We start from the raw sequence: 53,513 nt of genomic DNA, 5'->3' as shown, positions 1-53,513 counted from the left end.
ACCGACCCGCCCAGGTAGCGCAGCCAGCGCGGGGCCCGTCCGCCGCCCTTGACCTGGGCTATCGACAGCGCGCCCATCGCGTTGGAGCCCTTGCCGTAGCGGACCGGCTCGATGTGGGTGCTGGCGTCCGGGTGGATCGAGGAGGTGATCGCCACGCCCTTGGTGAAGTCCACCCGGCTGCCGTAGCGCCGGTCGGTGGTCTGCGCGCCCACCAGCGCCTCGGAGTTGGTGCGGGTCAGCTCGCCGAGCCGGGCGGAGATCCGGGGCAGGTGCCCCCCGTCACGCATCCGGTGCAGCAGCGACTGGGTGCCGTACGTCCCGGCCGCGACCACCACCCGGGCGGCGGTGATGGTCCGCGCGCCCGCCTTCACCCGGTCGGTGCGGGAGCGGGAGTCAGTCCGGCGCACGTCCACCGCGTAGCCGTGGCTCCCGTCGGCTCCGGGGAGCTCCCGGATCCGGGCCACCGTGGTGAGCGGGTGGATCTCGGCGCCGCCCCGCTCGGCCAGGTGCAGGTAGTTCTCGGTGAGCATGTTCTTGGCCCCGTGCCGGCAGCCGGTCATGCACTCGCCGCACTCCACGCAGGCCTTGCGGGCCGGCCCGGCACCGCCGAAGTACGGGTCGGCGACCTCGTCCCCGGGCGCCGCCTTGGCCCTGCCGCCGGCGTCCCGGCCGTCCCCGAAGAAGACCCCGACCGGCGCCATGTGGAAGGTGTCGCCCACCCCCATCTGCTCGGCGGCGGCCTTGAGGTGCACGTCGGAGGGGGTGACGGTCGGGTTGAGCCGGACCCCGAGCATCCGCTGCGCCTGGTCGTAGAACGGCGCCAACTCCTCCTGCCAGTCGGTGATGTGGCGCCACTGGCGGTCCTCGAAGAAGGCCTTCGGCGGCACGTACAGGGTGTTGGCGTAGTTCAGCGAGCCGCCGCCGACCCCGGCGCCGGCCAGGATCAGCACGTTGGCCAGCAGGTGGATCCGCTGGATGCCGTAGAGGCCGAGCTTCGGCGCCCACAGGTAGTTCGGCAGGTCCCAGGAGTTCCTGGGCAGTTCGTCCCGCTCGAAGCGCCGACCGGCCTCCAGGACGGCGACCCGGTAGCCCTTCTCGGTCAGCCTCAGCGCGGCGACCGAACCACCGAAGCCGGAGCCGACCACGACCACGTCGTAGTCGAACTCCGCCGCACCGCCGGACTCCACCATCTGCCACTGCTCCTTCGGGACGCGAACCTGACTACGGGACGGGCGGACCTGACTACGGGACGGGCGGACCTGACTGCGGGACGGAACCTGGCTGCGGGACGGTCGGATCGGACCACCGGCCGGGCCGACTCCGACCCACGGGGACGAACCGCCGGGCCGGGACGGCTACTTGAACCTTCGGCCCGGGACGGCTACTTGAACCGCAGCGCCTTCAGCACCCGCAGCCCGCCGGTCATCACCGCGGCGAACTGCCGGTCGTCCAGCCCGAACGAGGGCGCGATCGGCATCAGCCGCTGGGTCGCGACGGTCTGTGCCTCGGTGAAGCGCAGGATGCCCTCGGCGCCGTGGCGGCGACCGAGCCCGGAGTCGCCCATGCCGCCCATCGGCGAGCCGATCGAGCCGTACGCGGCCGCGTAGGCCTCGTTGACGTTGACCGTGCCGGTGCGCAGCCGGGCCCCGACCGCCCGGCCGCGCCGGGTGTCCCTGGTCCAGACGCTGGAGTTCAGGCCGTACGGCGTGGAGTTCGCGGCGGCCACCGCCTCGTCGTCGGTGTCGAAGCGGTAGACGGAGACGACCGGGCCGAAGGTCTCCTCGCCGCAGACCGCCATGTCCGGGGTGACCCCGTCGAGGATGGTCGGCTCGAAGAAGTACGGGCCGAGGTCGGGCCGGGCCCGGCCGCCGGCCAGCACGGTGGCGCCCGCCTTGACCGCCTCCTCCACGTGTCGGGTGGTGGTCTCCAGCTGGCGGACGGAGACCAGCGAGCCCATGTCGGCGCCGTAGGCCAGGCCGCCGCCGAGGCGCAGCGCCCGGGTGCGGGCGGCGAAGCGCTCCAGGAAGTCGTCGGCCACCGAGCGGTGCACCAGCAGCCGCTCGATCGAGATGCACAGCTGCCCGGCGGAGGAGAAGCAGGCCCGCACGGCGCCCGCGGCGGCCCGGTCGAGGTCGGCGTCGGAGAGGACCAGCATGGCGTTCTTGCCGCCGAGTTCGAGCGAGGCGCCGACCAGCCGGGCGGCGGCGCGCTGGGCGACCTCCCGGCCGGTGCGGGTGGAGCCGGTGAACGAGACGTAGTCGGCGTGCTCCACCACGGCGGGACCGATCACCGGGCCGTCGCCGATCACGACCTGCCACAGGTCGGCCGGCAGCCCGGCCTCGATCAGCAGCTCGCGGGCCCACAGCGCGGTCAGCGCGGTCTGCGTGTCCGGCTTGTTGACCACGGCGTTGCCTGCCGCGAAGGCGGGCAGGACGTCGCCGACGGACAGCTCCAGCGGGTAGTTCCAGGGCGAGATGTGGCCGACCACGCCCTTGGGCCGGCGGGCCTCGACCGCGTGGGTGAGCACCGGCAGCGCCCCGCCGCGCCGCTTGTCCCGGAGGTAGCCGTGCGCGGCCCGCCCGTAGTGCCGGGCGGCCATGGCGACGGCCAGCACCTCCTCGAAGGCGTGCAGCCGGGCCTTGCCGGTCTCGGCCTGGACGAGGTCCAGCACCTCGTCCTGCCGCTTGAGCAGCAGGTCGTGGAAGCGCAGCAGGACGGCCGCCCGGCGGCGCACCGGCAGCGCGGCCCAGGCCGTCTGGGCGCGGCGGGCCAGTTCGAAGGCGACCTCGACGTCGGCCGGGGTGGACCGCGGCAGGCTCGCCAGCCGCTCGCCGGTCAGCGGGGCGACGGTCTCCACCAGGCTGGGCTCGCCGGTGGCGGTGACGCCGGCGGCCAGCCGGGCGACCAGGGACGGCGGGACGGCCGCCGCGACGGTCCGGCCCCCGCCGGGGGCGGGCGGGTTCCCGGTCGCGGGGTGTTCGGTGGCCGCTGCGCCTGCTGTGAGGTCCGACATACGGCGCAGCCTAGGCGCTCGGCGGCCGGTCCGGTACCCGTCGGTAACAAGAATCTGCCGCGGCCGGGTGGAGCGGGCTCCCCCCGGTCAGCGGGTCGGCGCGAAGTAGTGCAGCACCGCGTTGAAGCGCTGCTCCGCCTCGTTCCACTCGTTGCCCCGGTCCGGGCTGGACGAGTAGATCGCGTAGCTGGTGCCGTCGTCGTCGATGAACTCGGCCTCGACCGCCCGGCGCCGGCCGCCCTCCTTGGCGAGGTAGCTGAACTCCCAGACGGCCGCCTCGTGGCCGTTCACCGCGACGCCGGTCATCTTGTGCTGCTTGTACTCCTTCAGGTTCTTGGAGACGGTGGCCTCCATCTGCCGCAGGTGGTCCAGCGGCTTGACCGACTGGCCGACGGTGACCGCGAACTGCAGGTAGTGCACCTTGTTGTCGGGGCTGTAGTAGACCTGGTTGTCGGGTGTGGCACTGCGCTGCCAGGCCGGGCTGACCGAGGGCAGCGGGAAGCGGAAGCCGGCCGGGTCGTCGACCCAGTGGTAGCCGTTGGGCGCCGCCGGCCCCGGGCTGGCGCCACTGGTGGGGTCCGGGTTGACGGAGGCGGTCGGGACGGGCTCGTCGGCCGTGGAGGCGGCGACGTGCCCGGTGGTGGTGTTCCGGGTGGCGAGGAAGGTCGCGCCGGCCGCCAGCAGGCCGACGGCCACCGCGATCACGACGATCTTCAGGGTGCTGCGGCGCTTGGCCGGCCCGCGCGCGGGCGTGACGGGGTGCGCCACCGGCGCGACCGCTGCGGTGAGCGCCGCCGCCCCGTCGGCCGCGCCCCCGGTGGTGTCCGGAACGGCCCCCGAGCGCACCCCGGTCGGCTCCTCGGCCTCCTCCACCGTCGTCCCCGGCGCGGCCTCCTCCGCGTGGTCCTCCGCCGCCGCCGGGCGCTCGCTGCGGTCCACCACGGGCACCGACTGGGTGGGCGCGCGCAGCGGCGCGACCGACTTCAGGCCGATCGTGTGCCCGGCCTTCACCTCGGCCAGCATCCGGGCGGCCTCGTCCGCGTTCGGCCGCTCGGCCGGGTCCTTGGCCATCAGCGCGGCCAGCACCGGGCCCAGCGGCCCGGCCCGGAGCGGCTCCGGCAGCGGCTCACCCACCACGGCGGCCAGTGTGGTGATCGGCGAGGTCCGGCGGAACGGCGACTGGCCCTCCACCGCGGCGTACAGCGTCGCCCCGAGGCCCCACAGGTCGGAGGCCGGCCCGGGCCGCTCGCCCTGGGCGAGCTCCGGCGCCAGGTAGTCCGGCGAGCCGACCAGATCGCCCGGCCGGGTCAACTCGGCCGAGCCCTCGTACGTCGCGATGCCGAAGTCCAGCAGCACCACCCGCCCGGTACCGCGCTCCAGCAGCACGTTGGCCGGCTTCACGTCGCGGTGCAGGACGCCGAGCTGGTGGCCGCGGTGCAGTGCGGCGAGCACCTGGCTGCCGACCTCGGCGACGGCGCGCGGCTGCAGGGTGCCGTCCTGGCTGATCACGTCGGCCAGCGAGCGGCCGTCCACCAGCTCCATGACGATCCACGGCCGGCCGTCCTGCTCCAGCACGTCGTGCACCGTGATCACGCCGGGGTGCTTGATCCGGGCGGCCGCGCTGGCCTCCCGCTTCATCCGGGCGTGCAGGATCTGCAGCTCGTCCTCAGGCAGGTGGTTGACGGTCAGTTCCTTGACCGCGACCTCGCGGTTCAGCATCCGGTCCCAGGCCCGCCAGACGGTCCCCATCCCGCCGCGGCCGAGCCGGTCGCCCAGCTCGTACCGCCCGGCCAGCAGCCGCTCCGTCTCGGCCGTCTCCGGCCGGTCCTGCACGCCCATCGGCGACCACTCCCCCTCACATCCGTCTGCCGTCACAGCGACGGAGGGCCTGGTGCAGACCACTGTTCGAACAAATCCCACGCACACATTAGGCGCACCTTGCCAGCCCCGGTAATCACGCTCACCCGTCGGACCGACGGCCCGGGACACTCCGGGGCCGTCAGCCTGCGAACAGCACCACCGCGGTCACTCCCAGCACCAGCAGCAGGAACACGCCCCCGACCAGCAGCGGGCCGAGCAGCGCCGGAGGTATCCGCGGCGGCCGCACCTCGTCCGGCCGCCCGGCGCCCACCCCGGCGCCCACCCCGACGTTCGTACCCACGACGACCTCCGGCCGCCCCCGTCCACCACCCCGCCCGCGCCGACGCCGCACCAGCGGGGCCTCCGGTCTCAGCACCAGCGCCCGCGCCTCCCACTCCTCGTCGACCGGCTCCGGCGCGCCCGCGAGCAGCGCCGCCAGCTCCCAGCGGGCCTCCTCGGCGGTCGGCCGCAGCGAGGGGTCGGGCTGCAGCAGCCGCTCGACCAGCGGCGCCAGCGGCCCGCAGGCCGCGGCGGGCTCCCGCCGCCCGTCCCGGACCGCCGACACCAGCTCCGGCACGCCGCCGTCCGGGAACGGCGAGCGGCCGGTGACCAGCCGCTGCACCAACACCCCGAGCGCCCAGCAGTCGCCCGCCGGGCCGCCGTCCAGCGGCCAGCGCTCCGCCACCGGGCCGACCAGGGTGGCCCGCACGTCGTACCGGCGGCGCCCGCCCGGGCCGCCGAGGTCCTCGGCCAGCGCCTCCTGCGCCACCCCGGACAGCAGCCCGCCGAGCATCGCCGCGCCGTCCTCGCAGACCAGCACGGACTCGGGGGTCAGGTTCCCGTGGACGAGTCCGTCCTCGTGCAGCGCCCGCAGCGCACCGGCCAGGTCCGCCGCCAGCTCGGCCGCCCGGTAGGGCGGCACCGGTCCGGCCGCCACCAGGTCCGCCAGCGTCATGGCGCCCGGCCGCTCCTCCACCGTCCACAGCAGTTCGCCCTCGACGAAGGCACCGAGCCCGCGCAGCAGCCGGGGGTGCCCGGTCGGCGCGGACGAGCCGACCGCCGCCACCCGGCGGACCAGCCGGTCGGCGTGCGCGGGCACCTCGCCGTCCAGGTCCTGACCGGTGGTCAGCAGCGCGGGCAGCTCCAGGGCGCGCAGCAGCACGGACTCCCCGGTGCGGTCGTCCACCGCCAGGGCCCGCAGGAGTTCGGGACGGTCCGTCAGCCGGTACCGCCCCGCCAGCAATTGCCCCGGGCCGCCTCGCATGCCAGTTCCTCTCGCTCACCGAGCAGCCTACTGAGCGGCTCCTTTACGCTCGGTCCCATGGACTGGACCGATCTGATCGACACCGCCTTCAAGGTGGCGGGAAACAACAGCCAAGCCCATCAGGCCGAGGCCGTGCGCACCGTGGAGGCGGCCGTCATCGACGGCGAGAATCCGGTCGCCTCGACGGCCGGGCGCCATCCCGACCACTTCCGCAAGGGCGTGCTCGTCCTCACGACCCACCGACTGCTCTTTCTCAAGGACGGTAAACCGCCGGTCCCGGTTCCGCTTACGGCGGTCACGGACGCGGCCGTGGCCAGGACCAAGCTCAACGGCGACGTGCTCACCGTCGTCGCGCTGACCGGCTCGCACCGGTTCGAGGACGTGGCCAAGGCCGACGTCTTCGCCGAGCAGCTCCGGGAGGCCGCCCGGCTCGCCCGCAAAGCCGCGTCGGCCGCCCGCCCGGCGGCCGACACCGCCCCCGCCGACCTCAGCGCGGGCGACCAACTCCTCGGCCAGCTGGAGCGGTTGGCCGCCCTGCACGCCTCCGGCGCGCTCACCGACGAGGAGTTCACCCGGGCCAAGGCCCGCCTGATCGGCTAGGCCCTGCCCGGCCGGGGCCATGGCCTACGGCGCGGGCTGGAAGCTGGCGAAGGCCGTGTCCCGGGCCTGGGAGTTGGCCGGGGCACCCCAGTCCGCGTCCGGGGTGATCCAGTAGATCGCGTAGCCGTACTTGGCCGGGTTCCCGGTGACGAAGCCCCGGTTGAGCGAGTGCGTGCGCGGCGTGCCGCTGATCCACTCCCAGTCGGCCGCGTTGCTCCACTGCCGGTAGTTGATCGCGGCCAGGTTGACCCGCTGGTAGTTGGTGACCTTCGAACGCAGGCCCGGCTCGGACTCCTGCCAGTCGGCGACGGCGCTGGGACCGGGGCTGGTGGTCCACTCGATGGTCAGGGTACTGCCGTTGCCCTTGAAGATCCGGCGGACGCCCTCCGAACCGGCCGGCTGGAGCCAGTCCGGCAGGACGACCGAGAAGCCGGTCGGGTCCTTGTACTCGTGGTAACCGGCCGGCACGGCGGTCCCCGGAGGGGTCGGGCTCTGCGCGGGGGTGGTGGCGGGCGAGCCGGCGGCCGGCGGGTTCGCCGCGGAGGGGCCGGGCGTGTCGGCCGGTTTGTCGGGGGCCGGCGTGTCGGTGGCCGGCTTCTCCGGGGCGGGCTTGTCGGTGCCCGGCTCCGGCTCCGCGGGCGGAACGGACGCGGTCTGGGTCCCGCTCGGCCCGGTCTCGGGGCCGGTCGAGACCGACGAGGTGGCGCCCGCACCGTTCGCCGACGAGTCGTCCCCGTTCCCGACGGCCTGGAGCACCGCGACCACCCCGGCGATCAGCAGCAAAACCAGCACCACGGTGACGACGGCCAGCCGCCGCCGTCCGTTGCGCGGGTCGGCACCGGCCGCCTGCGTGGCGCCCAGGGTCCACTCGCTGGTCACCGGCCGGATCGGCTCGGCCCCCGGAGCCGGACCCGACGCCGAGCCCGACGCCACCTCCGAGGACGGCGAAGCGGGCTCGGGCGCCGGCTCCACGACGGGCTCCGCCGCGGCGGCGGGCTCCTCGTCCTTGGCCCGGCTGCCCACCCGGACCGTCCCCAGCAGCCCGCCGATGGACCGCTTGCGGCCCTCCTCGGCCTCCGCCGGGGCCTCCTCCGGCTCCACCGCGGCGGTCGGCCGCTCGACCGGCAGCGCGTGCACGGTGGTCGACTCGGCCTTCGAGGTGGCCTCCGCGACGACCCGCTTCAGCATCGACCGGGTCTGCGAGGCGTCCAGCCGCTCGGCCGGGTCCTTGGCGAGCAGCCCCTCGATCACCGGCTGCAGCGCCCCGGCGTTCACCGGAGCGGTCAGCTCCTCCGTCATCACCGCCGTCAGGGTGGCCAGCGCCGAGCCCCGGTCGTACGGCGGCCGGCCCTCGACCATCGCGTACAGCGTGCCGCCCAGCGACCACAGGTCGGCCGGCGGCCCGGGCTTCTGCCCGCGGGCCCGTTCCGGGGATATGTACGAGGGCGCGCCGACCAGCATGCCGGTGGAGGTGACCGAGGCGTCGCCCTCCACGCTGGCGATGCCGAAGTCGGTGAGCACGACCCGGCCGTCGTCGCCGATCAGCACGTTGGACGGCTTGACGTCCCGGTGCAGGATGCCCAGCGCGTGCGCGGCGCTCAGCACGCCGAGCACGTCGAGCGCGATCTCGGCGGCCCGGGCGGGGGCCAGCGGCCCGTCCTCCCGGATGACGTCGGCCAGCGAGCGGGACTCGACCAGCTCCATGACGATCCACGGCCGGTCGTCCTCGTCGACCACGTCGAAGACGGTGACCGCCGAGTTGTGCCGGATCCGGGCGGTGGCCTTGGCCTCGCGCAGCGTCCGGACGATCAGCCGGTGCTTCTCCTCCTCCTCGACGCTGGCGTTCATCCGCAGTTCCTTGACCGCGACGGTCCGCCCCAGCATCTCGTCCTCGGCGCGCCAGACGGTGCCCATGCCGCCGCGCCCGAGCACGCCGTTCAGCCGGTAGCGGCCGGCCAGGAGGCGGCCGGTGGAACCCTGCGCCTGGGTCATTCGGAACGTTCCCCCATGTGCTGCTGGCGGTCGTGGTGACGGCGTGTCGGCCCGGCCTCAGGCCCGAACGCCCAAGTCTCCATCATCCCCTGTCCCCGGGGGCCGGGACCACCCGGCCCCCGCACCCGATCCGGGGCGTGCCGGATCGGGCTCGGCGCTCCGTGCCCGATCTGTGATCGAAAACTCGCCAAGATCTGGCCGGGGCGCTGCTACCGTTCGGCAGCTCATCGTCTTTCCGGGGGGATCCGACGCCCATGACCGCACCCGCACCGGGCGCTGACGGCCAGTCGGGCCGGCCGCGCACCGCCCAGCACTACTCGGTCACACCCACCCTGGATTCCCCCGAGGGCTACGTCGCGCCCGGTATGCCCGGTGTCCCGGTGGCCGGATACCTCCCCGCCGTCCGCTCCCACCGGACGGGCCCGCACCGCCGCACCGCCCTGGCGGTCGCCCTCGCCCTCCTCGCCATGCTGCTCGGCGGCCTGGCCTACGGCTGCGCGCCGGCCCGGGCCGCGGACAGCCTCGGCTGGCTGGCCATCGCCCTCGCCGCCCTGGTCGCCTTACCGCTCGGCCGGCTCGGCGGCCGCAGCCGGGTGCTGCCGCTGCTCGGCGCGCTGCTCGCGGCCTGCGCGCTGCTGCTCGGCCAGCTGACCGGCCAGCTCCGCCGGGTGCACGCGGCCGGCCCCGGCCCGCGCGGCCTGCCGCACGACGCCCTGGCGCACTGGCGCGCCGAGCTGCGCGCGCTCGACCTCGCCTTCTACGGCATCGCCCTGGTCGGCGGCTTCCTCCTCACCCGCCGCACCGCCAACCGCGGCTGACTCCGGTCCGGACAGCCCGAGGCCCCCGCCGGCGGAACCGACGGGGGCCTTCACCACGACGCGTCTCAGCGGTGGTTGAGCGCCGGGTTGACGGTCACCTCGACCCGCTGGAACTCCTTGAGCTCGGTGTAGCCGGTGGTGGCCATCGCGCGGCGCAGCGCGCCGAACAGGTTCATGGTGCCGTCGGGGGTGTGCGAGGGACCGGTCAGGATCTCCTCGGTGGTGCCGACCGTGCCGAGGTCCACCCGCTTGCCGCGCGGCAGCTCCTCGTGGACGGCCTCCATGCCCCAGTGGAAGCCCTTGCCGGGCGCGTCGGTGGCGCGGGCCAGCGCGGCACCGATCATCACCGCGTCGGCGCCGCAGGCGACGGCCTTCGGGATGTCGCCGCTGTAGCCGACGCCGCCGTCCGCGATCACGTGCACGTAGCGACCGCCGGACTCGTCCATGTAGTCCCGGCGGGCGGCGGCCACGTCGGCGACGGCGGTGGCCATCGGCACCTGGATGCCGAGGACGCCCCGGGTGGTGTGGGCGGCGCCGCCGCCGAAGCCGACCAGCACGCCGGCCGCGCCGGTGCGCATCAGGTGCAGGGCCGCGGTGTACGTGGCGCAGCCGCCGACGATCACCGGGACGTCCAGCTCGTAGATGAACTGCTTGAGGTTGAGCGGCTCCGCGCCGCTGGACACGTGCTCGGCCGAGACGGTGGTGCCGCGGATGACGAAGACGTCGACGCCGGCGTCCACGACGGCCTTGGAGAACTCGGCGGTGCGCTGCGGCGAGAGCGCGGCGGCGGTGACCACACCGGAGTCGCGGACCTCCTGGATCCGCTGCTTGATCAGCTCGGCACGGATCGGCGCGGCGTAGATCTCCTGGAGGCGGCGGGTCGCGGCGGCCTCGTCGGTGATCGTGGCGATCTCGTCGAGCAGCGGCTGCGGGTCCTCGTAGCGGGTCCAGAGGCCTTCCAGGTTCAGCACGCCGAGGCCGCCGAGGCGGCCGATGGCGATGGCCTGCTGCGGCGAGACCACGCTGTCCATCGGGGCGGCCAGGAACGGCAGCTCGAAGCGGTAGGCGTCGATCTGCCAGGCGATCGAGACCTCCTTCGGGTCCCGGGTACGGCGGCTGGGGACGACGGCGATGTCGTCGAAGGAGTACGCCCGTCGGCCGCGCTTGCCTCGCCCGATCTCGATCTCAGTCACTTCGAGCCCTTCTGGTTTGTTGCTCATGCCCGCCGGGTCACCCCGGCCGCCCCCAGTATCCCGCACCCCGGTTGCCTCGCGCGCTCGCCTCCGGGGCGCGGGGCCCACCCCGGCGGCCCGCCCCCGCTCCCGGGCGCGCCGAAGGGCCCGGCGCCGGGGTGCGGCGACGGGCCCTCGATGTCCGCGGACTCAGCGGTTGGAGTAGTTCGGCGCCTCGACGGTCATCTGGATGTCGTGCGGGTGGCTCTCCTTGAGGCCCGCCGAGGTGATCCGGACGAAGCGGCCCTTGCTCTCCATCTCGGCGATGGTGGCGGCGCCGACGTAGCCCATGGTCTGGCGCAGGCCGCCGACCAGCTGGTGCAGCACGGCCGACAGCGGGCCGCGGTAGGGCACCTGGCCCTCGATGCCCTCGGGAACGAGCTTGTCGTCCGAGGCCACCTCGGCCTGGAAGTAGCGGTCCTTGGAGTACGAGCGCCCCTGGCCGCGGGACTGCATCGCGCCCAGCGAGCCCATGCCGCGGTAGGACTTGAACTGCTTGCCGTTGATGAACATCAGCTCACCCGGGGACTCCTCGCAGCCGGCCAGCAGCGAGCCCAGCATCACGGTGTCGGCGCCGGCGGCCAGCGCCTTGCCGATGTCGCCGGAGTACTGGAGACCGCCGTCGCCGATGACCGGCACGCCGGCCGCCTGACAGGCCACCGCGGCCTCGTAGATGGCGGTGATCTGCGGGACGCCGATGCCGGCGACCACGCGGGTGGTGCAGATGGAGCCGGGGCCGACGCCGACCTTGACGCCGTCCACGCCGGCGTCGATCAGCGCCTGGGCGCCGTCACGGGTGGCCACGTTGCCGCCGACCACGTCGATCCCGACGGCCGACTTGATCTTGCCGATCCAGGCCAGCGCGTTGTGGCTGTGGCCGTGCGAGGTGTCCACGACCAGGAAGTCCGCACCGGCCTCGACCAGGGCCTGGGCCCGGTCGAACGCCTCGGCGCTGGCACCGACGGCGGCACCGACCAGCAGACGGCCCTCGGCGTCCTTGGCGGCGTTCGGGTACTGCTCGGCCTTGACGAAGTCCTTGACGGTGATCAGGCCCTTGATCCGGCCCTCGTCGTCGACCAGCGGCAGCTTCTCGATCTTGTGGCGGCGCAGCAGCGCCATCGCGTCCACCCCGGAGATGCCGACCTTGCCGGTGATCAGCGGCATCGGGGTCATGATCTCGCGGACCTGGCGGCTGCGGTCCGACTCGAAGGCCATGTCACGGTTGGTGACGATGCCGAGCAGCTTGCCGGCCTCGTCCGCGATCGGCACGCCGGAGATGCGGAACTTGGCGCACAGCGCGTCGGCCTCGGCCAGCGTGGTGTTCGGGCCGACCGTGATCGGGTCGGTGACCATGCCGGACTCGGAGCGCTTCACCAGGTCGACCTGGTTGGCCTGGTCCTCGACCGACAGGTTGCGGTGCAGCACGCCGACGCCGCCCTGGCGGGCCATCGAGATCGCCATCCGCGCCTCGGTGACCTTGTCCATCGCGGCGGAGAGCAGCGGGATGTTGACGCGCACGTTCCGGGAGACCCGCGAGGAGGTGTCGACCTGGTTCGGCAGCACCGCGGAGGCCCCGGGCAGCAGCAGGACGTCATCGAACGTGAGCCCGAGCATGGCGAACTTCTCGGGTACGCCTGCGGCGTTGTAAGACATTTGGGGGGTACCTTCCGTGGCCGGCCTATTCCGCTCACGCCCTGAGGGTGGGGCGCGTTCATCGCTCACTCGCAGCAGACCGCCGAAGCCGGGTGGTTTTGGAGGAACCTCCAGGGGAACCCCGCGCGCACCCGCGAAACTTTGGCAACCCGCCCAGGCGCCGATACCCCATGGTACTGGCACCGCGAATGTGTCCTCGTGTGCCCTTGACAACACCGGCCCCCCGTGGCTCATTCCGGCCGGTCAGGGCTTCAGGAGGACTCCTCCGCCAGCGCCCGCAGCCGGCTGAGCGCCCGGTGCTGCGCCACCCGGACGGCGCCCGGGGACATCCCCAGCACCTCGCCGGTCTCCTCCGCCGACAGCCCGGCGGCCACCCGCAGCAGCACCAGTTCGCGCTGACGGGCCGGCAGGTTGGAGAGCAGTTCCTTGGCCCAGGCCGCGTCGCTGCTCAGCAGCGCCTGCTCCTCCGGGCCGAGCGCCTCGTCCGGCACCTCCGGCAGGTCGTCCTGCGGAACGACCGTCGAGCCGGGCCCGCGCATCGCGGCCCGCTGCAGATCGGCGATCTTGTGCGCGGCGATGCCGTAGACGAAGGCCTCGAACGGCCGCCCCTGGTCCTTGTACCGGGGCAGCGCGCACAGCACCGCGACGCAGACCTCCTGCGCGACGTCGTCCACGTGGTGCCGGGCGCCGCCGGGCAGCCGGACCAGCCGGCCGCGGCAGTAGCGCAGCGCCAGCGGATGGACGTAGGCGAGCAGGGCGTCGATGGCCGGGCCCTCACCGCGGACGGCGGCCGCGACGAGCTCGCCCACCAGCGGGGAACCGCCCGCGCCGAGCACCGGCGGTCGACCGGGGCCGGGCACCGCGCCGGGGCCGCCGGGGTCGGCGTACGACGGATCGCCACCCGGGCCGGAGGGCTCGGCCTCCACCGGGTCCGCCTGGCCGGCCGCACCGGCGACGTCGTCACGCATCGGTCCATGGTGCCTGGTCGAGCGGGAAAACGCGGCACCGCGTCCGGAGTTGTGCACCGGAACGTTATGCGCTGCGGCGCCGTACGGCGTGCCGCCGCGCACCACCGGCCCCTCCTGCACCGTGCCGCCTCCCGCCCCGCCGCCGTCGGTGGTCCCGTCCTTCGCGCCGTCCGCCGCATGTCCCGCGGCCGTGTGGTTCGCCGCAGTGCCTGTCCGCTGGTCCCCGAGGTGCTCCACTCCTCCATGGTGCAACCTCGGGACCGTAACGTCACACGCCCGGACGGCGTCCGTCCCGGGAACCGCCGGCGGCGCGCCGCAGCCGGCGGCGCCACCGGCGGTCAGCGGACCAGGCCCCAGCGGAAACCCAGCGCCACCGCGTGCGCGCGGTCGGAGGCCCCGAGCTTCTTGAACAGCCGTCGGGCGTGGGTCTTGACGGTGTCCTCGGACAGGAACAGCTCGCGGCCGATCTCGGCGTTGCTGCGGCCGTGGCTCATGCCCTCCAGCACCTGGATCTCACGCGCCGTCAACGTGGGCGCCGCGCCCATGTCGGGGCTGCGCAGCCGGCGCGGGGCGAGCCGCCAGGTCGGGTCGGCGAGGGCCTGGGTGACGGTGGCCCGCAGCTCGGCGCGCGAGGCGTCCTTGTGCAGGTACCCGCGGGCGCCCGCGGCCACCGCGAGCGCGACCCCGTCGAGGTCCTCGGCGACGGTGAGCATGATGATCCGCGCGCCCGGATCGGCGGACAGCAGCCGCCGGACCGTCTCGACCCCGCCGAGGCCGGGCATCCGGACGTCCATCAGAACGAGATCGGAGCGGTCGGCCACCCAGCGGCGGAGGACCTCCTCCCCGTTCGTCGCGGTGGTGACCCGGTCCACACCGGGTACGGTCGCGACCGCGCGGCGAAGCGCCTCGCGGGCGAGCGGGGAATCGTCGCAAACGAGAACGGAAGTCATGACCGTCGTCCTCCGCAGCTGATCCGCGTCACGTTGAGCCTCCTGGCTGGTACGAACCTCTCCGACACGGCCGATCGGCGACAGAGTCCGTGCTGATCGCCTCAAATTCCGCGCGATCGTTCCCGACGTCCGGCGCCCGCTAACCGCCTCCGCACTTCCAACGACCGTCACTCGAATGAGTTACGGCCTTCGGGGCCATCTCCACCACTGTACGTGGCCAACCCATTACCGATCAGCCGCATCGCGGTGCACACGCCGCACTTTTCCCCAGCTCGCGCGCGGTGGGCGCACGACCCGCACACCGGTGCGGAGTGTCGCGCGCCCGTCGGCCACCCGAATGCCACGCCCGCGCCCGCCGAACCCCTTGCCCACTTTGCCCGTTTTTATAGCTTTCGTATGGTCATTGACTGTTGTGCCACTCTGTGGGTGACTTGTCCATGGAGTTGCCGTAAGTCATATTTCCAGGTGTCCACACCAGTGCATCGACGCCCGCCGTGCCGCCCAGCAGCAGCCCGCTGAGCGCCGGCCCACGGCCGACGAGCCTCTGAAGGGAATGAGCCATGGCAGATTTCTCCCGCCTCCCAGGTCCCAACGCGGACCTCTGGGACTGGCAGCTCTCCGCAGCCTGCCGTGGCGTGGACAGTTCGCTCTTCTTCCACCCCGAGGGCGAACGCGGGGCCGCGCGGAGTTCGCGCGAGGCCAGTGCCAAGGAGGTCTGCATGCGCTGCCCGGTGATCACCGAGTGCGCGGCGCACGCGCTGGCGGTCCGCGAGCCGTACGGCGTCTGGGGTGGGATGACCGAGGACGAGCGCGAGGAGATGCTGGGGCGTTCGCGGCACCGGCTGGTGGAGGTCCCGCTGACCCCGCCGGCGATCGCCCGGCGCTAGCCCCGCCTCCACGGCGCGCCGTGAAGAAACGTTTCCTCTCGGCGTCCCGGGCTGTTCAAGCCCAGCCCAGAACGCTCAGGCCCCAGAGGTCAGCGCCCGGCCGACCCCGCCAGCCGCTCCAGCATCAGCGCCACGGCCGGCACCTCGGCCAGATCCGGCAGGGTCAGCGCGACCACCTGCCGCACCGCCGGCGCCCCCGCGGCCGTCCGCACCGGCACCGTCGACACCCCGTCCGGGCGCACCGACTCCAGCGCCAGCCGGGGCAGCACCGCCACCCCCAGCCCGGCCGCCACCAGGCCGACCACCGCCGGATAGTCGTCGGTCGCGAAGTCGATCCGGGGCTCGAAGCCCGCCCCCGCGCACAGCTCCACCAGGTGCCCCCGGCACTGCGGGCAGCCCGCGATCCACTGCTCCCCCGCCAGCTCGGCCAGCTCCACCGGCCTGCCGCGCCCCGCCAGCCGGTGCGCGGCGGGCAGCAGGCCCACCAGCGGGTCGTCCAGCAGCGGGGTGACCACCAGATCGGACCAGTCGGAGCCGGCGCTCAGCTGCTGCGCCTCCAGGTTGGCCTCGGCCCGCGCCTCGCGCGGCGTCCCGTGCGCGGGCGCCGGCAGCGCGGCGCCGCCGTCGGACTGCGGGTAGCGGAAGGCCAGCGCGATCTCGCACTCGCCGCCGCGCAGCATCGCCAGCGACTCCGGCGGCTCCGCCTCGACCAGCGACACGCGCACCCCCGGATGGCTGTCCCGCAGCCGGGCGACCGCGGGCGGCACCAGGGTGGAGCTCGCGGTCGGGAAGGAGACCAGCCGCACCCGCCCGGCCCGCAGCCCGGCGATCGCGGCGATCTCCTCCTCGGCCGCGGAGAGCCCGGCCAGGATCCCGGTGGCGTGCTTGAGCAGCACCCGCCCCGCCTCGCTGAGCTGCATGCCCCGGCCGGAGCGGACCACCAGCGGGGTGTCCACCGACTTCTCCAGGGCCTTCATCTGCTGGCTGATGGCGGGCTGCGTACAGCCCAGCTCGCGGGCGGCGGCGGAGAAGGAGCCGGTGCGGGCGACGGCACGCAGAACGCGCAGGTGACGGGCCTCGATCATGCCTCAGTTATAAGGCAATCTTTGCCAATGGCAAAATTCTGCTGATGATTGAAGCCTCAAACGCCGGACACGCCGGAGGCCCGGCCGCACCCCGAGGGGCGCGGACCGGGCCTCCGGTCGACCGTCAGGCGTCAGTGCGAGTGGCCGTGACCGTGGCCGTGGCCCGCCTCGGCCTCCTCTTCCTTCTTCTCCACCACGAGGGTCTCGGTGGTGAGCAGCAGGGAGGCGATCGAGGCCGCGTTCTCCAGGGCGGAGCGGGTGACCTTGACCGGGTCGATGACGCCGGCCTTCACCAGGTCGCCGTACTCGCCGGTGGCCGCGTTGTAGCCCTGGCCGATCTCCAGCTCGGCGACCTTGGAGGTGATGACGTAGCCCTCCAGGCCGGCGTTCTGGGCGATCCAGCGCAGCGGCTCGTGCAGCGCCTTGCGGACCACCGCGACACCGGTCGCCTCGTCACCCGACAGGCCCAGGCCGCCGTCCAGCACCTTGGCGGCGTGCACCAGGGAGGCGCCGCCACCGGCGACGATGCCCTCCTCGACCGCGGCACGGGTCGCCGAGATGGCGTCCTCCAGGCGGTGCTTGCGCTCCTTCAGCTCCACCTCGGTGGCGGCGCCGACCTTGATGACGCAGACGCCGCCGGCCAGCTTGGCCAGGCGCTCCTGCAGCTTCTCGCGGTCCCAGTCGGAGTCGGTGGCGGCGATCTCACCCTTGATCTGGGCGACGCGGCCGGCCACGGCCTCGGTGTCACCGGCACCGTCGACGACGGTGGTCTCGTCCTTGGTGATGGTCACGCGGCGGGCGGTGCCCAGCACGTCCACGCCGACCTGGTCGAGCTTGAGGCCGACCTCCTCGGAGATGACCGTGCCGCCGGTCAGGGTGGCCAGGTCGCCGAGGATCGCCTTGCGGCGGTCGCCGAAGCCCGGGGCCTTGACGGCGACCGCGTTGAAGGTGCCGCGGATCTTGTTCACCACGAGGGTGGACAGCGCCTCGCCGTCGACGTCCTCGGCGATGATCAGCAGCGGCCGGGAGGCACCGCCCTGGAGGATCTTCTCCAGCAGCGGCAGCAGCTCCTGGATGGAGGAGATCTTGCCCTGGTTGATCAGGATGTACGGGTCCTCCAGGACCGCCTCCTGCCGCTCCGCGTCGGTGACGAAGTACGGCGACAGGTAGCCCTTGTCGAACTGCATGCCCTCGGTGAAGTCCAGCTCCACGCCGAAGGTGTTCGACTCCTCGACGGTGATGACACCGTCCTTGCCGACCTTGTCGATCGCCTCGGCGATCAGCTCGCCGACCTGGGTGTCCTGGGCGGAGAGGGACGCGACGGCGGCGACGTCGTCCTTGCCCTCGATCTCGCGGGCCACCGAGAGCAGGTGCTCGGAGACGGCGGCGACGGCCTTGTCGATGCCCTTCTTCAGGGCGGCCGGGCCGGCACCGGCGGCGACGTTGCGCAGGCCCTCGTTGACCAGGGCCTGGGCCAGCACGGTGGCGGTGGTGGTGCCGTCACCCGCGACGTCGTTGGTCTTGGTGGCGACCTCCTTGACGAGCTGCGCGCCAAGGTTCTCGTACGGGTCGTCCAGCTCGACCTCACGGGCGATGGTGACACCGTCGTTGGTGATGGTCGGGGCGCCGAACTTCTTGTCGATGACGACGTTGCGGCCCTTGGGGCCGATGGTCACCTTGACGGTGTCGGCCAGCTTGTTGACACCGCGCTCCAGCGAGCGGCGGGCGTCCTCGTTGAACTGCAGGATCTTCGCCATGTTCCCTATTCCCTCGGGGCTTCGGCCGGCCCACCGGCCGCCGGACTACGTGAACCAACAACCACGCCCCGGGCCCCTGTCACTTGGGACACGGATCCGGGGCGGGTCGGAACGACTTACTTCTCGATGATGGCGAGAACGTCGCGGGCGGAAAGAACCAGGTACTCCTCGCCCTGGTACTTCACCTCGGTGCCGCCGTACTTCGAGTACAGGACGATGTCACCGACGGCGACGTCGAGCGGCAGACGCTGGCCGTCCTCGAAGCGGCCCGGGCCGACGGCCAGGACGACGCCCTCCTGGGGCTTCTCCTTGGCGGTGTCCGGGATAACCAGGCCGGAGGCCGTGGTGGTCTCGGCGTCGAGCGGCTGGACCACGATGCGGTCCTCAAGCGGCTTGATGGCAACCTTGCTGCTGGTGGTCACGTCCGAGCTCCCCTTCGGAGATTACGGGGTTTCTAACGGGTAGGAGCGAACCTGTGGGCCTGCCGTCGCGGGGGTCAGGCACACGTCTTCGCGTTAGCACTCCCCCAGTGGGGAGTGCCAAGGACGACCATAGGCCGGTGTTAGCACTCAGTCAACCAGAGTGCCAACGGCGCGCCCGGGCATCCCGAACCGCGGGCGCGGAGCCGTACTCCTGTGCGACCACCCCGCCCCGGGCGGACTCCCGCCGCGAACCGCGACCCCGCCCACCGCGCCGGCCGTCGGAGCCGGTGGGGCCGCCAACCCGCCAGAATGGCCCCGTGGACACCGAGAACCTCCAACCCCTACTGGCCCCCGAGGGCCAGGCCCTGCTCGCCGAACTGCGCGAGTTCACGCCCGAGGAGGAGCTGGCGCTGGCCACCAGGCTGCGGCGGGAGCACCCGGCCGAGCTGGTGTCGGCGGCCTTCGGGCAGGCCCGGCTGCGGCAGCGGGCGCGGGCGAAGTTCGGGGCGGACGCCGACCTGATGTACTTCACGCCCAACGGCGTCGAGCAGTCCACCCGGCGCAGCGTGGCCGAGTGGCGGGCGCGCCGCTTCGCCGAGCTGGGCGTCCGCCGGCTGGCCGACCTGTGCTGCGGCATCGGCGGGGACGTGCTGGCGCTGGCCAGGGCCGGGATCGAGGTGCTGGCCGTCGACAAGGACCCGGCGGCCTGCGCCGCCACCGCCGCCAACGCGGCCGCGCTGGGCCTGGCCGACCTGGTCCGGGTGCGCTGCGCGGACGTCGCCGAGGTGGACGTCACCGGCTACGACGCGGTGTTCACCGACCCGGCGCGGCGGACGGCGCGCGGCCGGGTGTTCGACCCGGAGGCGTACGCCCCACCGCTCTCCTGGGCGATCGAGGCCGGCCGCCGGACCCCGATCGGCGCGCTGAAGGTGGCCCCGGGCATCCCGCACGAGGCCGTCCCGGCCGACGCCGAGGCGGAGTGGGTCTCCGACCACGGCGACGTGAAGGAGGCGGTGCTCTGGTTCGGCACCGGGGCCGCCCGCCCGCACCGCGCCACCCTGCTGCCGCAGGCCGCCAGCCTCACCGGCGGCGACCTGCCCGACCCGCCGGCCGGCCCGGTCGGGCGCTACCTGTACGAGCCGGACGGCGCGGTGATCCGGGCCCACCTGGTGGCCGAGGTGGCCGAGCAGGTGGGCGGTCGGCTGATCGACCCGAAGATCGCCTACCTGACCTCGGACCAGCTGGTGGCCACCCCGTACGCGCACGCCTTCGAGCTCACCGACGTGCTGCCGTTCCACATCAAGCGGCTGAAGGCGCTGCTGCGCGAGCGCGGGGTCGGCACGGTGGTGATCAAGAAGCGCGGGATGGCGATCACCCCGGAGGAGCTGCGCCGCCAGCTCAAGCCCTCCGGGCCGAACGCCGTCACGGTGATCCTCAGCCGCACCGACAACGGGCCGCTGATGATGCTCGGCCGACCCGCCTGAGGCGGCTGCGCGGCGGGCGCCCGGACTACGAGGCGGGCGCCTGGATGTAGTCCTCCAGCCGGGCCACCGAGAAGCCCTGCTCCTGGATCCGGGCCAGCAGGTCGCCGAACATCTGGGTCATCGTGGCGCCCTTGAGCTCCTTCGGGCCGCGGAAGTGCGCCAGGATGATGTCGCCGGACTTCAGCTTCTTGTCCGCCGCCTGGTACTGCATGTCGTGGATCTGCATCGACTCGCGCCAGAGCACCATCGCGCGCGGGCCGCACTGCTGGACCGAGTTGTTCAGCGTGGGGGTGTTGGCACCGTCCCCGAACGGCGGGCGGAACAGCAGCGGGGCGGTGCCGTACTGCTGGGTGAGCGCGGACTGCGCGTCGCAGATCTCGGACTTCTGCTTCTCCGCCGGGATCTTGCTCATCACCGGGTGGTCCACGGTGTGGTTCTGGATGTGGTTGCCGAGCGCCTGGAGCGGCTTGAAGTAGCCGTAGTCGTTCTTGACGATGTCCCGGGTCAGGAACATCGAGATCGGCACCTTGAGCTCGGTCAGCATCTCGACGAACTTCGGGTCCTTCTCGGCGCCGTCGTCGATGGTGATGAAGACGACCTTGTCGCTCGTCTTCACCTCGCTGAACACCGGTACGGGGCCGGTCCGTTCGAGCTTGATGGGCTTGTCCGCGGGCGGTGCGGGGGCCGGCGCCAGCGGCTTGAGGTTCCACTTCGCCCAGGCCGCCGGGTCCCCGCCGGCCGGGGCCGGGGTGGTGGGCGTGCCGGCCGGGCTGGTCGGCACGGCGCCTCCGCCGGTGGGCTGGGGCGTGGCCGCCGAGCTGCCGCCGGCCGCCGCCGGGGCGGCGGCGCCCCCGTTGTCGCCGCATCCGGTGGCCAGGGCCAGCAGGGCCAGCGCCCCCACCGCGTACGTCCTGGTCCTGCTCCGACCGTCCCTGTTCACCGCAGCGCGCTCCCGGTTCCCGTCCAGCTTCTTCTCAGCTATGCACGGTAGCGGTCGGGGCGGCGGTTCCCGGACGGGGCCTATTCGACGTGCTCGCTGGTGAAGGACCAGCGGTGCACCGGGCGGCCGAGCAGGTCGGCCGGCGGGTCGGCGACCGGCACCGGCTCGCCGGTCCACCAGGTGATCAGCAGCACGCGTTCGCCGGGCGCGCCGAGCAGCTCGGTGCGGACCAGCCCGGCCGAGCCGCGCACCGACGGCAGCGCCACCTCCCGTACCCAGGAGGCGAGTTCGGCCCCGCGGCCGGCGGCGGCGCGGGCCTCCCACATCGCGGCGACGGTCACTCGGCGCCACCGGTGAGGGCCTGGTACGCCTGGCCGTGGACGTCGCCGTGCCGGACGTCCGCGGCCGGCACGTGCGCCTCGGTCACCGGCAGCGAGGAGTCGGCGGACAGGTCGAGCGCGGACGGCGTGCGGTCGCGCCACACCATCTCGGAGCCCAGCGCGGCCACCATCGCGCCGTTGTCGGTGCACAGGCCCGGCCGGGGCACCCGCAGCCGGATGCCGGCCCGGTCGCAGCGCTGCTGGGCCATCTCGCGCAGCCGCGAGTTGGCGGCCACCCCGCCGCCGATCATCAGGTGGTCGACGCCGTTGTCCCGGCACGCCTTGACGGCCTTGCGGGTGAGCACGTCGGTGACGGCCTCCTGGAAGGACGCCGCCACGTCGGCGATCGGCACCTCCTCGCCGGCCCGGCGCTTGGCCTCCACCCAGCGGGCGACGGCGGTCTTCAGGCCGGAGAAGGAGAAGTCGTACGCGGGGTCGTTGCGGCCGCTCAGGCCGCGCGGGAAGGCGATCGCCTTGGGGTCGCCCTCGCGGGCGGTGCGGTCGACCACCGGGCCGCCCGGGAAGCCCAGGCCGAGCACCCGGGCGACCTTGTCGAAGGCCTCGCCGGCCGCGTCGTCGATGGTCGCGCCGAGCGGGCGGACGTCGCTGGTGATGTCCTCGCTGAGCAGCAGCGAGGAGTGCCCGCCGGAGACCAGCAGCGCCATCGTCGGCGACGGCAGCCGGCCGTGCTCCAGCTGGTCGACGCAGATGTGCGAGGCGAGGTGGTTGACCCCGTACAGCGGCTTGTCCAGCGCCCAGGCGTACGCCTTGGCGGCGCTGACACCGACCAGCAGCGCCCCGGCCAGGCCGGGGCCTGCGGTGACCGCGATGCCGTCCAGGTCGCTCGCCTTGACGCCGGCGGTGTCCAGGGCGCGCTGGATGGTCGGGACCATCGCCTCCAGGTGGGCGCGGCTGGCGATCTCCGGGACGACACCGCCGAAGCGGGCGTGGTCGTTGACGCTGGAGGCGACCGCGTCGGCCAGCAACGTGGTGCCGCGCACGATGCCGACGCCGGTCTCGTCGCAGGAGGTCTCGATGCCGAGGACGAGCGGTTCGTCAGCCATGGCGGGTGTCCTTAAGGTCCTTCGGGTCAGTGCTGGGGTGGTCGAGGCGCATCACCAGCGCGTCGACGTTGGCGGGCTGGTAGTAGCCGCGCCGGATGCCCACCGGTTGGAAGCCGAAGCGCTCGTACAGCTGCTGGGCGCGCGGGTTGTCCACCCGCACCTCCAGCAGCAGTTCGGCGCAGCCGCGGCGGCCGGCCTCCCGGATCAGGTCGGTGAGCAGCGCCGCGCCGAGGCCGGCGCCCTGGTGGCGCTGGTCGACGGCGATGGTCTGGACGTCGCCCTCGCCGGCGATCGCCATCAGCCCGGCGTAGCCGACGACGGCGCCGTCCGCGTTGGTGGCGACGGTGTAGTGGCGGGTGCCGCCGGGGTGGGTCTCGGCCAGCTCGGACCAGTACATCCCGGTGGACCAGGCGTCCTCGGGGAAGAGTCGCAGCTCCAGCTCCATCACCGGCGCGATGTCCCACCAGCGCATCGGGCGCAGGGTGGTGCCGTGTTTCACGCCGGGAGCACCGCCTTGCCCCCTAGAACGTTCTTGAAGGCGGCCGGCACCTGGGCGTCCGGGCGGCGCAGGTACAGCGGGACGTTCGGCAGCAGCTCGCGGCCGGCCGCCAGCTCGGCGGCGGCGAAGCCCGCCAGGGCGCCGGCCGACACGTGCTCGGGGCCGTGCGCGCCGGGGAAGGTCTCGGGGTAGAGCAGCGCGCCGGCGCCGACCGACCGCGGGCGCGGGGCCAGCTCGGCGGGGCGGTCCACGCCGGGGCCCTCGGTGCGGTGGCCGTCGGCGTCGTAGGAGGCCCAGTAGACCTCCTTGCGGCGCGCGTCGGTGGCCACCGTGAACGGCTGCCCGGCCAGGCCCTCGGCGCGGGCCTGGTGGGCGATCGCGTCCAGGGTGCAGACGCCGTGCACCGGCAGCCCGAGGGCGTGGCCGAGCGCGGCGGCGGTCACCAGGCCGACCCGCAGGCCGGTGTACGGGCCCGGGCCGACGCCCACCGCGATGCCGGTGAGCCGGTGCTTGTCGACGCCGGCCGCCCGCAGGACCTGGTCGATCGCGGGCAGGAGAAGTTCGCCGTGGCGCCGGGCGTCGACCTGGTGGGTCTCGGCGAGGACGGCCGTGCCGTCGTGGACGGCGGCGGTGACGGCGGGGGTAGCGGTGTCGAACGCGAGCAGCAGCACGGGTCAAGGTTAGACCGACGTTGGTCCGACCGGCTGATCGACCAGGCGTGCCGCCCGGGAACACACATCCGGGGCGCCGCGCCCCGGCTGGACGGACCTGGCACGATGGGGCGGTACGTAAAGGGACGGCGGCGGGAGCGGCACGTGGCGAAGATGGGTCCTGGTGTGGTGGTCACGGGGCTGACCCTGGGGGCCCTGGCGGTGGTGAGCCTGCTGGCCTTCCAGGCCAACGGTGCTCAGGACCGGGCGGCCGGCGCCAAGCCGACCGCCAGCACCACGACGTCCGGCGGGCCGGCCGCCTCCCCGACGCCGAGCGCCTCGGCCACCCCGACGGCCCCACCGCTGCCGACCATCTCGGGCAGCGGCACCAGGGTGGTCTACTCGATCAGCAGCCACTACGTCTGGCTGGTCGACCCGAAGAAGAACCCGCAGGTCACACCCGGCTTCCCGGTCACCCCGGGCTCGGTCGAGCCGGCTCCGGGCAGCTACTCGGTCTACAGCCGCACCCCGACGACCACCGGGACGGACGGCAAGCAGATCGAGCACGTGGTGCGCTTCGCGCAGCAGAACGGCGTGGTGTTCGGCTTCAGCGCCGCCGTGGACGGCGCGACCCCGACCGCCGAGCCGAACGCCAAGACCGGCGGCATCCGCAGCGGCCGCCCGGACGGCCAGCTGCTCTGGGACTTCGCGCCGAACGGCACCAAGGTGGTCGTGGTCGCCTGAGCTCGGCCCAGGTGAGTCAGGCCGCGCGGGGTGTGCCCGTCTCCGGCGCCTCGGCCCGCCGGGGCTCCGGCTCGGGCGGGGTGGACACCGCCTCGGCGGCCGCACAGGCGGCCAGCAGCGCCCGCATCGGCGCCCCCTGGACGCGGCGGGCGGACTCTCCGGCCCCGGCGCCGTGCCCGGCGCGCTTCGGGGCGGGGGTGGTGCTCGACATGGCGCCTCCCTAGTTAGGCAGACCTAACCGCAGCACCCATCCCACCACGCCCGGCACCCCGCCCGCAACACTTCCCGACAGCCCGTCGGCAAAACGGCGCACACCCGGGTACGGGCCTCAGCCGAGCGCCTCCAGCGCGACGCCCGCCCAGCGCGGACCGAGGCCGGTCAGCACCACCCGGCGCGGGTCCAGGTCGTCCTCGTCGACGGTGTCGCCGAGGGCCCGCTCGATCCGCACCTCCAGCCGGTCCTCGGACAGCCGCTCGACCTTGCCCTCGCCCCACTCGACCACGACCACCGACTCCGGCAGCGAGACGTCCAGGTCGAGGTCCTCCATCTCGTCCAGGTCCCCGCCGAGCCGGTACGCGTCCACGTGCACCAGCGCCGGGCCGCCGACCAGCGACGGGTGCACCCGGGCGATCACGAAGGTCGGCGAGGTCACCGCCCCGCGGACCCCCAGCCCCTCCCCCAGGCCCCTGGTCAGCGTGGTCTTCCCCGCTCCCAGTTCACCGGAGAGCAGCACCAGGTCCCCGGGCCGCAGCAGCGCGGCCAGCTCCCGGCCGAGCCGGCCCATCCGCTCCGGGGTGGGGACGGTGAGAGTGGCGTGCGAGCCCATGCGCGTGTCTTGCCCTTCGGTCCGTACCGGCGTGCCGACCGCCGGCCGCCACCGCTACCGTGCCACATCGCCGGCCCGGCGCGCGCCGGGAAGGGGTCAGGAGCCGTCCAGGGCCGCCGGGGGCGGCGCGGCGGCGGCGAAGTCGGCGGCCCGGCGCAGCAGCGCCACCAGCTCGTGGTCGACCAGCTCCGGGCGCTCCAGCATCACCAGGTGCCCGGCGCCCTCCACCAGGACCAGCTCCGCGCCGGGCAGCCGCGCGACCATCGCCTCGCTGTGCGCCGACGGCGTCAGCAGGTCCTTCGTACCGGCCAGCACCAGCGTCGGCAGGCCGCTCAGGGCGGCGAGCGCCGCGTACTTCTCGTGCGTGCCGAACACCGGGTAGAACTCGGCGACCACGTCGATCGGGGTGGCGTCCAGCAGTTGCTCGGCGAACCGCACCACGCCCGGGTCGACGTCCCGCCCCCCGAAGGAGAACCTCCGGTAGAAGACGGCGGCGACGTCCGCGCCCAGCCGCCGGCTCGCCTCCACCAGCTCGACCTGTCGGCCCAGCAGCCGCATCATCCCGGGCGCGACCTTCTTGAACAGCTTCGCGCCGGCCGACGGCAGCCCGAGGCTGACCTCGTTCCAGTCCCCCGCCAGCGTGCCGATCAGCGCCACCCCGGCGACCCTCTCCCGGAACAGCTCCGGGTGCTGGTCGGCCAGCGCCATCACCGTCATGCCGCCCATCGAGTGGCCCACCAGCACCAGCGGCCCGGTCGGCGCGACGGCGTCGATCACCGCCTTGAGGTCGCCGCCCAGCTGGTCGATGCTGGCCGGCTCGCCGGCCAGGTAGGAGCGGGAGCGCTCGGAGCGGCCGTGGCTGCGCTGGTCCCAGAAGACCAGCCGCAGTCCCTCGCGCAGCGCGGCCCGCTGGAAGTGCCAGCTGTCCTGGTTGAGGCAGTAGCCGTGGCAGAACACCACGGTCAGCGGCTCGGGGCCGGAGGTGTCGCCGTCCGGCTCGGGGCCGGTGCCGTCCAGCTCGACGTACAGCTCGGTGCCGTCCGGCGCGGCCACCGTCCGCGGGCGCCCGCGCAGCGAGCCGTACGGGGCTTCGGCGTCCAGCTCGGCCCGGGCCCGGCGGCGGGTCGCCCGGCCGACGGTCAGCCGCTCGATCGCCACCCCGGCGGCCGCCCCGGCCGCCAGCACGCCGACCGAGATCCCGATCACACCGGCCCGGCTCACCCCGGAGGCCGCGCCGGCCGCCTTGGCCACCGCCGCGACCGGGCCGCTCTCGGCCGGTCCCTCCGTCATGCGCCCGGGCCCTCGGTGCGGCAGCCGCCCAGGTAGCGGCGCGGGACCCGGGCGCCGATCCGGGTCACGATCTCGTACGAGATGGTGCCGCAGGCCCGGCCCCAGTCCTCGGCGGTCGGTTCGCCCTGCTCGCCGTTGCCGAACAGCAGCACCTCGTCGCCGATCGCGGGGGTGTCCCCGCCGAGGTCCACGACGAACTGGTCCATCGCGACCCGGCCGGCGATCGTGCGCCACTTGCCGCCGATCTGCACCGGGCCGGTGCCGCTGGCGTGCCGCGGGATGCCGTCGCCGTAGCCGACCGGGACCAGGCCCAGCGTGGTCGGGCCCGGCGTCACGTAGTGGTGGCCGTAGCTGACCCCGTGCCCGCCCGGAACGTGCTTGACCAGCGCCAGCCGCGCGGTCAGCGCCATCACCGGACGCAGCCCGAAGTCGGCCGGCGACCCGACCTCCGGCACCGGCGACAGCCCGTACGCGGCCAGGCCGGTGCGGACCAGGTCGAAGTGCGACTGCGGGAGCAGCAGGGTGGCCGGCGAGTTCGCCAGGTGCCGCACCTCCGGGCGCAGCCCGGCGGCCTCGGCCCGGGCCAGCGCCGCGTGGAAGGAGTCCAGCTGGGCCTGGATCGACGGGTGGCCCGGCTCGTCGGCGGCGGCGAAGTGCGACCAGACGCCGACCACGGTCAGCAGCCCCTCCGCCTCGGCGCGGCGGGCGGCGGCCACCAGGTGCGGCCAGTCGTGCGGCTGGCAGCCGTTGCGGCCCAGACCGGTGTCCGCCTTCAGGTGCACCCGGGCCGGGATGCCGGTCTCCCGGACGGCCGACAGCAGCTCGTCCAGCGCCCACTGGCCGCTCACCGAGATGTCGATGTCCGCGCGCAGCGCCTCCCGCCACGGCCCGCCCGGCGTCCACAGCCAGCACAGGACGCGGGCCTGCTCCGGGCGGATGCCCGCGGCCCGCAGTGCCAGCGCCTCCTCGGGCGTCGCGCAGCCGAGCCAGCCGACCCCGTTCGCGACCGCCTCGCGGGCGCACTCGACGGCGCCGTGGCCGTAGGCGTCCGCTTTGACCGCGAGCATCACCGCCGAGCTGCCGACGCGCTCGCGCAGCGCGGCGAGGTTGCCGCGCAGGGCGGCCAGATCGATGGTCGCCTCGGCCCGTACGCCGTCGGTCAGGGTCGCCGTGCCGGTCGTGTTCGCAGTTGTCATCAGGGTCAGTCTCCCAGACATCCCGGAGTCCTCGCCGAACGGCCCGTCCGTGCGGCGGCCGGTGCCAGGACCCCCGGCACCGCGCCGACCTGCGGCGCACCGCTCGTCACCCTGTTCCGGACGCCCACGGAGGACCGATCGGTTCCGCACCGCCCGCACCGCCCGCCCCGGGCCTACGCCTCCCGCACCGCCCGCCCGCCCTCGACCGACGCCCCCGGCTACGCCTCCCGCACCGCCCGCCACACCGCGGGCAGCGCCTGCGCCACCGCGGGCGCCGTCACCGGCGCGCCCGGGTCGCCCGCCGCGTGGCGGCCCGCCAGGCCGTGCAGGTAGGCGCCCACCGACGCGGCGTCCAGCGGCGACAGGCCGGCCGCCAGCAGGGAGCCCGCCAGGCCGGCCAGGACGTCGCCGCTGCCTGCGGTGGCCAGCCAGGACGTGCCGGTCGGGTTGACCCGGACGGCGCCGCCCGGGTCGGCGATCACCGTGGTGGAGCCCTTGAGCAGGACCGTCGCCCGGTAGGCGGCCGCCAGCCGGCGGGCGGTGGCCAGCCGGGCGGCGGCCAGCGAGTCGGCGGGCGGCGGCGCGGTGCCGTCTGCGCCCGCGAGCAGCCGGGCGGCCTCGCCGGTGTGCGGGGTGAGCAGGGTGGGGGCCGTCCGGCCGGCCAGCGCGTCCGGGCCGAGCCGGGCCAGCTCGGTCAGCCCGTCCGCGTCCACCAGGACCGGGACGTCGCTCGACAGTGCCTCGGCCAGCGCCTGCCGCGCCCCCTCGCCGCCGCCCGGCCCGACCACCCAGGCCTGCACCCGCCCGGCCCCGGCCGGCCCGCCCTCGGTGACCAGCACCTCCGGGAAGCGCCGCACCACCTCCTCGGCCGCCGTGCCGACGTACCGGACGGCGCCCGCGCCGCCGTGCAGCGCCCCGGCGACCGCCAGCAGCGCCGCGCCCGGGTACGTCGCCGAACCGGCCGCCACCCCGACCACGCCCCGCCGGTACTTGTCGCTCTCGGCGCCCGGCAGCGGCAGCAGCGCCGCCACGTCCGCGTGTTGCAGGGCCGTCACCTCCGGCGCGGGCGGCTCCAGTCCGATCCCGACCAGCTGGACGGCGCCCGCGTAGGAGGCGCCCGGGTCGACCAGCAGGCCCGGCTTGTACGTGCCGAAGCAGACCGTGACGTCCGCGCGCAGCGCCTCGCCCGGCACCTCGCCGGTGTCGGCGTCGACCCCGCTGGGCAGGTCCACGGCCACCACGACCCCGCGCCGCCCGGCCCGCGCGTACGGCCGGGCCCCGGCCCGCAACCCGCCCCGGCCGCCGATGCCGACGATGCCGTCCAGCACCAGGTCGGCGCGCGAGAAGTCGGCCAGGCCGACTTCCTGATCCAGCACCACCCGCCCGCCGGAAGCCCGCAGCGCGGCCAGCCCGCCCGCGTGCGCACGCTCCGGCGCGAGCAGCATCGCCGTCACCCGCGCGCCCCGCCGGGCCAGCGCCGCCCCGGCGTACAGGGCGTCACCCCCGTTGTCCCCGCTGCCGACCAGCACCACCACCCGACTGCCGTACACCCGCCCCCGACGCCCCGCCAGCAGCCGGGCACAGGTCGCCGCCAGCCCGGCGGCCGCCCGCTGCATCAGCGTCCCCTCCGGCAGCCGCGCCATCAGCGCGGCCTCGGCGGCCCGGACGACTTCCACCCGATGGGCATGACGCATGAGAGGGCTCCTTCAGCGGTCGACGTACCGCCGACGCTAGCCCGCGCCACCGCCCCACGGCAGGCCGAGCTGCGGGACACTTTCGAGTGACAACCACTTCGATCCCCCACCGGTGTCGGTCCGCGCGCCTACCTTGTGGCTCGGCACGGACCCACAGGAGGGAGAAGGGCCATGGTCGCCATGCCAGCTGTCGAGGGCCCGCGAGGCCGGGACGACCTCGTCCAGGCGTTCCTGGAGTTGGACACCCCGCCCGGCTACAAGGCAGAGCTCGTCGAAGGGGAAATCGTCGTGACGCCACCACCGGACGGGGCCCACGAAACCGCGTTCTCGCTACTCAACCGGCAGTTCATGCGCAAGGTCGAGATCGAGCTGGACATCTCCGGCAACAAGGGACTGATCACACCCAAGGGTCGGTTCATCCCCGACGGAACCCTGAGCCCGGTCGGCCATTTCGAGCACGCCGACTCCTGGGCCTCCGCCACGGGAGTCCTGCTGGTCTTCGAGATCACCTCGACCAACCCGCACAAGGACCGCGAACCCAAGCGCCGCGGCTACGCCGCCGCCGGCATCCCGTGCTACCTGCTGATCGACCGCAGCGAGGGCATGGTCACGCTGTTCACCAAACCCGAGGGCGAGGACTACATCACCCGCACGCAGGTCGAGTTCGGCAAGCCGATCGACCTGCCCGCCCCCTTCTCCTTCACGCTCGACACGGCGCCCCTGCGGTAGGGCACAGCCACCGCAGGGACGCCGTGAGCGCTACTACTCGACGGTGACCGACTTGGCCAGGTTGCGAGGCTGGTCGACCTCGTGGCCCTTGGCCGTCGCCAGCTCGCACGCGAAGACCTGGAGCGGCACGGTGGAGACCAGCGGCTGGAGCAGGGTCGGGGTGACCGGGATGCGGATCAGGTGGTCCGCGTACGGGACGACCGCCTCGTCGCCCTCCTCCGCGATCACGATGGTGCGGGCGCCACGGGCCCGGATCTCCTGGATGTTGGAGACGATCTTGTCGTGCAGGATCGACCGCCCGCGCGGCGAGGGGACGACCACGACGACCGGCAGGCCCTCCTCGATCAGCGCGATCGGGCCGTGCTTGAGCTCGCCCGCCGCGAAGCCCTCGGCGTGCATGTACGCCAGCTCCTTGAGCTTGAGCGCGCCCTCCAGGGCCACCGGGAAGCCGACGTGACGGCCGAGGAACAGCACCGAGCGCGCGTCGGCGAGCGAGCGGGCCAGCTCGCGCACCGGCTCCATGGTCTCCAGGACCTGCTCGACCTGCTTGGGCGCGTCGCCGAGCTCCTTGATGACGGCGAAGATCTCGTCGCCCCACTTGGTGCCGCGCACCTGGCCCAGGTAGAGGGCGACCAGGTAGCAGGCGACCAGCTGGGTCAGGAACGCCTTGGTGGAGGCGACGGCGACCTCGGGGCCGGCGTGGGTGTACAGCACCGCGTCCGACTCGCGCGGGATGGTGGAGCCGTTGGTGTTGCAGATCGCCAGCACCTTGGCGCCCTGCTCCCGGGCGTGCCGCAGGGCCATCAGGGTGTCCATGGTCTCGCCGGACTGGGAGATGGCGATGACCAGCGTGCCCGGGCCCATGATCGGGTCGCGGTAGCGGAACTCGGAGGCGACCTCGACCTCGCAGGGGATGCGGGTCCAGTGCTCGATCGCGTACTTGGCGATCATGCCGGCGTGGAAGGCGGTGCCGCAGGCGACGATGACGACCTTGTCGACCGAGCGCAGGTCCGCGTCGGAGATGCGCAGCTCGTCGAGGATGAGCCGGCCGTCGGTGCCGATCCGGCCGAGGAGGGTGTCGGCGACGGCCTTCGGCTGCTCGGCGATCTCCTTGAGCATGAAGTAGTCGTAGCCGCCCTTCTCGGCGGCCGAGGCGTCCCAGTCAACGTGGTACTCGCGCACGTCGGCCGGGGTGCCGTCGAAGTTGGTCACCGTGACGCCGTCCCGGCGCAGCTCGACGACCTGGTCCTGACCCAGCTCGACGGCCTCGCGGGTGTGCGCGATGAACGCGGCGACGTCGGAGGCGAGGAAGTTCTCGCCCTCGCCGCGCCCGACCACCAGCGGCGAGTTGCGGCGGGCACCGACCACCACGTCCGGCGCGTCGGCGTGCACGGCGACGAGGGTGAAGGCGCCGTCGAGGCGGCGGCAGACCACTCGCATGGCCTCCGCGAGGTCGCCGTCGTAGGCCTCGCCGAGCAGGTGCGCGACGACCTCGGTGTCGGTCTCGGAGCGGAGGGTGTGGCCGCGCTCGGCGATCTCGGCCCGCAGCTGGGCGAAGTTCTCGATGATGCCGTTGTGCACCACGGCCACCCGGAGGTGGTCGTCCAGGTGAGGGTGGGCGTTGGCGTCCGTCGGGCCGCCGTGGGTGGCCCAGCGGGTGTGGCCGATGCCGGTGGTGCCGCCGGGCAGAGGGGTCTCGGCGAGCGACTTCTCCAGGTTGGCGAGCTTGCCGGCCCGCTTGTCGGTGACCAGACTCCACTGCCCGTCGGAGTCCTGCGCCTGCACCGCGACACCGGCCGAGTCGTAGCCCCGGTACTCCAGTCGCTGCAGGCCTGCGATTACTACGTCGAGGGCGGACTGCGCGCCCACGTATCCAACAATTCCGCACATGCGTGCCAGCATAAGGGCGGTTCTGGGGCCCTTTTCCCGATTCCCGCGAACAGTGCGTGACCGACACCACAACCACGGTGAACGCCGCCACGGCTCACAATGGAGCATGTGCTGACCGAACTCTGTACGCGGGGCGCCGCCACGCCCGGCCCGTCGCCGTCCCCCTACGTGGACCTCAGTCGGGCCGAGTGGAGCGCACTGCGCGAGCGTACGCCGCTGCCGCTGACCGCCGAGGAGGTGGAACGGCTACGCGGCCTCGGTACCGCCCTCGACCTGGACGAGGTCCGCGACGTCTACCTGCCGCTGTCCCGGCTGCTGAACCTGTACATCCACGCCACGCACGAGCTGCGCGGCACGCTGGGCACCTTCCTGGACACGCCGGACACCGAACGCACCCGCACCCCGTTCATCATCGGGGTGGCCGGCTCGGTCGCGGTCGGCAAGTCGACGACGGCCCGCCTGCTCCAGGCCCTGCTCGCCCGCTGGCCCGAGCACCCGCGGGTCGAGCTGGTGACCACGGACGGCTTTCTGCTGCCCAACGCCGAGCTGCGCCGCCGCGGCCTGATGGCCCGCAAGGGCTTCCCGGAGTCGTACGACCGCCGGGCGCTGATGCGCTTCGTCGCGGACGTGAAGGCGGGCAAGGAGCGCGTCACCGCGCCGGTGTACTCGCACCTGGTGTACGACATCGTGCAGGGCGAGCGGCTCACCGTGGAGCGCCCGGACATCCTGATCGTCGAGGGCCTGAACGTGCTCCAGCCGGCCCTGCCCGGCAGCGACGGGCGCACCCGTCTGGCGGTGGCCGACTACTTCGACTTCTCGATCTACGTCGACGCCCGCACCGACGACATCGAGCACTGGTACCTGGACCGCTTCCGCAAGCTCCGGCAGACCGCCTTCCAGGACCCGAACTCCTACTTCCGCCGCTTCACCGAGGTGCCGGAGGAGGAGGCGATGGAGTACGGCCGGCAGGTCTGGCGCACCATCAACAAGCCGAACCTGCTGGAGAACGTGCTGCCGACCCGCGGCCGGGCCACCCTGATCCTCCAGAAGGGGGCGGACCACAAGGTCCGCCGGGCGCTGCTGCGCAAGCTCTGACACCGATGCGACGGAAGGGGCCCCGCCGGTGGCGGTGCCCCTTCCGTCATGCCGGGCTCGCTCAGCCCAGGTGCGTCCGCACGGCCTCGGCCAGCCGCTGCGCGACGGACTCGGCCTGCACCGGGTCGGCGGCCTCGACCATGACCCGGACCAGCGGCTCGGTGCCGGACGAGCGCAGCAGCACCCGGCCGGTGGAGCCCAGTTCGGCCTCGGCCTCGGCGACCGCGGCGGCCAGCTCGACGCTGGTGTGGACCCGGCCCTTGTCGACGCCCTTGACGTTGATCAGCTGCTGCGGCAGACGGGTCATCACGGCGGCCAGGTCGGCCAGCGGCTGCTTGGTGGCGGCCAGCCGGGCGCCCAGCATGAGGCCGGTCAGGGTGCCGTCGCCGGTGGTGGCGTGGTCGAGCAGGATGACGTGGCCGGACTGCTCGCCGCCCAGCGCGAAGCCGTGCTCCTTCATCGCCTCCAGCACGTAGCGGTCGCCGACGGCGGTCTCCACCAGGTCGACGCCCTCGCGCTCCATCGCCAGCTTGAAGCCGAGGTTGGACATCACGGTGGCCACCGCAGTGTTGCGGCGCAGGGTGCCGGCGTCCTTCATGGCGACGGCCAGGATGGCGATGATCTGGTCGCCGTCCACCTCGTTGCCGTCCGCGTCGGCGGCCAGGCAGCGGTCGGCGTCGCCGTCGAGGGCGATGCCGAGGTCGGCGCGGTACTCCGTCATCGCGGCCCGCAGCCGGTCCAGGTGGGTGGAGCCGACGCCGTCGTTGATGTTGAGGCCGGTGGGCTCCGCCCCCAGGGTGTGGACGACCTCGGCGCCGGCCCGGGCGAAGGCCTCGGGGGCGACGTAGGCGGCGGCGCCGTGGGCGCCGTCGATGACGACCTTGATGCCGTCGAGGCGGTTGGGCAGCACGCCGATCAGGTGGGCGACGTACTTGTCGAAGCCCTCGGTGTACTCGCGCACCCGGCCGACGGCGGCGCCGGTCGGGCGGTTCCAGTCCTCGCTGCCGAGCGTGTGCGTGCGGTAGTGGGCCTCGATCGCGTCCTCGATGCGGTCGTCCAGCTTGTGGCCGCCGCGGGCGAGGAACTTGATGCCGTTGTCGGGCATCGCGTTGTGGCTGGCGGAGAGCATCACGCCGAAGTCGGCGCCGAGCGCGCCGGTGAGATAGGCCACGGCCGGGGTCGGCAGCACGCCGACCCGGAGCACGTCGACACCGGCGCTCGCCAGGCCGGCGATGACAGCGGCCTCCAGGAACTCGCCCGAGGCTCGCGGGTCCCGGCCGACCACCGCGACCGGCCGGTGGCCCTCGAAGGCGCCGGCCTCGCCGAGCACATGGGCCGCCGCGACCGACAGCCCGAGCGCGAGCTCGGCCGTCAGGCCCTCGTTGGCCACCCCGCGCACGCCGTCCGTACCGAAGAGTCGTCCCACTGTCCCGTCCTCCATCACCACTGCTCGGAACCCAACCGATGGCACCCGGCCGCCGCACGATAGCCGGGGAACACGTCGCCCCGGAGTACACGTGGTACTCCGGGGCGACGGTTCGCGCAACCAGGGGGTGCGCCGCCAGGGCGGACCGCACCCCCAGGGACGCGATTAGCGCTTGCTGTACTGCGGCGCCTTGCGGGCCTTCTTGAGACCGGCCTTCTTGCGCTCGACGGCGCGGGCGTCACGGGTCAGGAAGCCGGCCTTCTTCAGCGCGCCGCGGTTGTTGTCCACGTCGGCCTCGTTCAGGGCACGGGCCACGCCGAGGCGCAGCGCGTAGGCCTGGCCGGAGACGCCGCCACCGGTGATGCGGGCGACGACGTCGTAACGGCCGTCAAGCTCGAGGAGCTTGAAGGGCTCGTTCACGGTCTGCTGGTGCACCTTGTTGGGGAAGTAGTTCTCCAGGGTGCGACCGTTGATCTTCCACTGGCCGGTGCCGGGGACGATGCGCACGCGGGCGATCGCCTCCTTGCGACGGCCGAGGCCGGCGCCCGGGATGGCCTCGCCGAAGCGGCCGGCCAGCGACTCGGAGGTGTAGCTCTCCTCGGAGGTGTACTCGCCCTCGACGGCCTCAACGGCCTCGTCGAAGTCGACCTCAAGGGTTTCAGTGGTCTCGGCCACGGTGTTCCTCAGCTCTTTTCAGTGTTGGGGGGCTTGGTGGCCGAATTACTGCGCGACCTGGGTGATCTCGAACGGCACCGGCTGCTGGGCAGCGTGCGGGTGCTGGTCGCCCGAGTAGACCTTCAGCTTCGAGAGCATCTGGCGGCCCAGGCTGTTCTTGGGGATCATGCCCTTGATGGCCTTCTCGACGGCCTTCTCCGGGTTGTTCGCCAGCAGGTCGTCGTAGCGCACCGACCGCAGACCGCCCGGGAAGCCAGAGTGGCGGTAGGCCAGCTTCTGGGTCTTCTTGTTACCGGACAGGTGCACCTTGTCGGCGTTGATGATGATGACGAAGTCACCAGTGTCAACGTGCGGCGCGTAGATCGCCTTGTGCTTACCCCGGAGGAGGTTGGCGGCCTGGGAAGCCAGACGGCCGAGCACGACGTCGGTCGCGTCGATGACGTGCCACTGACGCTGGACGTCGCCGGGCTTGGGGCTGTACGTACGCACGGTCGTAGCCTTCGCTTTTCAGTGAGTGAGTCCTGACAGGAGCACCCGGGACGGAAGAGCAGCCTGGCCAACCTTGGACGCAATTCAAGGGGGACCGCTGGTCGTCGAACCTGATGTCTCCGGCGTACCGACCTCTCACGTGAGATAGAGCGAGCCAATACGCACATCAAGCGTCCAGGTTACCGGGCGCGCGGGTGGGGGTCAAAAATCGGCTTCCCCCACCCCCGCCGTCACTCAGCGTTCGCGCTCCACCCGGCTGACGTCCCAGACCGGCTCGGGCGACTCGTAGACCCGGCCGTCGGCGCCGAACACCAGGTAGCGGTCGAAGGTCTTGGCGAACCAGCGGTCGTGGGTGACGCACAGCACGGTGCCGTCGAAGGCCTCCAGCCCGGCCTGCAACGCCTCGGCACTGTCCAGGTCCAGGTTGTCGGTCGGCTCGTCGAGCAACAGGGCCGTCACGCCGGAGAGTTCGAGCTTGAGGATCATCAGCCGGGCCTGCTGCCCACCGGACAGCGACTCGAACTTCTGCTCCTCCTGCCGGTCCAGCTCGTAGCGGCGCAGCGCGCCCATCGCGGCGCTGCGGCTGAGCGCGTGCTCCTCCTCGACGATCGAGCGCACCGTCCGGCCGAACAGCTCCGGGTGGGCGTGGGTCTGCCGGAAGTGGCCGGGGACGACCCGGGCGCCGAGCTTCCAGGTGCCGGTGTGCGCGACGCTCTCGTCACCCGCCAGCAGCCGCAGGAAGTGCGACTTGCCGGAGCCGTTGGAGCCGAGCACGGCGACCCGCTCGCCATAGAACACCTCCAGGTCGAAGGGCTTCATCAGACCGGTGAGCTCCAGCTGCTCCACGGTGAAGGAGCGCACGCCGGTACGCCCGCCCTTGAGCCGCATGGTGATGCTCTGCTCGCGCGGGGGCTCCTCCGGGCGGCCGGCCTCCTCGAACTTCTTCAGCCGGGTCTGGGCGGCGGCGTAGCGGGTGGCGAGCGCGTGGCTGACGGAGGCCGCCTGGCGCAGGGTGACGACCAGCTTCTTGAGCTTGGCGTGTTCCTCGTCCCAGCGCCGGCCCAGCTCCTCGAAGCGCGCGAAGCGGTCCTTGCGGGCCTCGTGGAAGCTGTCGAACCCGCCGCCGTGCACCCAGACGCTGCTCCCGGCCGCGCCGGACTCGACGGCGATGATCTTGTCGGCGGCCTCGGAGAGCAGCTCGCGGTCGTGCGAGATGAACAGGACGGTCTTCGAGGTGGCCTTGAGGGCCTCCTCCAGCCAGCGCTTGCCCGGGACGTCCAGGTAGTTGTCGGGCTCGTCGAGCAGCAGCACCTCTTCGGGGCCGCGCAGCAGCGCCTCCAGGACGAGCCGCTTCTGCTCACCGCCCGAGAGGGTGTTCAGGCCGCGCCACTGGGCCTTGTCGAAGGGCATTCCGAGGGCCGCCATGGTGCAGACGTCCCAGTCGGTCTCGTAGTCGTAGCCGCCGACGTCGGCCCAGTCGGAGAGCGCCTGGGCGTAGGCCATCTGGGTCTTCTCGTCGTCCTGGGCGATCATCGCCAGCTCGGCGGCGTCCACCGCGCGGGCGGCGACGGCGATCCGCTCGGGGGCGACGGACACCAGCAGGTCGCGGACCGAGGCGTCCGGCGCCAGCGCGCCCGGGGTGGCCCGCTCGTCCTCGCGGCCGGTGGTGCCGACGAACTGGCGCATCACGCCGAGCCCGCCGCTGATCGTCACCGTGCCGCCGTGCGGCTGGAGGTCCCCCGCGATCATCCGCAGCAGGGTGGTCTTGCCGGCCCCGTTGGCGCCGACCAGGGCGACCGCGGCGCCCTCGCCGACCCGGAAGGACGCGTCGTCGAACAGCACCCGCCCGTCCGGCAGGTAGTACTCAAGGTGCGAAATCTCGACGTGTCCCATGCGGACGATTGTCCCAAGCCGACGCGCCCGGCCCAAACGGATTACCCGACGGGCGGCTGACCGGGCAGTGTGCGCAGCCGCCTGGCCTGGCGGTTGCGCTCGGCGAGCTGGTCGTCCGCCGGGTAGCCGACTTCCTCGAGAGTGAGCCCGTACGGCCGGATCACGTTGACGGCCGAGTTGCGGACCCCGCCGGCCAGCACCTCGCCGGGGAACTCCACCGGCCGGTGCCCGTCGCCGACCAGCAGCATCGCCCCGACCAGCGCCCGGACCATGTTGTGGCAGAACGCGTCGGCGCGGACGGTGGCGACCGCCAGCGAGCCCTCCTGGGCGGCGTAGGAGTCCACCGGGACGCGGTCCCAGCGCAGCTCCAGCAGGGTACGGATGGTGGTGGCGCCCTCGCGCTTCTTGCAGTACGCGGCGAAGTCGTGCTCGCCGAGCAGCAGCTTCGCTGCCTCGTTCATCCGGTCGACGTCCAGCGGGCGGTCGTGCCAGAGCACGTGCCCGCGCAGCAGCGGGTCGACCCCGCCGGGGTGGTCGGCGACCCGGTAGGCGTAGCGGCGCCAGATCGCCGAGAAGCGGGCGTCGAACCCGGCCGGCGCCTCGCCGACCCGGTAGATCCGGATGTCCCCGGGCAGCCGGCCGGCCAGCCGGCGCAGCAGCTTCTCGCGGTGCGCCTCCCACAGCTCGGCCGGCAGGTCGACGTGCGCGACCTGGCCGCGGGCGTGCACCCCGGCGTCGGTGCGCCCGGCCACGGTCAGCGGGAACAGCTCGGGGCTGCGGGTGACGATCTGCAGCGCGCTCTCGATCTCCTCCTGGACCGTCCGGCGGCCGCCGCGCTGGCGGGCCCAGCCGGAGAACTCGGCGCCCTGGTAGGCGAGATCGAGCCGGACCCGGACGCACCCGTCGGCCGGGCCGTCCTTCACCGGCGGCTGCTCGGCGCAATCGTTGACCACAATCCACTCCAGACAGAAGGAACGGGCCCGCTCCCCCACGGATGGGAGAGCGGGCCCGCGACCACACCTAGCGGTGTCAGGCCTGCTCGGCCTCGACGGCCTCGTCGGCCTTGGCGTCGGCCGGAGCCTCGACCTTGGCCTCGGCCTCCTTGACGGCGCGCTTGGTGGCGCCCTCGGCCTCGCCGACGGCGGTCTGCGCGACGGTCAGCGCCTCGACCAGCTCGATCACGGCCATCGGGGCGTTGTCGCCACGACGGGGACCGATCTTGGTGATACGGGTGTAACCACCCGGGCGGTTCTCGTAGCGCGGCGCGATCTCGGTGAAGAGGGTGTGCAGCACGGCGATGTCGGTGATCGTCTTGCGCACCAGGCGACGGTTGTGGATGTCGCCCTTCTTCGCCTTGGTGATCAGCTTCTCCGCCAGCGGGCGCATCCGACGGGCCTTGGCCTCGGTCGTGGTGATGCGGCCGTACTGGAACAGCTCCCGGCACAGACCGGCGAGCAGCAGCGGCTCGTGGTGCGGGCCGCCGCCGAGGCGGGCACCCTTGGTGGGACGCGGCATGGATGACTCCTTGAATCTCCGACTACGGCCGTATCAGGTACCGCAGCGGGCGTCCGGGCACTGTTGCCCGGACGACTTTCACGACGACGGGGGCGGTTCGGTGGAACCGCCCCCGCGGCCAAATCTCTTAGTACTGCTCGGTCTCGGCGTAACCCGCGTCGTCCAGGTCGTCGGCGCCGAAGGCGTCGGCGGCGGCGGTCGGGTCGAACCCGGGCGGGCTGTCCTTGAGGGCCAGGCCCATGCCGGCCAGCTTCGCCTTGACCTCGTCGATCGACTTCGCACCGAAGTTGCGGATGTCGAGCAGGTCGGCCTCGGAGCGGGCGACGAGCTCACCCACGGTGTGGATGCCCTCGCGCTTGAGGCAGTTGTAGGAGCGGACGGTGAGTTCCAGCTCCTCGATCGGCAGCGCCAGGTCGGCGGCCAGGGCGGCGTCCGTCGGGGACGGGCCCATGTCGATGCCCTCGGCGTCGATGTTCAGCTCGCGGGCGAGACCGAACAGCTCCACCAGGGTCTTGCCGGCCGAGGCCATGGCGTCACGCGGACGCATGGCGGGCTTGGTCTCGACGTCGACGATCAGCTTGTCGAAGTCGGTCCGCTGCTCGACACGGGTGGCCTCGACCTTGTAGGTGACCTTCAGCACGGGGCTGTAGATCGAGTCGACCGGGATGCGGCCGATCTCCTGGCCGGAGGCCTTGTTCTGGACGGCGGAGACGTAGCCGCGACCGCGCTCGACGGTCAGCTCCATCTCCAGCTTGCCCTTGCCGTTCAGCGTGGCGAGGACCAGCTCCGGGTTGTGCACCTCGACACCCGCCGGCGGGGCGATGTCGGCGGCGGTGACGACACCCGGGCCCTGCTTGCGCAGGTACATCACGACCGGCTCGTCGTGCTCCGAGGAGACGACCAGCTGCTTGATGTTGAGGATGAGGTCGGTCACGTCCTCCTTGACGCCCGGCACGGTGGTGAACTCGTGCAGGACGCCGTCGACGCGGATGCTGGTGACAGCGGCACCCGGGATCGACGACAGGAGCGTGCGGCGCAGGGAGTTGCCGAGGGTGTAGCCGAAGCCCGGCTCCAGCGGCTCGATCACGAACCGCGAGCGGAACTCGTCGACGACCTCTTCGGTCAGCGAGGGGCGCTGAGCGATAAGCATGGGGGGTATTCCTCCAGTTGTCTTCGGCACCCACTATTTGATGCCGACAGGACCAAGCGTACGGGGTCCCGCGAACAGCGACGAATCACCGCGTGGGACCCCGTACGAAGGTTCAAAGCAGGTACTGCGAGCCCGAAGGCGCTGCGTCAGACGCGGCGGCGCTTCGGCGGACGGCAGCCGTTGTGCGGGGTGGGGGTGACGTCCTGGATCGAGCCGACCTCCAGGCCGGTGGCCTGGAGCGAGCGGATCGCGGTCTCGCGGCCGGAGCCCGGACCCTTGACGAAGACGTCAACCTTGCGCATGCCGTGCTCCTGCGCGCGACGGGCAGCGGCCTCGGCGGCCATCTGCGCGGCGAACGGGGTGGACTTGCGCGAGCCCTTGAAGCCGACGTGACCGGCGGAGGCCCAGGAGATCACGTTGCCCGCGGGGTCGGTGATCGAAACGATGGTGTTGTTGAACGTGCTCTTGATGTGCGCGTGGCCGTGAGCGACGTTCTTCTTTTCCTTGCGGCGGATCTTCTTCGCGCCGGCAGCCTGACGACCCTTGGGGGGCATAAGTCTGTTCTCCTACTGAGGTGGTCGGTCCGCTGACCCGCGGGCCGGAGGGATGTCCGGTTACGGGACGGACTACTTCTTGCCCGGCTTCTTCTTGCCGGCGATCGCGCGACGCGGGCCCTTGCGGGTACGCGCGTTGGTGTGGGTGCGCTGACCGCGGACCGGCAGGCCGCGGCGGTGACGCAGACCCTCGTAGCAGCCGATCTCGACCTTGCGGCGGATGTCGGCGGCCACCTCACGGCGGAGGTCACCCTCGACCGTGTAGTTGGCGTCGATGTACTGGCCCAGCTTCACGAGGTCTTCCTCGGAGATGTCGCGAACGCGGACATCCGGGTTGACACCGGTCTCGACCAGGGTCTGCTGGGCGCGGGTACGGCCGATGCCGTACACGTAGGTAAGGGCGATCTCGATCCGCTTCTCACGGGGGAGATCAACGCCGGCGAGGCGTGCCATTCAAGGCTCCTGTGCTTTTTCAGAGGTCTTGCGTGCTACCTACTCCTTCGCCTCTCGACGATGGAGCCCCGGCCTCTGACCGGGGGTGGCAGTCCGTCCCTTCGTGGGAACGGATCGGGTAGCCCGCTTATGACGTTTTCGCGTCGCGCGAAGTACTACGAGAAATGCTGGGGAGAGATCAGCCCTGGCGCTGCTTGTGGCGCAGGTTGTCGCAGATCACCATGACCCGGCCGTGGCGGCGGATCACCTTGCACTTGTCGCAGATCTTCTTGACGCTCGGCTTGACCTTCATGTTCAGGTTCTCCGGGTCTAGATCTGACGTTCTTACTTGTAGCGGTAGACGATCCGCCCGCGCGTGAGGTCGTAGGGGCTGAGCTCCACGACGACCCGGTCGTCCGGCAGGATGCGGATGTAGTGCATGCGCATCTTGCCACTGATGTGCGCGAGGACCTTGTGACCGTTCTGCAGCTCGACCCTGAACATCGCGTTCGGAAGAGACTCGATCACGGTGCCCTCGATCTCAATGGCGCCTTGCTTCTTAGCCATGAACTGCGAGATCCACCTTCCGGGACCGGCTACCGTATGCGGCACGCTCGTGCGAACCTGGGTTCACCCCGCCCCCGAAGGGAAGAGGGCGTGCTGAAGCACGCTACGAGTGAGCCGACGGTCCATCCTACGCCAGTGCGTCCGGTGGGCCAAAACGAGGTCCCCCGAAGGCAGCCACCGTGACGTTCCGGCGGGTCAGAACCCGGCGGTGACCTTCAGCGGCTCGACGTGGGCGGTGCAGGCCGCGCAGCGGCGGGCGGCCGCGGGGATCTCGGTCAGGCACTCGGGGCAGGGCCGCTTGGGGGCCTTCGGCTTCTTCGGCAGGTACCGCGCTGTCGCCTTGGTGACCGGCAGCACGACGCAGAAGTACAGCACCGCCGCGGTCATCACGAAGGCGATCAGCACGTTGAGGAACTGGCCGTACGGGAACGTGACCCCGGCCACCGTCGCCTTGTACGAGCTGAAGTCGCCGGCCGCGCCGACCCCGACGCCGACCAGCGGGGTGAGGAAGGCCGACACGAAGCCGGTCACCACCCCGGTGAACGCGGCGCCGATGACGACACCGACCGCCATGTCGACGACGTTGCCGCGCATCATGAAGTCGCGGAATCCCTTGAGCACTGCACTCTCCCGATCGATCGAAGCTGCTGAAGCCGCTACTGAAGCCACTGCCAGCCGATAAAAATAGGACAAAAGCCCTGGAGGTCCAAACCCCCAGGGCCCTGATCCCTTGTCAGCAGCGGAAGTTGGCCGCTCAGCCGACCGTCGCGAGACTAGCCGAGCGGGTCCGGGGCGGCGGTGATGCCCAGCTTCGCGAGCTCCGCCTTGCCGCCGTCGAAGGCCGTCAGGACCAGCGGGCCCTGCTCGGTGACGGCCACCGAGTGCTCCCAGTGCGAGGCCCAGGTGCCGTCGTTGGTGACGACCGTCCAGTCGTCCTCCAGCACGGCGGTGTGCGGGGTGCCCAGCGAGACCATCGGCTCGATCGCCAGCACGGTGCCGGGGATCAGCTTCGGGCCCTTGCCGCGGCCGCGCTCGACGTAGTTCAGCACGTGCGGCTCCATGTGCATCGCGGTGCCGATGCCGTGGCCGCCGTAGCCCTCGGTGATGCCCCACTTGCCCTTGGGGGGCAGCGGCTGGCGGCGGATGAAGCCCTCGATCGCCTTGGAGACGTCGACCAGGCGGTTGTTCTTCTTCATCTGGGCGATGCCGGCCCACATCGAGCCCTCGGTCACCCGGCTCAGCATCTCGACCTCGGGGCGGACCTCGCCGACCGCCACGGTGATCGCCGAGTCGCCGTGCCAGCCGTCCAGGATGGCGCCGCAGTCGATCGAGATGACGTCGCCCTCCTGGAGCACCCGGTCACCGGGGATACCGTGCACGACCTCGTTGTTCACCGAGGCGCAGATCACCCCGGGGAACCACAGACCGCCGTGGTCGGCGCGGAAGTTGGAGGTCGCACCGTGGTCGGTGATGACCTTGTCCGCGATGTCGTTGAGCTCCTGGGTGGTCACCCCCGGGGCGACCGCCTCCCGGCAGGCCTTGAGCGCCTCGGCGACGACCAGCCCGGCCGCTCGCATCTTCGCGATCTGCTCGGGGGTCTTGATCTCCACCATCTGGTCACGCCTTCCACGTTCTGTTTGCCACTGCCTACCACCGTACGACGCCGTACGGCCGCGCCGCCCGGGATCGGGGAGCGCGGCCGTACGGCGTCGCCGGGAAACTCAGTTGTCCTGCTTCAGCGCCTCGATCGCGCGGCGGGTGACCTCGTCCACCTTGCCGAGGGCCGAGATGGTCGCCACCAGGCCCTGCTGGGCGTAGTAGTCGATGATCGGCTCGGTCTCCGTGTGGTAGACCTCCAGCCGGGTGCGCACCTTGTCCTCGGTGTCGTCCGAGCGCTGGTACAGCTCGCCGCCGCACTCGTCGCAGACGCCCTCGGCCTTCGGCGGGTTGTAGTCCACGTGGAAGACGTGGCCCCCGTCGTTGCGGCACAGGCGGCGGCCGGCGATCCGACGGACCACCTCGTCCTCGGGGACCTCCAGGTCCAGCACGCCGTCCAGCTTGATCCCCTGCTCGGCGAGGAAGTCGTCGAGCGCCTTGGCCTGGCCGAGGTTGCGGGGGAAGCCGTCGAGCAGGAAGCCGCCCGCGGCGTCCTCCTGGAGCATGCGGTCCTTGGCCATCCCGATGGTGACCTCATCCGGCACCAGGCGACCCGCGTCCATGTAGCTCTTGGCCTCGAGCCCCAGCGGGGTGCCCTGACCGATGTTGGCGCGGAACAGGTCGCCGGTGGAGATGTGGGGAATGGACAGGGTCTTGGCGAGCAGGTGCGCCTGAGTACCCTTCCCGGCCCCGGGAGGACCAACGAGGACGATACGCATCAGCGGAGGAACCCTTCGTAATTGCGCTGCTGGAGCTGGCTCTCGATCTGCTTCACAGTTTCGAGTCCGACGCCGACGACGATGAGCACGCTGGTGCCGCCGAACGGGAAGTTGGTCTGCTGTCCGAAGGCGACCAGGGCGATCATCGGGATCAACGCGATCAGGCCCAGGTAGAGCGAACCCGGCCACGTGATTCGGGTCAGCACGTAGTTCAGGTACTCGGCCGTCGGTCGGCCGGCCCGGATGCCCGGGATGAAGCCACCATACTTCTTCATATTGTCGGCAACTTCTTCGGGGTTGAAGGAGATCGCGACGTAGAAGAAGGCGAAGAAGACGATCAGCAGGAAGTAGGTCGCCATGTAGATCGGGTGGTCGCCCTTGACGAAGTGCTGGGTGACCCACACCGCCCAGCCCGACTGGCTACCGGTCAGCTGGACCACCAGGGCCGGGATGTACAGCAGCGACGAGGCGAAGATGACCGGGATGACACCGGCCTGGTTCACCTTGAGCGGGATGTAGGTCGACGTGCCGCCGAACGCCCGCCGGCCGATCATCCGCTTCGCGTACTGCACCGGGATCCGGCGCTGGGCCTGCTCGACGAAGATGACCAGCATCACAACGATGATGCCGACCGCGACCACGGACAGGAACTCGACCCAGCCGCCACCGATGGTGCCGGAGCCCTTGATCGCCCACATCGAGGACGGGAACTGCGCGGCGATCGAGGTGAAGATCAGCAGCGACATGCCGTTGCCGATGCCGCGGTCCGTGATCAGCTCGCCCAGCCACATGATCACCGTGGTGCCGGCGGTCATCGTGATCACCATGACGGCGATCCGGAACACGCTCGTGTCCGGGACGATCTGGTTGCCCACCGGGCAGCCGGAGAACAGCGCGCCGCTGGAGGCCGTCGCCACGATGCCGGTGCCCTGGAGCACGGCGAGCGCGATGGTCAGGTAGCGGGTGTACTGGGTGATCTTCGTCTGGCCGGCCTGGCCCTCCTTCTTCAGCGCTTCCAGTCGCGGGATCACGACCGTGAGGAGCTGGAGGATGATGCTCGCGGTGATGTACGGCATGATGCCGAGCGCGAAGATCGTCAGCTGGAGGAGCGCGCCACCGCTGAACAGGTTGACGAGCCCGAAGAGGCCGTTGTTCTTGGTGTCCTTCACACACTCGTTCACGGCCGTGAAGCTCACGCCGGGGATCGGAATGTGCGAGCCCAGGCGGAACAGCACCATGATGCCCAGCGTGAACAGCAGCTTCTTGCGCAGGTCGGGCGTCTGGAACGCCCGCGCGAACGCACTGAGCACGGTGCCTCCTGCGCCTCCCGCGCGTCGTCGGCGGGAGGGTCGGTCCTGAATGGGAGTTTTGGCGGTACGGGCTCCCGTACAGACGGCACAGGCGAGCCTACGCGCAGCCTACAAGGGAACTCCACGGACTCTAACAGTGCGCAGCCACTCGGAAGAAGCGCGTACCGCCCCTCCCCCACTCACGGGGTACGGGATGCCCGGGTTTGCCACACAAAAGAACGAGGGCACGTCAACGGAATACCCGGAAAACGCGATGCCCGGAAAACGCGCGAGCCCCGCGCCTCCCGAAGGAGGTGCGGGGCTCGCACGGAAGTCAGCGGGCTCAGACGAGCTCGGTGACGGTACCGCCGGCGGCGGTGATCTTCTCGGCGGCGGAGCCGGAGACGGCGTCGACCGTCACCTGCAGCGCAACCGAGATCTCGCCGGTGCCGAGCACCTTGACGAGGGAGTTCTTGCGAACCGCGCCCTTGGCGACCAGGTCCTCGACGGTGACCTCTCCACCCTGCGGGTAGAGCTCGGCCAGCTTGTCGAGGTTGACGACCTGGAACGTGATCTTGAACGGGTTCTTGAAGCCCTTCAGCTTCGGCAGGCGCATGTGGAGCGGCATCTGGCCACCCTCGAAGCGCTGCGGAACCTGGTAGCGGGCCTTGGTGCCCTTGGTACCACGACCGGCGGTCTTACCCTTGGAGCCCTCACCACGACCCACGCGGATCTTGTCGGTCTTGGCACCCGGGGCGGGACGCAGGTTGTGGATCTTGATCGGGTTGTCGCCCATGATCAGTCCACCTCCTCAACCGTCACCAGGTGACGGACCGTGTGGGCCATCCCGCGGATCTCGGGACGGTCCTCCTTCACCACGACGTCGTGCATGCGCTTGAGACCAAGCGAACGCAGGGTGTCACGGTGATTCTGCTTGCTGCCGATGTACGACTTGGTCTGCGTGATCTTCAGGCGAGCCATCAGGCGCTCACCCCTGCAGCACGCGCCCGCAGCAGAGCGGCGGGGGCCACGTCCTCCAGCGGCAGGCCACGACGAGCGGCGATCTCCTCGGGGCGCACGAGGCCCTTCAGAGCAGCCACGGTGGCGTGCACGATGTTGATCGCGTTGTCCGAGCCGAGCGACTTCGACAGGATGTCGTGAATGCCGGCGCACTCCAGGACGGCGCGCACCGGACCACCGGCGATAACACCGGTACCGGGGGCGGCGGGCTTCAGGAGCACGACGCCGGCGGCCTTCTCACCCTGGATCGGGTGCGGGATGGTGCCCTGGATACGGGGGACCTTGAAGAAGTTCTTCTTGGCCTCCTCAACACCCTTGGCGATGGCGGCCGGAACCTCCTTCGCCTTCCCGTAACCGACACCCACGGTGCCGTCACCGTCGCCCACCACGACCAGCGCGGTGAAGCTGAAACGACGACCACCCTTGACAACCTTGGCGACACGGTTGATCGCGACAACGCGCTCGACGTAAGCGGTCTTCTCGACGGCGGGGGCGTTGCCCCGGTCGTCACGCTTACGGTCGCGCCGCTCGCCACCGCCGGTGCCACCGCCGGCGCCGCTACCGCGGCGCTGGGGTCCAGCCATTGGAATTACCTCTCTCGATTACGTCCGTCGACTGAGTCGACGAGCGGCTTAGAAGTCGAGCCCGGCCTCGCGAGCCGCGTCCGCCAGGGCGGCGATGCGGCCGGCGTACCGGTTGCCCGCGCGGTCGAAGACGACCGACTCGATGCCGGCAGCCTTGGCGCGCTCGGCGACCAGGCTCCCGACCTTCTTGGCCAGCTCGGTCTTGTCGCCCTCGGCGCCCTTGATGGACACGTCGAGGGTGGACGCCGACGCCAGGGTGTGACCCTTGGCGTCGTCGATGACCTGGGCGACCATGTGACGGTTCGAGCGCGTCACGACGAGGCGCGGACGCACCTCGGTGCCGACGACGCGCTTGCGAACGCGGATCGCGCGGCGCTTACGAGCGGCGCTCTTGTAGGCGTTGCCCTTGCCGATCTTGACAGAGACGCTCATCGCTTACTTACCACTCTTTCCGACCTTGCGGCGGATGACCTCGCCCGCGTACTTGACGCCCTTGGCCTTGTACGGGTCGGGCTTGCGCAGCTTGCGGATCTTCGCGGCGACCTCGCCGACCTTCTGCTTGTCGATGCCGTCCACGTGGAACTTGGTGGCCGACTCGACGACGAAGGAAATGCCCTCGGGGGCCTCGACCAGGATCGGGTGGCTGTAGCCCAGCTGGAACTCCATGTCGGAGCCCTTCGCCAGAACTCGGTAGCCGACACCGCTGATCTCCAGCGACTTGCGGTAGCCCGCGGTCACGCCGGTGATCATGTTCGCCACCAGCGTGCGGGAAAGGCCGTGCAGGGCCTTCGACAGACGCTCGTCGTTGGGGCGGGTGACGAGCAGCGTGCCGTCCTCGCCCTTACCGATCTCGATCGGCGCGGCGACAACGTGGGTGAGGGAGCCCTTGGGGCCCTTCACCGAGACCGCCTGGCCATCGATGGTGACGTCCACGCCAGCGGGGACCTGGATGGGCAGCCGTCCAATGCGCGACATTGCTGTACCTCCGTTTCCCGAATTACCAGACGTAGGCGAGAACTTCTCCGCCTACGCCCTTCTTGGCGGCCTGCTTGTCGGTGAGGAGACCCGAGGACGTGGAGATGATCGCCACGCCCAGGCCGCCGAGCACCTTCGGCAGGTTGGTGGACTTTGCGTAGACCCGCAGGCCCGGCTTGCTGATCCGCTTGATGCCAGCGATCGAGCGCTCACGGTTGGGACCGAACTTGAGCTCGATGGTCAGCTTCTTGCCGACCTCGCCCTCAACGGGCTCCTCAACCTTGTAGGAGGAGATGTACCCCTCCTGCTGCAGGATCTCGGCGACGTGCGCCTTGATCTTGCTGGCCGGCATCGCCACGGAGTCGTGGTACGCCGAGTTAGCGTTACGCAGACGCGTGAGCATGTCTGCGATGGGGTCGGTCATGGTCATGATGGCCTCAGGCCTCTCTCGCCGTGGTTTCTCCGCGCCAGGTCCCCCCGCCGCACTCCGAGGAGTGCGGCAGGGGCACAGACGCAGGGGACCTGCGGCGTCGTAAGACTGGGTGCGAGCCCTCCGAAGAGGGTCGACGGCAGCTACGGAGCTGCCGCGACAGGGGGCCCGACCTCACTACCCTACGGGATTCCGTACGCAGCCCCAAAAAAGGGGCTCTGTGGGGTCGGGCACACCTGCTTCGCTATGGCGTTACCGCGAGGTCCTGGTTACCAGGAGCTCTTGGTCACGCCCGGCAGCTCGCCGCGGTGCGCCATCTCACGAAGGCAGACACGGCAGAGGCCGAACTTGCGGTACACCGAGTGCGGACGGCCGCAGCGCTGGCACCGGGTGTAGGCCCGGACGCCGAACTTCGGCTTGCGCTCGGACTTCGCGATGAGGGACTTCTTCGCCATGTGGTTACGCCTCCTTGAACGGGAAGCCCAGAGCGCGCAGGAGCGCCCGGCCCTCGTCGTCGGTCTGGGCGGTGGTCACGACGGTGATGTCCATACCGCGCTGACGGTCGACCTTGTCCTGGTCGATCTCGTGGAACATGACCTGCTCGGTCAGACCGAAGGTGTAGTTGCCACGGCCGTCGAACTGCTTCGGGGAGAGGCCACGGAAGTCACGGATACGCGGCAGGGCCAGCGACACCAGACGGTCCAGGAACTCCCACATGCGGTCACCACGGAGGGTGACGTGGGTGCCGATCGGCTGGCCCTCACGCAGCTTGAACTGCGCGATGGACTTGCGAGCCTTCGTCACCGCCGGCTTCTGACCGGTGATGGCGGTGAGGTCGCGGATCGCGCCCTCGATCAGCTTGCTGTCACGGGCGGCCTCGCCGACACCCATGTTGACGACGACCTTGACCAGGCCGGGCGTCAGCATGACGTTCTCGTACGAGAACTGCTCCTGCAGCTGACCCTTGATCTCGGAGTTGTAACGCTCCTTGAGACGGGGGGTCACCTTCTCAACAGTCGTCTCAGACATCAGATGTCCTCACCGGTTCGCTTGGCAACGCGGATCTTGTTGCCCTCGTCATCGAAGCGGTAGCCAACGCGGGTGACGACCTTCTTGCCGTCCTTCTCCACGACCAGCTGGACGTTGGAGACGTGCACCGGGGCCTCGACGGTGACGATGCCACCCTGAGTGCCCGGGCCCGGCTTGGTGTGCTTCTTGACCCGGTTCACACCCTCGACCAGGACCTTGTTCTCGGCGGGCATGGCCTGGATGACCTTGCCCTGCTTGCCGCGGTCCTTGCCGGTGATGACCTGAACCAGGTCACCCTTCTTGATCTTCATGCTGTTCGCCATGAGTTAGAGCACCTCCGGCGCAAGCGAGATGATCTTCATGAACTTCTTGTCACGCAGCTCGCGGCCCACCGGGCCGAAGATGCGGGTACCACGGGGGTCACCATCGGTGTTCTTCAGAACGACCGCGGCGTTCTCGTCGAAGCGGATGTACGAGCCATCCGGACGACGACGCGACTTCACGGTACGGACGACGACGCACTTGACGACGTCACCCTTCTTCACCGAACCGCCGGGGATCGCGTCCTTGACGGTCGCGACGATGACGTCCCCGATGCCGGCGTAGCGACGACCGGAGCCACCGAGAACGCGGATGCAAAGGATTTCCTTCGCGCCCGTGTTGTCGGCGACACGCAGTCGCGACTCCTGCTGGATCACAGCTTTCTCCTGATCGTCAACGAGAGCTGACGGGCCGGCCGCTGCTCACACCAGCGCCCACGAGGGGCCTGGTGCACATACGGCCGTACCGCATCAACTTCGTTACTTGGCCTTCTCGAGGATCTCGACGACGCGCCAGCGCTTCGTCGCGGACAGCGGGCGGGTCTCCGCCAGGAGGACCCGGTCGCCGATGCCGCAGGCGTTCGCCTCGTCGTGCGCCTTCAGCTTGTTCGTACGGCGGATGACCTTGCCGTACAGAGCGTGCTTGACGCGGTCCTCGACGGCGACGACGACGGTCTTGTCCATCTTGTCGCTGACGACGAGACCCTCACGGGTCTTGCGGAAACCGCGCGTCTCGTTGGTGTTCTCAGTCATCAGGCGTTCTCCACCGTCTCGATGCCCAGCTCGCGCTCGCGCATCAGGGTGTAGATCCGCGCGATGTCCTTACGGACGAGCTTGAGCCGTCCGTGGTTGTCGAGCTGCCCGGTCGCCGCCTGGAAGCGGAGGTTGAACAGCTCCTCCTTGGCCTCACGGAGCTTGGCAACGAGACCCTCGTTGTCCAGCTCGCGGAGGTCAGCAGCCTTGGTGCCGGCCGACATCAGCTCTCACCTGCCTCGCGCCGGATGATCCGGCACTTCATCGGGAGCTTGTGAGCAGCGCGGGTCAGCGCCTCACGAGCCACCTTCTCGTTGGGGTACGACAGCTCGAACATGACCCGACCCGGGTGCACGTTCGCGATCCACCACTCGGGCGAACCCTTACCGGAACCCATGCGGGTCTCGGCCGGCTTCTTGGTGAGCGGACGGTCCGGGTAGATGTTGATCCAGACCTTGCCGCCACGCTTGATGTGACGGGTGACGGCGATACGAGCGGACTCGATCTGCCGGTTCGTCACGTAGGCCGGGGTGACGGCCTGGATGCCGTACTCGCCGAAGGCGAGCTCGGTGCCACCCTTGGCAGCGCCACGGCGCTTGGGGTGGTGCTGCTTGCGGTGCTTGACCCGACGGGGGATCAGCATTGGAGTCAGGCCTCCGTTCCGGTGTTCTCGGCAGCCGGAGCCTCGGCGGCCGGGGCCGCGGAGGCCTCGGCAGCGGCGGGGCGACGGCCACGGCCACCGCGCTCGCCACCACGGCGCTCGCCACCGCGGGCGGGACGACCACCCTCGGGACGGGCCGGGCGGTTGCCCGAGCGGGCAGCGGCGTTCTCAGCGCGGACCTCGGCGATGTTCTTGACGTCGCCCTTGTAGATCCAGACCTTCACACCGATGCGGCCGAAGGTCGTCTTGGCCTCGAAGAAGCCGTAGTCGACGTTCGCGCGCAGGGTGTGCAGCGGCACACGGCCCTCGCGGTAGAACTCCGAACGGCTCATCTCGGCGCCGCCGAGACGACCGGAGCACTGGACCTTGATGCCCTTGGCGCCGGACTTCATGGTGCCCTGCATCGACTTGCGCATGGCACGACGGAAGGAGACGCGGGAGGACAGCTGCTCCGCGACGCCCTGAGCCACGAGCTGGGCGTCCAGCTCGGGGTTCTTGACCTCGAGGATGTTCAGCTGGACCTGCTTGCCGGTCAGCTTCTCGAGGTCGCCGCGGATGCGGTCGGCCTCGGTGCCACGGCGGCCGATGACGATGCCGGGGCGAGCGGTGTGGATGTCAACGCGGACGCGGTCGCGGGTGCGCTCGATCTCGACCTTGGAGATGCCGGCGCGCTCCATGCCCTTCGTCATCATGCGACGAATGGCGACGTCTTCCTTGACGTAGTCCTTGTACAGCTTGTCGGCGTACCAGCGGGACTTGAAGTCCGTGCTGATGCCAAGGCGGAACCCGTGCGGGTTAACCTTCTGGCCCATTACCGGGTCCCTTCCTTGCTGCTGACGACCACGGTGATGTGGCTGGTCCGCTTGCGGATCCGGAAGGCACGACCCTGCGCACGCGGACGGAACCGCTTCAGGGTCGGGCCCTCGTCAACATACGCCTCGCTGATGACGAGGTCGTCCACGTTGGAGTGGTTGTAGTTGTGCGCGGCGTTGGCAATGGCGCTGTCGAGCACCTTGCCGACGGGCACGGTGGCGGCCTGCGGAGCGAAACGCAGGACGGCCTGGGCCTCCGTGGCCGGCAGGCCACGGATGAGGTCCACCACGCGGCGGGCCTTCATGGGCGTGACGCGGATGTACCGCGCCTGGGCCCTGGCTTCCATGGTTGTCCCCTTGCTGGTGTAAGTCATTGAGTCGGTAATCTCGCTGGCGACTAGCGACGCTTCGACTTGCGGTCATCCTTGACGTGACCGCGGAAGGTACGCGTCGGCGCGAACTCGCCGAGCTTGTGGCCGACCATCGACTCGGTGACGAACACCGGGACGTGCTTACGGCCATCGTGCACCGCGATCGTGTGGCCGAGCATGGCCGGGAAGATCACGGAGCGACGGGACCAGGTCTTGATGACGTTCTGGGTACCCGCCTCGTTCTGCGCGTCCACCTTCTTGAGAAGGTGGCCGTCGATGAAGGGGCCCTTCTTGAGACTGCGCGGCATCTGACCTGCTCCTAGCGCTTCTTGTTGGTCTTGCGGCGGCGCACGATGAGGGCGTTCGAAGCCTTCTTCGGGCTACGAGTGCGACCCTCCTTCTGGCCCCACGGCGAGACCGGGTGGCGGCCACCAGAGGTCTTACCCTCACCACCACCGTGCGGGTGGTCGATCGGGTTCATGGCGACACCACGCACGGTCGGGCGGACGCCCTTCCAGCGCATGCGGCCGGCCTTGCCCCAGTTGATGTTCGACTGCTCGGCGTTGCCGACCTCACCGACGGTGGCGCGGCAGCGCGCGTCCACCAGGCGGATCTCACCGGAGGGCATGCGCAGGTGCGCCATCTTGCCCTCACGCGCCAGCAGCTGGATGCCGGCACCGGCGGAGCGGGCCATCTTGGCACCGCCACCGGGACGCAGCTCCACCGCGTGGATGGTGGTACCGACCGGGATGTTGCGAAGCGGCAGGTTGTTGCCCGGCTTGATGTCGGCGCCAGCGCCGTTCTCGATCCGGTCACCCTGCGCGATACCGCGCGGCGCGATGATGTAGCGCTTCTCGCCGTCCGCGTAGTGCAGGAGCGCGATGCGCGCGGTGCGGTTCGGGTCGTACTCGATGTGCGCGACCTTGGCCGGCACGCCGTCCTTGTCGTGACGACGGAAGTCGATCACGCGGTAGGCGCGCTTGTGACCGCCACCCTGGTGGCGAACGGTGATCCGACCGGCGTTGTTACGGCCGCCCTTGCTGTGCAGGGGGCGAACCAGCGACTTCTCCGGCGTGGACCGCGTGATCTCTACGAAGTCGGCCACGCTGGAGCCACGACGGCCCGGCGTAGTCGGCTTGTACTTGCGGATGCCCATTTGGCTCTCTCGTCCTCGTCCTTATCGACGATCACGATCTCCGTTAGGAGACCGG

General features: G+C 71.6%; 63 protein-coding genes (2 of these 63 running past the window's edge). 7 read left to right on the top strand and 56 right to left on the bottom strand.

What is annotated here, in order from left to right:
* The 4 genes from ACIP37_RS23650 to ACIP37_RS23635 form a co-directional block, all read right to left on the bottom strand.
* Positions 1-1,190 carry the 5' portion of a GMC oxidoreductase gene (locus ACIP37_RS23650; RefSeq protein WP_400809118.1) on the bottom strand. 616 nt of this gene lie to the left of the window's left edge, so only the first 1,190 of its 1,806 coding nucleotides appear in the window; it begins with the start codon at positions 1,188-1,190; its stop codon lies beyond the left edge, outside the window.
* Between the two features lie 191 nt (positions 1,191-1,381).
* A complete protein-coding gene (locus ACIP37_RS23645) occupies positions 1,382-3,013 on the bottom strand; it encodes a succinic semialdehyde dehydrogenase (RefSeq protein ID WP_363580160.1) in 1,632 nt (543 codons plus the stop codon).
* Positions 3,014-3,100: 87 nt separating this feature from the next.
* Entirely contained in the window at positions 3,101-4,852 is a 1,752-nt protein-coding gene (locus tag ACIP37_RS23640; RefSeq protein WP_363580158.1) for a serine/threonine-protein kinase, read from the bottom strand.
* 160 nt (positions 4,853-5,012) lie between these two features.
* Positions 5,013-6,137, bottom strand: coding sequence for a protein kinase domain-containing protein (locus tag ACIP37_RS23635; protein ID WP_363630704.1), 1,125 nt, complete (start codon positions 6,135-6,137; stop codon positions 5,013-5,015).
* Between the two features lie 57 nt (positions 6,138-6,194).
* Here ACIP37_RS23635 and ACIP37_RS23630 point away from each other — a divergent pair, with 57 nt between their 5' ends.
* Positions 6,195-6,737 carry an SHOCT domain-containing protein gene (locus ACIP37_RS23630; protein ID WP_363580154.1) on the top strand — a complete coding sequence of 181 codons (543 nt, stop codon included), beginning with the start codon at positions 6,195-6,197 and terminating at the stop codon, positions 6,735-6,737.
* A gap of 24 nt (positions 6,738-6,761) precedes the next feature.
* Here the strand turns inward: ACIP37_RS23630 and ACIP37_RS23625 are convergent, their stop codons facing one another.
* Positions 6,762-8,729, bottom strand: a complete 1,968-nt coding sequence (locus ACIP37_RS23625; protein ID WP_400809113.1) for a protein kinase — start codon at positions 8,727-8,729, stop codon at positions 6,762-6,764.
* A gap of 254 nt (positions 8,730-8,983) precedes the next feature.
* Here ACIP37_RS23625 and ACIP37_RS23620 point away from each other — a divergent pair, with 254 nt between their 5' ends.
* Positions 8,984-9,547 carry a hypothetical protein gene (locus ACIP37_RS23620; RefSeq protein ID WP_363580150.1) on the top strand — a complete coding sequence of 188 codons (564 nt, stop codon included), beginning with the start codon at positions 8,984-8,986 and terminating at the stop codon, positions 9,545-9,547.
* Between the two features lie 65 nt (positions 9,548-9,612).
* Here the strand turns inward: ACIP37_RS23620 and ACIP37_RS23615 are convergent, their stop codons facing one another.
* The 4 genes from ACIP37_RS23615 to ACIP37_RS23600 all read right to left on the bottom strand — a co-directional run bounded on the left by ACIP37_RS23615 (position 9,613) and on the right by ACIP37_RS23600 (position 14,350).
* A complete protein-coding gene (locus ACIP37_RS23615) occupies positions 9,613-10,740 on the bottom strand; it encodes a GuaB3 family IMP dehydrogenase-related protein (RefSeq protein WP_063348999.1) in 1,128 nt (375 codons plus the stop codon).
* A gap of 189 nt (positions 10,741-10,929) precedes the next feature.
* Positions 10,930-12,432: an IMP dehydrogenase gene (gene guaB / locus ACIP37_RS23610; RefSeq protein WP_063348998.1), complete on the bottom strand. Its 1,503-nt coding sequence runs from the start codon at positions 12,430-12,432 to the stop codon at positions 10,930-10,932.
* 251 nt (positions 12,433-12,683) lie between these two features.
* Positions 12,684-13,400, bottom strand: coding sequence for an RNA polymerase sigma factor ShbA (gene shbA, locus ACIP37_RS23605; protein WP_079135824.1), 717 nt, complete (start codon positions 13,398-13,400; stop codon positions 12,684-12,686).
* A gap of 338 nt (positions 13,401-13,738) precedes the next feature.
* On the bottom strand, positions 13,739-14,350 hold the full coding sequence (locus tag ACIP37_RS23600) for a response regulator transcription factor (protein ID WP_014136228.1): 612 nt from the start codon (positions 14,348-14,350) through the stop codon (positions 13,739-13,741).
* Between the two features lie 560 nt (positions 14,351-14,910).
* Here ACIP37_RS23600 and ACIP37_RS23595 point away from each other — a divergent pair.
* Complete coding sequence (locus ACIP37_RS23595; protein ID WP_063348997.1) at positions 14,911-15,237, top strand: WhiB family transcriptional regulator; 327 nt, start codon at positions 14,911-14,913, stop codon at positions 15,235-15,237.
* 89 nt (positions 15,238-15,326) lie between these two features.
* On the opposite strand, the gene ACIP37_RS23590 is transcribed toward ACIP37_RS23595, so the two are convergent.
* The 3 genes from ACIP37_RS23590 to groES form a co-directional block, all read right to left on the bottom strand.
* On the bottom strand, positions 15,327-16,322 hold the full coding sequence (locus tag ACIP37_RS23590; protein WP_363580148.1) for a LysR family transcriptional regulator: 996 nt from the start codon (positions 16,320-16,322) through the stop codon (positions 15,327-15,329).
* Between the two features lie 131 nt (positions 16,323-16,453).
* Positions 16,454-18,079 (bottom strand): chaperonin GroEL, encoded by a 1,626-nt coding sequence (groL, locus tag ACIP37_RS23585; RefSeq protein ID WP_063348995.1) that lies wholly within the window; start codon positions 18,077-18,079, stop codon positions 16,454-16,456.
* A 116-nt stretch (positions 18,080-18,195) separates the two neighbouring features.
* Positions 18,196-18,501: a co-chaperone GroES gene (groES, locus tag ACIP37_RS23580; RefSeq protein ID WP_014136232.1), complete on the bottom strand. Its 306-nt coding sequence runs from the start codon at positions 18,499-18,501 to the stop codon at positions 18,196-18,198.
* 317 nt (positions 18,502-18,818) lie between these two features.
* Between groES and ACIP37_RS23575 the strand changes: the two genes are divergently transcribed.
* Positions 18,819-19,985 carry an SAM-dependent methyltransferase gene (locus ACIP37_RS23575; RefSeq protein WP_400330337.1) on the top strand — a complete coding sequence of 389 codons (1,167 nt, stop codon included), beginning with the start codon at positions 18,819-18,821 and terminating at the stop codon, positions 19,983-19,985.
* Positions 19,986-20,010: 25 nt separating this feature from the next.
* Here the strand turns inward: ACIP37_RS23575 and ACIP37_RS23570 are convergent, their stop codons facing one another.
* The 5 genes from ACIP37_RS23570 to tsaB all read right to left on the bottom strand — a co-directional run bounded on the left by ACIP37_RS23570 (position 20,011) and on the right by tsaB (position 23,539).
* Positions 20,011-20,925, bottom strand: a complete 915-nt coding sequence (locus ACIP37_RS23570) for a polysaccharide deacetylase family protein (RefSeq protein ID WP_363580144.1) — start codon at positions 20,923-20,925, stop codon at positions 20,011-20,013.
* A gap of 80 nt (positions 20,926-21,005) precedes the next feature.
* On the bottom strand, positions 21,006-21,266 hold the full coding sequence (locus ACIP37_RS23565) for a hypothetical protein (protein ID WP_400844442.1): 261 nt from the start codon (positions 21,264-21,266) through the stop codon (positions 21,006-21,008).
* Positions 21,263-22,369 (bottom strand): tRNA (adenosine(37)-N6)-threonylcarbamoyltransferase complex transferase subunit TsaD, encoded by a 1,107-nt coding sequence (gene tsaD, locus ACIP37_RS23560; protein WP_350877149.1) that lies wholly within the window; start codon positions 22,367-22,369, stop codon positions 21,263-21,265. The genes ACIP37_RS23565 and tsaD overlap by 4 nt, the downstream gene beginning before the upstream one ends.
* Positions 22,362-22,841 (bottom strand): ribosomal protein S18-alanine N-acetyltransferase, encoded by a 480-nt coding sequence (rimI, locus tag ACIP37_RS23555; protein ID WP_400844453.1) that lies wholly within the window; start codon positions 22,839-22,841, stop codon positions 22,362-22,364. The genes tsaD and rimI overlap by 8 nt, the downstream gene beginning before the upstream one ends.
* A 23-nt stretch (positions 22,842-22,864) precedes the next feature.
* Positions 22,865-23,539: a tRNA (adenosine(37)-N6)-threonylcarbamoyltransferase complex dimerization subunit type 1 TsaB gene (gene tsaB, locus ACIP37_RS23550; protein WP_350877147.1), complete on the bottom strand. Its 675-nt coding sequence runs from the start codon at positions 23,537-23,539 to the stop codon at positions 22,865-22,867.
* 153 nt (positions 23,540-23,692) lie between these two features.
* Between tsaB and ACIP37_RS23545 the strand changes: the two genes are divergently transcribed.
* A complete protein-coding gene (locus ACIP37_RS23545) occupies positions 23,693-24,262 on the top strand; it encodes a hypothetical protein (RefSeq protein WP_363580295.1) in 570 nt (189 codons plus the stop codon).
* A 16-nt stretch (positions 24,263-24,278) separates the two neighbouring features.
* Here the strand turns inward: ACIP37_RS23545 and ACIP37_RS23540 are convergent, their stop codons facing one another.
* From ACIP37_RS23540 to ACIP37_RS23520, 5 genes are all read right to left on the bottom strand, one after another.
* Positions 24,279-24,473, bottom strand: a complete 195-nt coding sequence (locus tag ACIP37_RS23540; protein WP_400844439.1) for a hypothetical protein — start codon at positions 24,471-24,473, stop codon at positions 24,279-24,281.
* A 117-nt stretch (positions 24,474-24,590) separates the two neighbouring features.
* Positions 24,591-25,088, bottom strand: a complete 498-nt coding sequence (gene tsaE / locus ACIP37_RS23535) for a tRNA (adenosine(37)-N6)-threonylcarbamoyltransferase complex ATPase subunit type 1 TsaE (protein WP_363580138.1) — start codon at positions 25,086-25,088, stop codon at positions 24,591-24,593.
* A gap of 96 nt (positions 25,089-25,184) precedes the next feature.
* A complete protein-coding gene (locus ACIP37_RS23530) occupies positions 25,185-26,378 on the bottom strand; it encodes an alpha/beta hydrolase (RefSeq protein WP_363580136.1) in 1,194 nt (397 codons plus the stop codon).
* Positions 26,375-27,574, bottom strand: a complete 1,200-nt coding sequence (alr, locus tag ACIP37_RS23525) for an alanine racemase (protein ID WP_400809103.1) — start codon at positions 27,572-27,574, stop codon at positions 26,375-26,377. The genes ACIP37_RS23530 and alr overlap by 4 nt, the downstream gene beginning before the upstream one ends.
* A gap of 218 nt (positions 27,575-27,792) precedes the next feature.
* Complete coding sequence (locus tag ACIP37_RS23520; RefSeq protein ID WP_400844436.1) at positions 27,793-29,268, bottom strand: NAD(P)H-hydrate dehydratase; 1,476 nt, start codon at positions 29,266-29,268, stop codon at positions 27,793-27,795.
* Between the two features lie 171 nt (positions 29,269-29,439).
* Between ACIP37_RS23520 and ACIP37_RS23515 the strand changes: the two genes are divergently transcribed.
* Positions 29,440-29,997: a Uma2 family endonuclease gene (locus ACIP37_RS23515; protein WP_363629383.1), complete on the top strand. Its 558-nt coding sequence runs from the start codon at positions 29,440-29,442 to the stop codon at positions 29,995-29,997.
* Between the two features lie 33 nt (positions 29,998-30,030).
* Here ACIP37_RS23515 and glmS read toward each other — a convergent pair whose 3' ends face one another.
* On the bottom strand, positions 30,031-31,887 hold the full coding sequence (gene glmS, locus ACIP37_RS23510; protein WP_363580128.1) for a glutamine--fructose-6-phosphate transaminase (isomerizing): 1,857 nt from the start codon (positions 31,885-31,887) through the stop codon (positions 30,031-30,033).
* Positions 31,888-31,986: 99 nt separating this feature from the next.
* Here glmS and coaA point away from each other — a divergent pair, with 99 nt between their 5' ends.
* Positions 31,987-32,982, top strand: coding sequence for a type I pantothenate kinase (gene coaA, locus ACIP37_RS23505; protein ID WP_063348983.1), 996 nt, complete (start codon positions 31,987-31,989; stop codon positions 32,980-32,982).
* A gap of 61 nt (positions 32,983-33,043) precedes the next feature.
* Here coaA and glmM read toward each other — a convergent pair whose 3' ends face one another.
* From glmM to rplW, 33 genes are all read right to left on the bottom strand, one after another.
* Positions 33,044-34,408: a phosphoglucosamine mutase gene (glmM, locus tag ACIP37_RS23500; protein ID WP_400844433.1), complete on the bottom strand. Its 1,365-nt coding sequence runs from the start codon at positions 34,406-34,408 to the stop codon at positions 33,044-33,046.
* A 165-nt stretch (positions 34,409-34,573) separates the two neighbouring features.
* On the bottom strand, positions 34,574-35,083 hold the full coding sequence (rpsI, locus tag ACIP37_RS23495) for a 30S ribosomal protein S9 (protein WP_363580124.1): 510 nt from the start codon (positions 35,081-35,083) through the stop codon (positions 34,574-34,576).
* A 45-nt stretch (positions 35,084-35,128) separates the two neighbouring features.
* On the bottom strand, positions 35,129-35,572 hold the full coding sequence (gene rplM, locus ACIP37_RS23490; RefSeq protein WP_030055846.1) for a 50S ribosomal protein L13: 444 nt from the start codon (positions 35,570-35,572) through the stop codon (positions 35,129-35,131).
* Positions 35,573-35,806: 234 nt separating this feature from the next.
* Positions 35,807-37,465, bottom strand: a complete 1,659-nt coding sequence (locus ACIP37_RS23485; RefSeq protein WP_350877126.1) for an ATP-binding cassette domain-containing protein — start codon at positions 37,463-37,465, stop codon at positions 35,807-35,809.
* Between the two features lie 41 nt (positions 37,466-37,506).
* A complete protein-coding gene (gene truA / locus ACIP37_RS23480; protein WP_400844429.1) occupies positions 37,507-38,418 on the bottom strand; it encodes a tRNA pseudouridine(38-40) synthase TruA in 912 nt (303 codons plus the stop codon).
* A 76-nt stretch (positions 38,419-38,494) separates the two neighbouring features.
* Positions 38,495-38,980, bottom strand: a complete 486-nt coding sequence (gene rplQ, locus ACIP37_RS23475) for a 50S ribosomal protein L17 (RefSeq protein WP_350877122.1) — start codon at positions 38,978-38,980, stop codon at positions 38,495-38,497.
* 127 nt (positions 38,981-39,107) lie between these two features.
* A complete protein-coding gene (locus tag ACIP37_RS23470) occupies positions 39,108-40,130 on the bottom strand; it encodes a DNA-directed RNA polymerase subunit alpha (protein WP_030232516.1) in 1,023 nt (340 codons plus the stop codon).
* Positions 40,131-40,276: 146 nt separating this feature from the next.
* Positions 40,277-40,684 (bottom strand): 30S ribosomal protein S11, encoded by a 408-nt coding sequence (rpsK, locus tag ACIP37_RS23465; RefSeq protein ID WP_030232513.1) that lies wholly within the window; start codon positions 40,682-40,684, stop codon positions 40,277-40,279.
* Positions 40,685-40,756: 72 nt separating this feature from the next.
* Positions 40,757-41,137, bottom strand: coding sequence for a 30S ribosomal protein S13 (gene rpsM, locus ACIP37_RS23460; RefSeq protein ID WP_063348977.1), 381 nt, complete (start codon positions 41,135-41,137; stop codon positions 40,757-40,759).
* 178 nt (positions 41,138-41,315) lie between these two features.
* A complete protein-coding gene (gene rpmJ, locus ACIP37_RS23455) occupies positions 41,316-41,429 on the bottom strand; it encodes a 50S ribosomal protein L36 (protein WP_003956441.1) in 114 nt (37 codons plus the stop codon).
* A gap of 32 nt (positions 41,430-41,461) precedes the next feature.
* Complete coding sequence (gene infA / locus ACIP37_RS23450) at positions 41,462-41,683, bottom strand: translation initiation factor IF-1 (RefSeq protein WP_014047798.1); 222 nt, start codon at positions 41,681-41,683, stop codon at positions 41,462-41,464.
* Positions 41,684-41,878: 195 nt separating this feature from the next.
* Positions 41,879-42,304: a large conductance mechanosensitive channel protein MscL gene (mscL, locus tag ACIP37_RS23445; RefSeq protein ID WP_363580119.1), complete on the bottom strand. Its 426-nt coding sequence runs from the start codon at positions 42,302-42,304 to the stop codon at positions 41,879-41,881.
* Positions 42,305-42,456: 152 nt separating this feature from the next.
* Complete coding sequence (gene map, locus ACIP37_RS23440) at positions 42,457-43,296, bottom strand: type I methionyl aminopeptidase (RefSeq protein ID WP_363580117.1); 840 nt, start codon at positions 43,294-43,296, stop codon at positions 42,457-42,459.
* 108 nt (positions 43,297-43,404) lie between these two features.
* Positions 43,405-44,058 (bottom strand): adenylate kinase, encoded by a 654-nt coding sequence (locus tag ACIP37_RS23435; RefSeq protein WP_363580115.1) that lies wholly within the window; start codon positions 44,056-44,058, stop codon positions 43,405-43,407.
* Positions 44,058-45,368: a preprotein translocase subunit SecY gene (gene secY, locus ACIP37_RS23430; protein ID WP_063348973.1), complete on the bottom strand. Its 1,311-nt coding sequence runs from the start codon at positions 45,366-45,368 to the stop codon at positions 44,058-44,060. Before secY ends, ACIP37_RS23435 begins: the two co-directional genes overlap by 1 nt.
* Positions 45,369-45,690: 322 nt before the next feature.
* Positions 45,691-46,143 (bottom strand): 50S ribosomal protein L15, encoded by a 453-nt coding sequence (gene rplO, locus ACIP37_RS23425; RefSeq protein WP_255752515.1) that lies wholly within the window; start codon positions 46,141-46,143, stop codon positions 45,691-45,693.
* Positions 46,144-46,145: 2 nt separating this feature from the next.
* On the bottom strand, positions 46,146-46,328 hold the full coding sequence (rpmD, locus tag ACIP37_RS23420) for a 50S ribosomal protein L30 (protein WP_030055835.1): 183 nt from the start codon (positions 46,326-46,328) through the stop codon (positions 46,146-46,148).
* Positions 46,328-46,951 (bottom strand): 30S ribosomal protein S5, encoded by a 624-nt coding sequence (gene rpsE / locus ACIP37_RS23415; protein ID WP_030055834.1) that lies wholly within the window; start codon positions 46,949-46,951, stop codon positions 46,328-46,330. The genes rpmD and rpsE overlap by 1 nt, the downstream gene beginning before the upstream one ends.
* Before the next feature lie 48 nt (positions 46,952-46,999).
* Complete coding sequence (gene rplR / locus ACIP37_RS23410) at positions 47,000-47,383, bottom strand: 50S ribosomal protein L18 (protein ID WP_030280785.1); 384 nt, start codon at positions 47,381-47,383, stop codon at positions 47,000-47,002.
* Between the two features lie 3 nt (positions 47,384-47,386).
* Positions 47,387-47,926, bottom strand: coding sequence for a 50S ribosomal protein L6 (gene rplF / locus ACIP37_RS23405; RefSeq protein ID WP_030055832.1), 540 nt, complete (start codon positions 47,924-47,926; stop codon positions 47,387-47,389).
* A 22-nt stretch (positions 47,927-47,948) separates the two neighbouring features.
* Complete coding sequence (gene rpsH / locus ACIP37_RS23400; protein ID WP_030055831.1) at positions 47,949-48,356, bottom strand: 30S ribosomal protein S8; 408 nt, start codon at positions 48,354-48,356, stop codon at positions 47,949-47,951.
* A gap of 269 nt (positions 48,357-48,625) precedes the next feature.
* A complete protein-coding gene (locus ACIP37_RS23395; protein ID WP_030055830.1) occupies positions 48,626-48,811 on the bottom strand; it encodes a type Z 30S ribosomal protein S14 in 186 nt (61 codons plus the stop codon).
* 4 nt (positions 48,812-48,815) lie between these two features.
* Positions 48,816-49,385 carry a 50S ribosomal protein L5 gene (gene rplE, locus ACIP37_RS23390; protein WP_030393302.1) on the bottom strand — a complete coding sequence of 190 codons (570 nt, stop codon included), beginning with the start codon at positions 49,383-49,385 and terminating at the stop codon, positions 48,816-48,818.
* Positions 49,385-49,696, bottom strand: a complete 312-nt coding sequence (gene rplX / locus ACIP37_RS23385) for a 50S ribosomal protein L24 (RefSeq protein WP_030055828.1) — start codon at positions 49,694-49,696, stop codon at positions 49,385-49,387. Before rplX ends, rplE begins: the two co-directional genes overlap by 1 nt.
* 15 nt (positions 49,697-49,711) lie before the next feature.
* Positions 49,712-50,083 (bottom strand): 50S ribosomal protein L14, encoded by a 372-nt coding sequence (rplN, locus tag ACIP37_RS23380; protein ID WP_030393301.1) that lies wholly within the window; start codon positions 50,081-50,083, stop codon positions 49,712-49,714.
* Positions 50,084-50,185: 102 nt separating this feature from the next.
* On the bottom strand, positions 50,186-50,458 hold the full coding sequence (gene rpsQ, locus ACIP37_RS23375; RefSeq protein WP_030055826.1) for a 30S ribosomal protein S17: 273 nt from the start codon (positions 50,456-50,458) through the stop codon (positions 50,186-50,188).
* A complete protein-coding gene (gene rpmC / locus ACIP37_RS23370; RefSeq protein WP_063348970.1) occupies positions 50,458-50,682 on the bottom strand; it encodes a 50S ribosomal protein L29 in 225 nt (74 codons plus the stop codon). The genes rpsQ and rpmC overlap by 1 nt, the downstream gene beginning before the upstream one ends.
* Complete coding sequence (gene rplP / locus ACIP37_RS23365) at positions 50,682-51,101, bottom strand: 50S ribosomal protein L16 (protein WP_030055824.1); 420 nt, start codon at positions 51,099-51,101, stop codon at positions 50,682-50,684. The genes rpmC and rplP overlap by 1 nt, the downstream gene beginning before the upstream one ends.
* Positions 51,102-51,106: 5 nt before the next feature.
* On the bottom strand, positions 51,107-51,931 hold the full coding sequence (gene rpsC / locus ACIP37_RS23360; protein ID WP_363580113.1) for a 30S ribosomal protein S3: 825 nt from the start codon (positions 51,929-51,931) through the stop codon (positions 51,107-51,109).
* Positions 51,931-52,278, bottom strand: a complete 348-nt coding sequence (rplV, locus tag ACIP37_RS23355) for a 50S ribosomal protein L22 (RefSeq protein WP_363580111.1) — start codon at positions 52,276-52,278, stop codon at positions 51,931-51,933. The genes rpsC and rplV overlap by 1 nt, the downstream gene beginning before the upstream one ends.
* Positions 52,279-52,328: 50 nt before the next feature.
* Positions 52,329-52,610, bottom strand: a complete 282-nt coding sequence (gene rpsS, locus ACIP37_RS23350) for a 30S ribosomal protein S19 (protein WP_030055821.1) — start codon at positions 52,608-52,610, stop codon at positions 52,329-52,331.
* Between the two features lie 11 nt (positions 52,611-52,621).
* On the bottom strand, positions 52,622-53,458 hold the full coding sequence (gene rplB, locus ACIP37_RS23345) for a 50S ribosomal protein L2 (RefSeq protein WP_063348968.1): 837 nt from the start codon (positions 53,456-53,458) through the stop codon (positions 52,622-52,624).
* Between the two features lie 43 nt (positions 53,459-53,501).
* Positions 53,502-53,513 carry the 3' end of a 50S ribosomal protein L23 gene (gene rplW, locus ACIP37_RS23340; RefSeq protein WP_063348967.1) on the bottom strand. Its footprint extends 309 nt past the window's final position, so 12 of the gene's 321 nt are visible here — the last part of the coding sequence; the start codon falls outside the window, past its right edge — the gene reads right to left on this strand; its stop codon occupies positions 53,502-53,504.

This window comes from Kitasatospora sp. NPDC088861 (assembly GCF_044750105.1).
GTDB lineage: Bacteria > Actinomycetota > Actinomycetes > Streptomycetales > Streptomycetaceae > Kitasatospora.
The sequence above is the reverse complement of the archived record's forward strand: the minus strand, read 5'-3'. Positions and strand labels throughout refer to the sequence as shown.

What these genes read in the sequence shown, in the direction of transcription:
- ACIP37_RS23645 (WP_363580160.1), bottom strand. Translation starts at nt 3,013, where the DNA reads ATGTCGGACCTCACAGCAGGCGCAGCGGCCACCGAACACCCCGCGACC.
- ACIP37_RS23640 (WP_363580158.1), bottom strand. Translation starts at nt 4,852, where the DNA reads ATGGGCGTGCAGGACCGGCCGGAGACGGCCGAGACGGAGCGGCTGCTG.
- ACIP37_RS23635 (WP_363630704.1), bottom strand. Translation starts at nt 6,137, where the DNA reads ATGCGAGGCGGCCCGGGGCAATTGCTGGCGGGGCGGTACCGGCTGACG.
- ACIP37_RS23630 (WP_363580154.1), top strand. Translation starts at nt 6,195, where the DNA reads ATGGACTGGACCGATCTGATCGACACCGCCTTCAAGGTGGCGGGAAAC.
- ACIP37_RS23625 (WP_400809113.1), bottom strand. Translation starts at nt 8,729, where the DNA reads ATGACCCAGGCGCAGGGTTCCACCGGCCGCCTCCTGGCCGGCCGCTAC.
- ACIP37_RS23620 (WP_363580150.1), top strand. Translation starts at nt 8,984, where the DNA reads ATGACCGCACCCGCACCGGGCGCTGACGGCCAGTCGGGCCGGCCGCGC.
- guaB (WP_063348998.1), bottom strand. Translation starts at nt 12,432, where the DNA reads ATGTCTTACAACGCCGCAGGCGTACCCGAGAAGTTCGCCATGCTCGGG.
- shbA (WP_079135824.1), bottom strand. Translation starts at nt 13,400, where the DNA reads ATGCGTGACGACGTCGCCGGTGCGGCCGGCCAGGCGGACCCGGTGGAG.
- ACIP37_RS23600 (WP_014136228.1), bottom strand. Translation starts at nt 14,350, where the DNA reads ATGACTTCCGTTCTCGTTTGCGACGATTCCCCGCTCGCCCGCGAGGCG.
- ACIP37_RS23595 (WP_063348997.1), top strand. Translation starts at nt 14,911, where the DNA reads ATGGCAGATTTCTCCCGCCTCCCAGGTCCCAACGCGGACCTCTGGGAC.
- ACIP37_RS23590 (WP_363580148.1), bottom strand. Translation starts at nt 16,322, where the DNA reads ATGATCGAGGCCCGTCACCTGCGCGTTCTGCGTGCCGTCGCCCGCACC.
- groL (WP_063348995.1), bottom strand. Translation starts at nt 18,079, where the DNA reads ATGGCGAAGATCCTGCAGTTCAACGAGGACGCCCGCCGCTCGCTGGAG.
- tsaD (WP_350877149.1), bottom strand. Translation starts at nt 22,369, where the DNA reads ATGGCTGACGAACCGCTCGTCCTCGGCATCGAGACCTCCTGCGACGAG.
- rimI (WP_400844453.1), bottom strand. Translation starts at nt 22,841, where the DNA reads ATGCGCTGGTGGGACATCGCGCCGGTGATGGAGCTGGAGCTGCGACTC.
- ACIP37_RS23545 (WP_363580295.1), top strand. Translation starts at nt 23,693, where the DNA reads ATGGGTCCTGGTGTGGTGGTCACGGGGCTGACCCTGGGGGCCCTGGCG.
- ACIP37_RS23540 (WP_400844439.1), bottom strand. Translation starts at nt 24,473, where the DNA reads ATGTCGAGCACCACCCCCGCCCCGAAGCGCGCCGGGCACGGCGCCGGG.
- tsaE (WP_363580138.1), bottom strand. Translation starts at nt 25,088, where the DNA reads ATGGGCTCGCACGCCACTCTCACCGTCCCCACCCCGGAGCGGATGGGC.
- ACIP37_RS23530 (WP_363580136.1), bottom strand. Translation starts at nt 26,378, where the DNA reads ATGACGGAGGGACCGGCCGAGAGCGGCCCGGTCGCGGCGGTGGCCAAG.
- alr (WP_400809103.1), bottom strand. Translation starts at nt 27,574, where the DNA reads ATGACAACTGCGAACACGACCGGCACGGCGACCCTGACCGACGGCGTA.
- ACIP37_RS23520 (WP_400844436.1), bottom strand. Translation starts at nt 29,268, where the DNA reads ATGCGTCATGCCCATCGGGTGGAAGTCGTCCGGGCCGCCGAGGCCGCG.
- ACIP37_RS23515 (WP_363629383.1), top strand. Translation starts at nt 29,440, where the DNA reads ATGGTCGCCATGCCAGCTGTCGAGGGCCCGCGAGGCCGGGACGACCTC.
- glmS (WP_363580128.1), bottom strand. Translation starts at nt 31,887, where the DNA reads ATGTGCGGAATTGTTGGATACGTGGGCGCGCAGTCCGCCCTCGACGTA.
- coaA (WP_063348983.1), top strand. Translation starts at nt 31,987, where the DNA reads ATGGAGCATGTGCTGACCGAACTCTGTACGCGGGGCGCCGCCACGCCC.
- ACIP37_RS23485 (WP_350877126.1), bottom strand. Translation starts at nt 37,465, where the DNA reads ATGGGACACGTCGAGATTTCGCACCTTGAGTACTACCTGCCGGACGGG.
- rplQ (WP_350877122.1), bottom strand. Translation starts at nt 38,980, where the DNA reads ATGCCGCGTCCCACCAAGGGTGCCCGCCTCGGCGGCGGCCCGCACCAC.
- ACIP37_RS23470 (WP_030232516.1), bottom strand. Translation starts at nt 40,130, where the DNA reads ATGCTTATCGCTCAGCGCCCCTCGCTGACCGAAGAGGTCGTCGACGAG.
- rpsK (WP_030232513.1), bottom strand. Translation starts at nt 40,684, where the DNA reads ATGCCCCCCAAGGGTCGTCAGGCTGCCGGCGCGAAGAAGATCCGCCGC.
- rpsM (WP_063348977.1), bottom strand. Translation starts at nt 41,137, where the DNA reads ATGGCACGCCTCGCCGGCGTTGATCTCCCCCGTGAGAAGCGGATCGAG.
- rpmJ (WP_003956441.1), bottom strand. Translation starts at nt 41,429, where the DNA reads ATGAAGGTCAAGCCGAGCGTCAAGAAGATCTGCGACAAGTGCAAGGTG.
- infA (WP_014047798.1), bottom strand. Translation starts at nt 41,683, where the DNA reads ATGGCTAAGAAGCAAGGCGCCATTGAGATCGAGGGCACCGTGATCGAG.
- map (WP_363580117.1), bottom strand. Translation starts at nt 43,296, where the DNA reads ATGGTGGAGATCAAGACCCCCGAGCAGATCGCGAAGATGCGAGCGGCC.
- ACIP37_RS23435 (WP_363580115.1), bottom strand. Translation starts at nt 44,058, where the DNA reads ATGCGTATCGTCCTCGTTGGTCCTCCCGGGGCCGGGAAGGGTACTCAG.
- rplO (WP_255752515.1), bottom strand. Translation starts at nt 46,143, where the DNA reads ATGGGCGACAACCCGATCAAGATCCACAACCTGCGTCCCGCCCCGGGT.
- rpmD (WP_030055835.1), bottom strand. Translation starts at nt 46,328, where the DNA reads ATGGCTCGCCTGAAGATCACGCAGACCAAGTCGTACATCGGCAGCAAG.
- rpsE (WP_030055834.1), bottom strand. Translation starts at nt 46,951, where the DNA reads ATGGCTGGACCCCAGCGCCGCGGTAGCGGCGCCGGCGGTGGCACCGGC.
- rplR (WP_030280785.1), bottom strand. Translation starts at nt 47,383, where the DNA reads ATGAGCGTCTCTGTCAAGATCGGCAAGGGCAACGCCTACAAGAGCGCC.
- rplF (WP_030055832.1), bottom strand. Translation starts at nt 47,926, where the DNA reads ATGTCGCGCATTGGACGGCTGCCCATCCAGGTCCCCGCTGGCGTGGAC.
- rpsH (WP_030055831.1), bottom strand. Translation starts at nt 48,356, where the DNA reads ATGACCATGACCGACCCCATCGCAGACATGCTCACGCGTCTGCGTAAC.
- ACIP37_RS23395 (WP_030055830.1), bottom strand. Translation starts at nt 48,811, where the DNA reads ATGGCGAAGAAGTCCCTCATCGCGAAGTCCGAGCGCAAGCCGAAGTTC.
- rplE (WP_030393302.1), bottom strand. Translation starts at nt 49,385, where the DNA reads ATGTCTGAGACGACTGTTGAGAAGGTGACCCCCCGTCTCAAGGAGCGT.
- rplX (WP_030055828.1), bottom strand. Translation starts at nt 49,696, where the DNA reads ATGAAGATCAAGAAGGGTGACCTGGTTCAGGTCATCACCGGCAAGGAC.
- rpsQ (WP_030055826.1), bottom strand. Translation starts at nt 50,458, where the DNA reads ATGACTGAGAACACCAACGAGACGCGCGGTTTCCGCAAGACCCGTGAG.
- rpmC (WP_063348970.1), bottom strand. Translation starts at nt 50,682, where the DNA reads ATGTCGGCCGGCACCAAGGCTGCTGACCTCCGCGAGCTGGACAACGAG.
- rplP (WP_030055824.1), bottom strand. Translation starts at nt 51,101, where the DNA reads ATGCTGATCCCCCGTCGGGTCAAGCACCGCAAGCAGCACCACCCCAAG.
- rpsC (WP_363580113.1), bottom strand. Translation starts at nt 51,931, where the DNA reads ATGGGCCAGAAGGTTAACCCGCACGGGTTCCGCCTTGGCATCAGCACG.
- rplV (WP_363580111.1), bottom strand. Translation starts at nt 52,278, where the DNA reads ATGGAAGCCAGGGCCCAGGCGCGGTACATCCGCGTCACGCCCATGAAG.
- rpsS (WP_030055821.1), bottom strand. Translation starts at nt 52,610, where the DNA reads ATGCCGCGCAGTCTCAAGAAGGGCCCCTTCATCGACGGCCACCTTCTC.
- rplB (WP_063348968.1), bottom strand. Translation starts at nt 53,458, where the DNA reads ATGGGCATCCGCAAGTACAAGCCGACTACGCCGGGCCGTCGTGGCTCC.